The organism is Arthrobacter sp. StoSoilB19 (assembly GCF_019977275.1).
GTDB lineage: Bacteria > Actinomycetota > Actinomycetes > Actinomycetales > Micrococcaceae > Arthrobacter.
On record NZ_AP024650.1, the window covers coordinates 1,655,999 to 1,713,295 of the forward strand.

General features: G+C 66.1%; 51 protein-coding genes and 1 tRNA gene (2 of these 52 only partly in view). 34 read left to right on the plus strand and 18 right to left on the minus strand.

Annotation, left to right across the window (positions count from 1 at the left end; genetic code table 11):
- The 6 genes in view from LDO86_RS07650 to xerD are tightly spaced (at most 28 nt apart) and all read left to right on the plus strand, a layout consistent with a single transcriptional unit that may run on beyond the window.
- Positions 1-374 carry the 3' portion of a TlyA family RNA methyltransferase gene (locus tag LDO86_RS07650; protein WP_018772004.1) on the plus strand. 442 nt of this gene lie to the left of the window's left edge, so only the last 374 of its 816 coding nucleotides appear in the window; its start codon lies beyond the left edge, outside the window; the stop codon is at positions 372-374.
- A 13-nt stretch (positions 375-387) separates the two neighbouring features.
- Complete coding sequence (locus tag LDO86_RS07655) at positions 388-1,413, plus strand: NAD kinase (RefSeq protein WP_018772005.1); 1,026 nt, start codon at positions 388-390, stop codon at positions 1,411-1,413.
- Between the two features lie 4 nt (positions 1,414-1,417).
- Positions 1,418-3,157: a DNA repair protein RecN gene (gene recN, locus LDO86_RS07660; RefSeq protein WP_018772006.1), complete on the plus strand. Its 1,740-nt coding sequence runs from the start codon at positions 1,418-1,420 to the stop codon at positions 3,155-3,157.
- A gap of 28 nt (positions 3,158-3,185) precedes the next feature.
- Positions 3,186-4,991, plus strand: coding sequence for a CTP synthase (locus LDO86_RS07665; RefSeq protein WP_043425657.1), 1,806 nt, complete (start codon positions 3,186-3,188; stop codon positions 4,989-4,991).
- A 27-nt stretch (positions 4,992-5,018) separates the two neighbouring features.
- Positions 5,019-5,678: an NUDIX hydrolase gene (locus tag LDO86_RS07670; protein WP_018772008.1), complete on the plus strand. Its 660-nt coding sequence runs from the start codon at positions 5,019-5,021 to the stop codon at positions 5,676-5,678.
- Complete coding sequence (gene xerD, locus LDO86_RS07675) at positions 5,678-6,691, plus strand: site-specific tyrosine recombinase XerD (protein ID WP_018772009.1); 1,014 nt, start codon at positions 5,678-5,680, stop codon at positions 6,689-6,691. The genes LDO86_RS07670 and xerD overlap by 1 nt, the downstream gene beginning before the upstream one ends.
- A 47-nt stretch (positions 6,692-6,738) precedes the next feature.
- On the opposite strand, the gene LDO86_RS07680 is transcribed toward xerD, so the two are convergent.
- A complete protein-coding gene (locus LDO86_RS07680) occupies positions 6,739-7,428 on the minus strand; it encodes a hypothetical protein (RefSeq protein ID WP_224084414.1) in 690 nt (229 codons plus the stop codon).
- A 75-nt stretch (positions 7,429-7,503) separates the two neighbouring features.
- Here LDO86_RS07680 and LDO86_RS07685 point away from each other — a divergent pair, with 75 nt between their 5' ends.
- Positions 7,504-7,986, plus strand: a complete 483-nt coding sequence (locus LDO86_RS07685; RefSeq protein ID WP_018772011.1) for an 8-oxo-dGTP diphosphatase — start codon at positions 7,504-7,506, stop codon at positions 7,984-7,986.
- Between the two features lie 72 nt (positions 7,987-8,058).
- On the opposite strand, the gene LDO86_RS07690 is transcribed toward LDO86_RS07685, so the two are convergent.
- The 4 genes from LDO86_RS07690 to LDO86_RS07705 form a co-directional block, all read right to left on the minus strand.
- Positions 8,059-9,198, minus strand: a complete 1,140-nt coding sequence (locus LDO86_RS07690) for a bifunctional 2-methylcitrate synthase/citrate synthase (protein ID WP_018772012.1) — start codon at positions 9,196-9,198, stop codon at positions 8,059-8,061.
- 76 nt (positions 9,199-9,274) lie between these two features.
- Positions 9,275-10,177: a methylisocitrate lyase gene (gene prpB, locus LDO86_RS07695; protein ID WP_018772013.1), complete on the minus strand. Its 903-nt coding sequence runs from the start codon at positions 10,175-10,177 to the stop codon at positions 9,275-9,277.
- Positions 10,178-11,698 carry an MmgE/PrpD family protein gene (locus LDO86_RS07700; protein WP_018772014.1) on the minus strand — a complete coding sequence of 507 codons (1,521 nt, stop codon included), beginning with the start codon at positions 11,696-11,698 and terminating at the stop codon, positions 10,178-10,180. It lies immediately after the preceding gene.
- Positions 11,691-12,347, minus strand: coding sequence for a GntR family transcriptional regulator (locus tag LDO86_RS07705; protein ID WP_018772015.1), 657 nt, complete (start codon positions 12,345-12,347; stop codon positions 11,691-11,693). Before LDO86_RS07705 ends, LDO86_RS07700 begins: the two co-directional genes overlap by 8 nt.
- Positions 12,348-12,520: 173 nt before the next feature.
- On the opposite strand from LDO86_RS07705, the gene LDO86_RS07710 reads away from it, so the two are divergent.
- On the plus strand, positions 12,521-14,425 hold the full coding sequence (locus LDO86_RS07710; RefSeq protein ID WP_018772016.1) for a propionyl-CoA synthetase: 1,905 nt from the start codon (positions 12,521-12,523) through the stop codon (positions 14,423-14,425).
- 39 nt (positions 14,426-14,464) lie between these two features.
- On the opposite strand, the gene LDO86_RS07715 is transcribed toward LDO86_RS07710, so the two are convergent.
- Together LDO86_RS07715 and LDO86_RS07720 are read right to left on the minus strand one after the other, a co-directional pair.
- Positions 14,465-15,178: a response regulator gene (locus LDO86_RS07715; RefSeq protein ID WP_018772017.1), complete on the minus strand. Its 714-nt coding sequence runs from the start codon at positions 15,176-15,178 to the stop codon at positions 14,465-14,467.
- Positions 15,175-16,809, minus strand: coding sequence for a sensor histidine kinase (locus LDO86_RS07720; RefSeq protein WP_018772018.1), 1,635 nt, complete (start codon positions 16,807-16,809; stop codon positions 15,175-15,177). Before LDO86_RS07720 ends, LDO86_RS07715 begins: the two co-directional genes overlap by 4 nt.
- 158 nt (positions 16,810-16,967) lie before the next feature.
- Between LDO86_RS07720 and LDO86_RS07725 the strand changes: the two genes are divergently transcribed.
- The 10 genes from LDO86_RS07725 to LDO86_RS07770 all read left to right on the plus strand — a co-directional run bounded on the left by LDO86_RS07725 (position 16,968) and on the right by LDO86_RS07770 (position 26,654).
- Positions 16,968-18,314, plus strand: a complete 1,347-nt coding sequence (locus tag LDO86_RS07725; RefSeq protein WP_018772019.1) for a C4-dicarboxylate transporter DctA — start codon at positions 16,968-16,970, stop codon at positions 18,312-18,314.
- Positions 18,315-18,557: 243 nt separating this feature from the next.
- Positions 18,558-19,457, plus strand: a complete 900-nt coding sequence (locus LDO86_RS07730) for an AAA family ATPase (protein ID WP_026266195.1) — start codon at positions 18,558-18,560, stop codon at positions 19,455-19,457.
- A 7-nt stretch (positions 19,458-19,464) separates the two neighbouring features.
- Positions 19,465-20,280 (plus strand): ScpA family protein, encoded by an 816-nt coding sequence (locus LDO86_RS07735; protein WP_018772021.1) that lies wholly within the window; start codon positions 19,465-19,467, stop codon positions 20,278-20,280.
- The gene (locus LDO86_RS07740; RefSeq protein WP_018772022.1) at positions 20,277-21,002 is read left to right on the plus strand and encodes an SMC-Scp complex subunit ScpB; all 726 of its coding nucleotides are present in this window, start codon (positions 20,277-20,279) and stop codon (positions 21,000-21,002) included. Before LDO86_RS07735 ends, LDO86_RS07740 begins: the two co-directional genes overlap by 4 nt.
- 137 nt (positions 21,003-21,139) lie before the next feature.
- Positions 21,140-22,348, plus strand: coding sequence for a pseudouridine synthase (locus tag LDO86_RS07745; protein WP_018772023.1), 1,209 nt, complete (start codon positions 21,140-21,142; stop codon positions 22,346-22,348).
- Between the two features lie 3 nt (positions 22,349-22,351).
- Positions 22,352-23,461, plus strand: coding sequence for a prephenate dehydrogenase (locus LDO86_RS07750; RefSeq protein ID WP_018772024.1), 1,110 nt, complete (start codon positions 22,352-22,354; stop codon positions 23,459-23,461).
- Positions 23,461-24,174, plus strand: coding sequence for a (d)CMP kinase (gene cmk / locus LDO86_RS07755; RefSeq protein ID WP_018772025.1), 714 nt, complete (start codon positions 23,461-23,463; stop codon positions 24,172-24,174). The genes LDO86_RS07750 and cmk overlap by 1 nt, the downstream gene beginning before the upstream one ends.
- Positions 24,175-24,223: 49 nt before the next feature.
- Positions 24,224-24,877, plus strand: a complete 654-nt coding sequence (locus tag LDO86_RS07760) for a lysophospholipid acyltransferase family protein (RefSeq protein ID WP_018772026.1) — start codon at positions 24,224-24,226, stop codon at positions 24,875-24,877.
- 17 nt (positions 24,878-24,894) lie between these two features.
- Positions 24,895-26,442, plus strand: a complete 1,548-nt coding sequence (gene der, locus LDO86_RS07765) for a ribosome biogenesis GTPase Der (protein ID WP_018772027.1) — start codon at positions 24,895-24,897, stop codon at positions 26,440-26,442.
- A gap of 135 nt (positions 26,443-26,577) precedes the next feature.
- Positions 26,578-26,654, plus strand: a tRNA-Pro gene (locus LDO86_RS07770).
- Positions 26,655-26,728: 74 nt separating this feature from the next.
- Here LDO86_RS07770 and LDO86_RS07775 read toward each other — a convergent pair.
- On the minus strand, positions 26,729-28,672 hold the full coding sequence (locus LDO86_RS07775) for a polysaccharide deacetylase family protein (protein WP_224084415.1): 1,944 nt from the start codon (positions 28,670-28,672) through the stop codon (positions 26,729-26,731).
- Between the two features lie 152 nt (positions 28,673-28,824).
- A complete protein-coding gene (locus LDO86_RS07780) occupies positions 28,825-29,694 on the minus strand; it encodes a DNA-formamidopyrimidine glycosylase family protein (RefSeq protein ID WP_018771492.1) in 870 nt (289 codons plus the stop codon).
- Positions 29,695-29,861: 167 nt separating this feature from the next.
- Here LDO86_RS07780 and gcvH point away from each other — a divergent pair, with 167 nt between their 5' ends.
- From gcvH to LDO86_RS07805, 5 genes are all read left to right on the plus strand, one after another.
- Positions 29,862-30,248 carry a glycine cleavage system protein GcvH gene (gene gcvH, locus LDO86_RS07785; protein WP_018763524.1) on the plus strand — a complete coding sequence of 129 codons (387 nt, stop codon included), beginning with the start codon at positions 29,862-29,864 and terminating at the stop codon, positions 30,246-30,248.
- A gap of 155 nt (positions 30,249-30,403) precedes the next feature.
- Positions 30,404-30,880: an FHA domain-containing protein gene (locus tag LDO86_RS07790; protein WP_018771493.1), complete on the plus strand. Its 477-nt coding sequence runs from the start codon at positions 30,404-30,406 to the stop codon at positions 30,878-30,880.
- A gap of 23 nt (positions 30,881-30,903) precedes the next feature.
- A complete protein-coding gene (locus tag LDO86_RS07795) occupies positions 30,904-31,620 on the plus strand; it encodes a MerR family transcriptional regulator (protein WP_018771494.1) in 717 nt (238 codons plus the stop codon).
- Positions 31,620-32,123 carry a bifunctional nuclease family protein gene (locus LDO86_RS07800; RefSeq protein WP_018771495.1) on the plus strand — a complete coding sequence of 168 codons (504 nt, stop codon included), beginning with the start codon at positions 31,620-31,622 and terminating at the stop codon, positions 32,121-32,123. Before LDO86_RS07795 ends, LDO86_RS07800 begins: the two co-directional genes overlap by 1 nt.
- A gap of 234 nt (positions 32,124-32,357) precedes the next feature.
- Entirely contained in the window at positions 32,358-32,951 is a 594-nt protein-coding gene (locus tag LDO86_RS07805; protein ID WP_018763528.1) for a MerR family transcriptional regulator, read from the plus strand.
- Between the two features lie 74 nt (positions 32,952-33,025).
- Here LDO86_RS07805 and LDO86_RS07810 read toward each other — a convergent pair whose 3' ends face one another.
- Positions 33,026-33,844, minus strand: a complete 819-nt coding sequence (locus LDO86_RS07810) for a ParA family protein (RefSeq protein WP_018771496.1) — start codon at positions 33,842-33,844, stop codon at positions 33,026-33,028.
- A 302-nt stretch (positions 33,845-34,146) separates the two neighbouring features.
- Between LDO86_RS07810 and LDO86_RS07815 the strand changes: the two genes are divergently transcribed.
- Positions 34,147-37,545: a pyruvate carboxylase gene (locus LDO86_RS07815; RefSeq protein WP_018771497.1), complete on the plus strand. Its 3,399-nt coding sequence runs from the start codon at positions 34,147-34,149 to the stop codon at positions 37,543-37,545.
- A gap of 66 nt (positions 37,546-37,611) precedes the next feature.
- On the opposite strand, the gene LDO86_RS07820 is transcribed toward LDO86_RS07815, so the two are convergent.
- Complete coding sequence (locus LDO86_RS07820) at positions 37,612-39,420, minus strand: AMP-dependent synthetase/ligase (protein ID WP_224084416.1); 1,809 nt, start codon at positions 39,418-39,420, stop codon at positions 37,612-37,614.
- Between the two features lie 171 nt (positions 39,421-39,591).
- Here LDO86_RS07820 and LDO86_RS07825 point away from each other — a divergent pair, with 171 nt between their 5' ends.
- Positions 39,592-40,680, plus strand: coding sequence for an ROK family glucokinase (locus LDO86_RS07825; protein ID WP_026266105.1), 1,089 nt, complete (start codon positions 39,592-39,594; stop codon positions 40,678-40,680).
- A gap of 40 nt (positions 40,681-40,720) precedes the next feature.
- Here LDO86_RS07825 and LDO86_RS07830 read toward each other — a convergent pair whose 3' ends face one another.
- Genes LDO86_RS07830 through LDO86_RS07840 form a run of 3 tightly spaced genes read right to left on the minus strand, consistent with a single transcriptional unit; the run spans position 40,721 to position 42,895 of the window.
- Positions 40,721-41,317 carry a hypothetical protein gene (locus tag LDO86_RS07830; protein ID WP_018771500.1) on the minus strand — a complete coding sequence of 199 codons (597 nt, stop codon included), beginning with the start codon at positions 41,315-41,317 and terminating at the stop codon, positions 40,721-40,723.
- On the minus strand, positions 41,304-42,110 hold the full coding sequence (locus LDO86_RS07835) for an alpha/beta fold hydrolase (protein WP_018771501.1): 807 nt from the start codon (positions 42,108-42,110) through the stop codon (positions 41,304-41,306). Before LDO86_RS07835 ends, LDO86_RS07830 begins: the two co-directional genes overlap by 14 nt.
- The gene (locus tag LDO86_RS07840) at positions 42,107-42,895 is read right to left on the minus strand and encodes an alpha/beta fold hydrolase (RefSeq protein WP_018771502.1); all 789 of its coding nucleotides are present in this window, start codon (positions 42,893-42,895) and stop codon (positions 42,107-42,109) included. Before LDO86_RS07840 ends, LDO86_RS07835 begins: the two co-directional genes overlap by 4 nt.
- A 111-nt stretch (positions 42,896-43,006) precedes the next feature.
- Between LDO86_RS07840 and LDO86_RS07845 the strand changes: the two genes are divergently transcribed.
- Together LDO86_RS07845 and LDO86_RS07850 are read left to right on the plus strand one after the other, a co-directional pair.
- Positions 43,007-43,843, plus strand: coding sequence for a lysophospholipid acyltransferase family protein (locus LDO86_RS07845; RefSeq protein WP_026266106.1), 837 nt, complete (start codon positions 43,007-43,009; stop codon positions 43,841-43,843).
- A gap of 98 nt (positions 43,844-43,941) precedes the next feature.
- A complete protein-coding gene (locus LDO86_RS07850; protein ID WP_018771504.1) occupies positions 43,942-45,333 on the plus strand; it encodes a 3-deoxy-7-phosphoheptulonate synthase class II in 1,392 nt (463 codons plus the stop codon).
- 65 nt (positions 45,334-45,398) lie between these two features.
- Here the strand turns inward: LDO86_RS07850 and pknB are convergent, their stop codons facing one another.
- Positions 45,399-47,489, minus strand: coding sequence for a Stk1 family PASTA domain-containing Ser/Thr kinase (gene pknB, locus LDO86_RS07855; RefSeq protein ID WP_018771505.1), 2,091 nt, complete (start codon positions 47,487-47,489; stop codon positions 45,399-45,401).
- A gap of 96 nt (positions 47,490-47,585) precedes the next feature.
- A complete protein-coding gene (locus LDO86_RS07860; RefSeq protein WP_026266107.1) occupies positions 47,586-48,971 on the minus strand; it encodes a lytic transglycosylase domain-containing protein in 1,386 nt (461 codons plus the stop codon).
- Positions 48,972-49,220: 249 nt separating this feature from the next.
- On the opposite strand from LDO86_RS07860, the gene LDO86_RS07865 reads away from it, so the two are divergent.
- Positions 49,221-49,574, plus strand: coding sequence for an Rv2175c family DNA-binding protein (locus LDO86_RS07865; RefSeq protein WP_026266108.1), 354 nt, complete (start codon positions 49,221-49,223; stop codon positions 49,572-49,574).
- 9 nt (positions 49,575-49,583) lie between these two features.
- Here the strand turns inward: LDO86_RS07865 and LDO86_RS07870 are convergent, their stop codons facing one another.
- Both LDO86_RS07870 and LDO86_RS07875 read right to left on the minus strand, forming a co-directional pair.
- Complete coding sequence (locus LDO86_RS07870; protein ID WP_056389738.1) at positions 49,584-50,678, minus strand: polyprenyl synthetase family protein; 1,095 nt, start codon at positions 50,676-50,678, stop codon at positions 49,584-49,586.
- Positions 50,675-51,196, minus strand: a complete 522-nt coding sequence (locus tag LDO86_RS07875; protein WP_018771509.1) for a hypothetical protein — start codon at positions 51,194-51,196, stop codon at positions 50,675-50,677. The genes LDO86_RS07870 and LDO86_RS07875 overlap by 4 nt, the downstream gene beginning before the upstream one ends.
- Before the next feature lie 174 nt (positions 51,197-51,370).
- Between LDO86_RS07875 and dinB the strand changes: the two genes are divergently transcribed.
- The 6 genes from dinB to LDO86_RS07905 form a co-directional block, all read left to right on the plus strand.
- Positions 51,371-52,552 carry a DNA polymerase IV gene (dinB, locus tag LDO86_RS07880; RefSeq protein ID WP_018771510.1) on the plus strand — a complete coding sequence of 394 codons (1,182 nt, stop codon included), beginning with the start codon at positions 51,371-51,373 and terminating at the stop codon, positions 52,550-52,552.
- 266 nt (positions 52,553-52,818) lie between these two features.
- Complete coding sequence (locus LDO86_RS07885) at positions 52,819-53,190, plus strand: DUF3040 domain-containing protein (protein WP_018771511.1); 372 nt, start codon at positions 52,819-52,821, stop codon at positions 53,188-53,190.
- 343 nt (positions 53,191-53,533) lie between these two features.
- The gene (gene mraZ / locus LDO86_RS07890; RefSeq protein ID WP_018763545.1) at positions 53,534-53,962 is read left to right on the plus strand and encodes a division/cell wall cluster transcriptional repressor MraZ; all 429 of its coding nucleotides are present in this window, start codon (positions 53,534-53,536) and stop codon (positions 53,960-53,962) included.
- A 167-nt stretch (positions 53,963-54,129) separates the two neighbouring features.
- Positions 54,130-55,122, plus strand: coding sequence for a 16S rRNA (cytosine(1402)-N(4))-methyltransferase RsmH (rsmH, locus tag LDO86_RS07895; protein WP_018771512.1), 993 nt, complete (start codon positions 54,130-54,132; stop codon positions 55,120-55,122).
- Positions 55,119-55,841 carry a hypothetical protein gene (locus LDO86_RS07900; RefSeq protein WP_018771513.1) on the plus strand — a complete coding sequence of 241 codons (723 nt, stop codon included), beginning with the start codon at positions 55,119-55,121 and terminating at the stop codon, positions 55,839-55,841. The genes rsmH and LDO86_RS07900 overlap by 4 nt, the downstream gene beginning before the upstream one ends.
- Positions 55,842-55,889: 48 nt before the next feature.
- A protein-coding gene (locus LDO86_RS07905; RefSeq protein ID WP_018771514.1) for a penicillin-binding protein 2 crosses the window boundary here: on the plus strand, positions 55,890-57,297 show its 5' portion. Its footprint extends 398 nt past the window's final position; the window shows 1,408 of its 1,806 coding nt (coding positions 1-1,408); it begins with the start codon at positions 55,890-55,892; its stop codon lies beyond the right edge, outside the window.

A 57,297-nucleotide genomic window follows, 5' to 3' on the forward strand; every position in this document is an offset into this window, starting at 1 on the left:
CGCTGACCGTCGCCGACCTGTCCTTTATTTCCCTCACCCTCGTGGTCCAGCCACTGGCCGGCTGCACCGAACCAGGCGGGGACCTGGTGCTGATGGTCAAGCCCCAGTTCGAGATCGGCAAGGACCGCCTGGGCCGCACCGGCGTGGTCAACTCGGAGCGTGAGCGGCGGATGGCCGTGGAGAAGGTGGCCAGGGCAGCGCTCGACGCCGGCCTGGACCTTTGCGGGCTGGCGGCCAGTCCGCTGCCGGGGCAGGACGGAAACGTCGAATACTTCCTGTGGATAAAACGCAGGATCAGCAAAGACTTGCCTAAGATCGAAGAGCGAGAGGCAGCAGCCGCTGCGTTGCTCGGACAAATCTGGCCTAACCACTAGAGAGCGGAACCTGATGAGCAGGCGTGTACTGGTCCTTGCCCACACCGGCCGCGAGGAATCACTGAAAGCCGCCTGGGAAGCCTGCGCCCTGCTGCACGCCTCCGGCATGGTCCCCGTGATGCAGGAGTCCGAACTGGGGGACATGGAAAGGTTTTTTGGGCACCTGGCCCAGCCGGTGGAGGTCCTCCACGACCACGTCCAGCTGCCCGATGTGGAACTCGTCATGGTCCTTGGCGGTGACGGCACCATCCTGCGGGCCGCCGAACTGGTCCGTGAGGTGGATGTGCCGCTGCTGGGCGTCAACCTGGGCCACGTGGGCTTCCTGGCCGAAAGCGAGCGGGCGGACCTTGCCCAGACCGTGGAGTGGGTTGCCAGCCGCGAGTACACGGTTGAAGAGCGCATGACCATCGATGTCCAGGTCTGGGTCCGCGGCCAGAAGATTTGGCACACCTGGGCTTTAAACGAGGCCGCCATCGAGAAGGCCAACCGCGAACGCATGCTCGAAGTCGTGACCGAGGTGGACGAGCGCCCGCTGACGTCCTTCGGCTCAGACGGCATCGTGCTGGCCACCCCCACCGGATCCACGGCCTACGCGTTCTCGGCGGGCGGTCCGGTGGTCTGGCCGGAGGTGGAGGCCCTGGTCATTGTGCCCATCAGCGCCCACGCGCTCTTCGCCAAGCCCCTGGTGGTGTCGCCCAGGTCGAAGCTTGCGGTGGAGGTGCTGGGCCGGACCGACGCCCAGGGCGTGCTGTGGTGCGACGGACGGCGCTCGGTGGACCTGCCGCCGGGAGCCCGCGTGGAAGTGACCAAGTCCGCCACTCCTGTCCGGCTGGCCCGCACCCACCAGACGCCGTTCTCCGCCCGGCTGGTCCGCAAGTTCGAGCTGCCCATCCACGGCTGGCGCGGGCCGGTCCCCAAGTCCGACGCCGTGCACACCGGCCCCATCCCCATTGTGCGGACGCCGCGGCCCATGCCGCCGCTGCCCGTGCCGCATGTGGAGAACTCCGACAGCGATCCCGATCCGTCGACTGCAAAGTGAATCCATGCTTGAAGAACTGAGAATCCGCGATCTGGGCGTCATCACCGACGCAACGCTTCCGCTCGGCCCTGGACTGAGCGTCGTAACCGGCGAAACCGGCGCCGGCAAGACCATGGTGGTCACCGCCGTTGGCCTGCTGCTGGGCGCCCGTTCGGATGCCGGGGCCGTCCGCAGCGGCGCCAAGAGCGCCACCGCTGAAGCAGTCCTGAAGCTCGACGCCGGCCACCCGGCCATTGCGCGTGCCCTGGACGCCGGTGCCGAGGCGGAAGAGTTCGACGGCGGCGCAGAGCTGATCCTGGCCCGGCGCCTTGGTGCGGATGGACGCAGCCGTGCCTTCCTGGGCGGCCGTGCTGCACCCGTGGGCGTACTGGCTGAGATCGGCGAGACCCTGGTGGTGGTGCACGGACAGTCGGACCAGATCCGGCTCAAGAGCGCCACGGCGCAGCGTGAAGCCCTGGACAAGTTCGCCGGCGACACCCTGGCCGGTCCACTGGCCGCCTACCAGGAGCTGTATGGCCGGTGGAAGTCCAGCCAGGCCGAGCTGGACAACCTCCGCAGCGCCGCCCGCGACAGGCTCCGCGAAGCTGAATCCCTGGAGGCTGCCCTTGCCGAGATTGACGAGGTGGATCCGCAGCCGGGGGAGGATGAGCTCCTGAAGGCCGAGGCCGTGAAGCTTGCCAACGTGGAGGAACTGCGGATCGCCGCGAGCACCGCCCACCAGGCACTCATTGCCGAGGACTTTGGTGAAGCCGGTGACGCCACCACATTGGTGGACTCCGCCAAGCGGACCCTGGAGCACGTGTCCGAGCACGATGCGCAGCTGGGCTCCGCAGCCGCCCGGCTGGCCGAGGTGGGCTTCCTGCTTACTGACATCGCCGCCGAGCTGGCCAGCTACCAGGCCAGCCTGGACTCCGAGGGCCCGGAGCGGCTCGCCGAGATCGAGGACCGGCGCGCTGCGCTGGCCAAACTGGTCCGGAAATACGCCCCCACCATCGACGAGGTGCTGGAGTGGGCGGAGCAGGCGCGCGTCCGCTTCGACGAGCTCCAGGACGACTCGTCCCGCATCGAGGCCCTGGACGCTGAGGTGGTCCGCGCCGAGGCGGATCTGAAGAAGCAGGCAGCGGGCATCAGCAGGATCCGCGCCAAGGCCGCAAAGGACCTGTCCGGCCGCGTCAGTGCGGAGCTCAAGGCCCTGGCCATGGCCGATGCCACACTGGTGATCAACCTCGAGCCGACCGGTCAGCTGGGCCCTCACGGCGCGGACGACATCAGCTTCCTGCTGCGGCCGCATTCGGGCGCCCCGGCCCGGCCGCTGGGCAAGGGGGCGTCCGGCGGTGAGCTGTCCCGCGTCATGCTGGCCATCGAAGTGGTGCTTGCCGCCGTCGATCCCGTCCCCACCTTCGTCTTCGACGAGGTGGACGCCGGCGTGGGCGGCCGCGCCGCCGTCGAGATCGGCCGCCGCCTGGCCATGCTGGCACGCCACGTGCAGGTGCTGGTGGTCACGCACCTGCCGCAGGTGGCAGCGTTCGCGGACCAGCACATCACCGTCACCAAGACTTCCGTCAGGGGAGCCGACGGCGGCACCGCCACCGGGTTCACCTCCAGTGACGTCCGCCTCCTCGACGGCCCGGAGCGGGTCCGCGAGCTCGCCCGGATGCTGGCCGGCCAGGAAGACTCCGAAACCGCGCAGGCCCACGCCCAGGAACTGCTGGATGACGCCAAGCTCCTGCCCCAGCGGGCCTGACAGGGACAACCACGGGAGGGACGAATTGATGATAGGCTCGAATTCCGTGGTGCAGCGATCAAATTCCCGTGTAAATTCCCGGTTCCCGGGCTCCTCCAAGACGACGAAGCACATCTTTGTCACCGGCGGTGTGGCGTCCTCGCTTGGTAAGGGACTGACGGCGTCCAGCCTTGGTCACCTGCTCCGGGCACGCGGCCTGTCCGTGACAATGCAGAAGCTCGATCCCTACCTGAACGTGGATCCGGGCACAATGAACCCCTTCCAGCACGGCGAGGTCTTCGTCACAGACGACGGCGCCGAAACGGACCTGGACATCGGGCACTACGAGCGCTTCCTTGATGAAAACCTCGAGGGGTCCGCGAACGTCACCACCGGCCAGGTGTACTCCACGGTGATTGCCAAGGAACGCCGCGGCGAGTACCTGGGGGACACCGTCCAGGTCATCCCGCACATCACGGATGAGATCAAGCGCCGCATGCGTTTGCCCGCCGAGGGCAAGAACGCCCCGGACGTCATCATCACCGAAATCGGCGGCACCGTTGGCGACATCGAATCCCAGCCGTTCCTCGAATCCGCCCGCCAGGTCCGCCAGGACATCGGCCGCGGAAACGTGTTCTTCCTGCACGTCTCCCTGGTGCCGTACATTGGCCCCTCGCAGGAGCTGAAGACCAAGCCCACCCAGCACTCCGTGGCCGCGCTGCGGTCCATCGGCATCCAGCCCGAGGCGATCGTGATCCGTTCGGACCGTGAAGTGCCGGAGGCCATGCGGGAGAAGATCGGCCGCATGTGCGACGTCGACATCGACGCCGTGGTGAACGCCGCGGACGCCCCCAGCATCTACGACATCCCCAAGACCCTGCACGGACAGGGCCTTGACTCCTACATCGTCCGGGCCCTTGACCTGCCCTTCAAGGACGTTGACTGGACCAGCTGGGACAAGCTGCTTGAAGCCGTCCACAACCCCAAGCACCACGTCGAGATTGCCCTGGTGGGCAAGTACATCGACCTGCCTGACGCCTACCTCTCGGTCACCGAAGCGCTGCGTGCCGGCGGCTTCGCCAACGAGGCCAAGGTCAAGATCCGCTGGGTCCCGTCCGACGAATGCGAGACCCGCGAAGGCGCCGTCAAGGCCCTCGACGGCGTGGACGCCATCTGCGTTCCCGGCGGCTTCGGCATCCGTGGACTCGAAGGCAAGCTCGGCGCCCTGAAGTTTGCCCGCGAAACCAAGCTGCCCGTGCTGGGCCTGTGCCTCGGCCTGCAGTGCATGGTGATCGAGTACGCCCGCAACGTGGTGGGCCTGGAGGGTGCCTCCTCCAGCGAATTCGAGCCGGACTCCAAGTACCCGGTGATCGCCACCATGGAGGAGCAGCTGGAGTACGTGGAAGGCCGCGGCGACCTTGGCGGCACCATGCGCCTTGGACTGTACGAAGCCAAACTGGATGAAGGCTCGGTCATCGCCGGAACCTACGGCAAGACCACCGTGAGCGAACGCCACAGGCACCGCTACGAGGTGAACAACAAGTACCGCCAGCAGATCGCGGACAAGGGCCTGGTCTTCTCCGGCACTTCCCCGGACGGCAAGCTGGTGGAATTCGTTGAGCTGCCCGCCGACGTGCACCCGTACTACGTGGCCACGCAGGCCCATCCCGAGCTGAGCTCGCGGCCCACCCGCCCGCACCCGCTGTTCGCCGGCCTGGTCAAGGCTGCACTTGACCACCAGAACGCAGGCCACCAGAACGCGGGCGGCCAGGGTGCAGGCCAGGAGGGCGTTGCCGACACGGCTGTGCCCCCGGCCGGCGAACATGCGGCATCGGGTACCGTTACCGCTAAGTAGTCGATAGAACACACAAAGGACGGCGCGATGCCTGGTACACCTGAAGCCACCCCTGCCAAACAGGTTTCGGATGCACCAAGCCCGCGCCGTCTTTTGTCAACGGAGAAGGTCTACCAGGGCAGGATCTGGGATGTCGTCAGCGACACCTTCCAGCTCTCGGACTCCGGGGACGCCCTCACCCGCGATTACATCGACCATCCCGGCGCCGTAGCCGTCCTGCCCATGAACGCCGAGGGCCAGGTCCTGCTGTTGAAGCAGTACCGGCACCCCGTGGGCATGGACCTCTGGGAGGTTCCGGCGGGCCTGCTGGATGTTGAAGGCGAAGACTTCGTAGTGGGGGCGGCGCGCGAACTGGCCGAGGAAGCGGACCTTGCTGCCGGGACCTGGAACGTCCTGGCGGATGTCTTCAATTCCCCGGGATCCTCCAGCGAGGCCATCCGTATCTACCTGGCCCGTGACCTCACCGAAGTGCCGCACCACGAACGCCACGAACGGACGGACGAGGAGGCGGAGATCGAGTTCCACTGGATCGGCCTGGATGATGCCGTGGCGTCCGTCCTGGCCGGACGCCTGCACAACCCGTCCGCCGTCGTCGGTATCCTGGCTGCCGCTGCCGCCCGCGCCAACGACTATGAAGGCCTCCGCCCCGCCGACGCCCCCTGGCCCGCCCACCCCAGCCAGCGCTGATGGCCCCTCCTTCGGCTGAAGCAGCGCCGGCGTTCGAACCGGGCCCGGCGGAGGCTGCCGCTGCCCCGGCACCTGTACCTTCCGCCATCGACCGTGCAATTACCGACTACCTCCAGCACATGGGTGTGGAACGGGGACTGGCAGCGAATACCTTGGCAGCCTACCGCCGGGACCTGGCCCGCTACGCCCGGTATGTTGCCGCAGCCGGCTGCGGCCGGCCGGAGGACATCACCCGGCACCACGTCACGGGTTACGTCCGCGCCCTGTCGGACGGTTCCGACGGCGGTTCCACCCTGGGCGTCCGGTCCGCGGCCCGGACGGTGGTGGCGGTCCGTGGCCTGCACAAGTTCTGGGCCCTCGAAGGTTATACGCCGGCCGATCCAGCCCGCGACGTCCACCCACCCATGGCAGGTAAACGGCTGCCCAAGGCCATCAGCGTTGACGAAGTGACCCGCATCCTGGAGGCGGCAGGAACGGACACCGCCGCCGGACTGCGGGACCGCGCCCTGCTTGAATTCCTCTACTCCACGGGAGCCAGGATCAGCGAAGCGGTGGGACTGGACGTTGATGACATCTCCCTTGCCGGGCCGGAATCCGGGCCTGCCATTGTCCGGCTGTTCGGCAAGGGGTCGAAGGAGCGGCTGGTGCCGCTGGGCTCCTACGGGGCCCGGGCGCTGGACGCCTACCTGGTCCGCGGCCGGCCGCTGCTTGCTGCCAAGGGCAAGGGCACGCCTGCGCTGTTCCTGAATGCCCGCGGCGGCCGGATCAGCCGGCAGAGCGCCTGGACCATCCTCAAGGCGGCGGCGGAGAAGGCCAACATCACCCGGGACGTCTCACCGCACACGCTGCGGCATTCCTTCGCCACCCACCTGCTCGAAGGCGGCGCGGACGTCAGGGTGGTGCAGGAACTTTTGGGCCACGCATCGGTGACCACAACCCAGGTGTACACGCTGGTCACGGCTGATACGCTACGGGAAATCTACGCGGCCGCTCATCCCCGCGCGCTGGGCTGACGTTCCGCCAGGCAGGGCACGTCCGGCCGCCAGTGTCGCGCGGACAGCTAGAACATGGCCTCGATGGTCAGTTCCACGGGCCCCAGCAGGAAAGCCAGCACAGAAGTGCCCATGCAGGCGACCAACATCAGTCCGGGATGTGCCAGGCCAATCACCACCCGGCGCAGCCGTGGCCGGCCACGGAGGAAGGATTTCGGTACGCGGGAGAGCGCGGGCACCTGCCGCCAGCCGCGAAGCCGCCGAAGGAACCAGGCGCACCGGGCGACAAACGCCAACCATAGGACGGCTACCACCAGCGGCACCAGGGCCGCCATCAGGGTGAATCCCAGAGCCGTCACCTCGCGCTCTGAGTCTCCCGCCACCGCTTGGACAGTGGTTGAGATGGACGCACTCAACACCACCGAGATGGCCCAGACCATGAAGGCCGCAACAAGTGCCAGGAACCGCACGAAGAACAGGCCCAAAACCGACTCCCGGGCGGCTTTCACCTGCTGCCGGGGAGTCACGTGGAGAACGGCCAGGGTGCTGAGCAGCGTGGGCAGGGCCGCTGCTGCCACCAGCAGGTACCACGTCCAACCAGCCAGGTTCACGAACTCATCTGCAAGAATGAGCGCTGTCCAGACACAGGCCCAGGCCCAGCCCCAATACAAAGGGTTGCGCACCAGCCACCCCGGCAGGCGGGTGTCAATGGCCGAAATCCTGGCGGGCCGTATTCCGTGTCCTGTTTCGGGAGTCACACCTAGAGCTTGGCATATCCGGCGTCCCTTGGCGCTTCCCCGATGACAACTCCCGGACCCCATAGGCTTGAAGGCATGACCACAGCCTCTGTGACCCTTTGCTTCCTGCTCCGTGACGGGCCGGGCGGCCCCGAGGTGCTCCTCGGGCTGAAACAGACCGGGTTCGGCAGGGGCAAGATCGTGGGCATCGGCGGCCACGTGGAACCGGGGGAGTCGGACGCGCAGGCCGTCATCCGGGAGGTCCTGGAAGAGACCGGTGTGGTGCTGCGGGTTGAGGACCTGGCGGACGCCGGATCGGTCCACTTCGTCTTTCCGGCCCGCCCGGAATGGAATATGCGGACCACCCTCTTTACCGCCCGGACCTGGCAGGGCGAGCCGGCACCCAGCGACGAGATCCTGCCAGAATGGTTCCGGGTGGATACGCTGCCCGTGGACCGCATGTGGCAGGACGCCGACCACTGGCTCCCGGTGGTTCTGGAAGGCCGAAGGATCAACGTGGTGGTCACCATGCACACAGACAACGAATCAGTCGCCTCATCCGAGAGCCTGCTGGACTGAGCAGGCAATTAACGGCCGACGGCGGCCCGGGCACCTGGGTGCCGGGCCGCCGTCGGACGTTCCTGCCAGGAGTCAGGGGAGGTGCCGCTCCTCCGGACCGATGTACTCGCTCAGCGGTCTGATCAGGGAGTTCGCGTCCAGTTGCTCCATGATGTGGGCGGTCCAGCCTGTGATCCGGCTGGCCACGAACAGGGGAGTGAATGTGGGCGTATCAAAGCCCATCAGGTGGTACGTGGGCCCGGCCGGGTAGTCGAGGTTCGGCTTGATGGCCTTGGCTTCGTCCATGGCCTGCTCGAGCCCGTTGTACAGCCCCAGCAGTTCCGGCCGGCCGTAGTGGGCGATCATCTTGTCCAGTGCGGCTTTCATGGTGGGGACCCGGGAGTCGCCGTGCTTGTAGACACGGTGGCCGAAGCCCATCACCTTCTTCTTCTGCGCCAGGGCGTCTTCCATCCATGCCTTGGCCCGGGCCGCTGCTTCCTCCAGGGACTCCTCCTGCCGGATGCCGATCTCGTCGAAGGTGTGCATGACCGCTTCGTTGGCGCCGCCGTGCAGCGGACCCTTGAGGGCGCCGATGGCACCGGTCACGGCTGAATGCAGGTCCGAGAGCGTCGAGGTGATCACACGGGCGGTGAATGTGGAGGCGTTGAAGGAGTGCTCGGCGTAAAGAATCATCGAGACGTTGAAGGCATCCACCACCTCCGGCACCTGCTCCTCGCCGAAGGCCATCCACAGGAAGTTGGCCGAGTAGCCAAGGTCTTCGCGGGGCTCCACCACATCCTGCCCGTGGCGGCGGCGCTGGTCGTAGGCCACCACCGCGGGCATGGCGGCGAACAGGTCCACGGCCTTGGCCATGTTGGCTTCCCGGGAGGAATCCCCGGTCAGGGGATGCCGTGCCCCCATAACGGAAGCAGCAGTCCTGCAGACGTCCATCGGGTGCGAAGTGACCGGAAGGGTATCGATCACCTGCTTCACCACCGGATCGAGGGCGCGGCCGGCGCGTTCCTTCGCGCTGAACTCGGCAAGCTGGTCCTTGGTGGGCAGTTCACCGTTCCACAGCAGGTACGCCACTTCCTCGAAGCTGCACCGCGCTGCCAGTTCCTGGACAGGGTAGCCGCGGTAGAGCAGGGAGTTGGTGTCCGGATTGACCTTGGAAACGGCGGTGTAGTCCACCACCACGCCGGCAAGGCCTTTTTTGATCTCATTTTCAGCCATGCTGAAACTCCTTTGTTCCTAAAGCCTGTTCGTCCGGCGGAGGCCGGCCTTCCGATTGGGTGTCAGGTGCCGGGTGTCATGTTCCGGGAATCTGGAAATTGAACACGCCGGTGTCGAAGCGGTTGTAGGCCTCGTAGTCAACGAGGTCGTAGAGCCGGGCACGGGTCAGCATGTTTGGAACCTGCGCCTCCTGGGTGCCGTCGGATTTGATCGATTCCAGAGTACGCTCAGCAGCCCCCATGGCACTACGGAGCAGCGTCACCGGATAGATCACCATGTTGACGCCGACGCCGGCCAGTTCATCCACGGTGAAGAGGTCGCTCTTGCCGAACTCGGTCATGTTGGCCAGGATCGGCACGTCCACCGCGTCGCGGATGGCCTGGAATTCGCTGAGGTCCTTCATGGCTTCGGGGAAGATTGCGTCGGCGCCGGCTTCGACGAGGGCTCTGGCGCGCTGCTGTGCGGCTTCCAGCCCCTCGGTGGCGCGGATGTCGGTGCGGGCCATGATCAGGAAGTTCGGGTCCCGCCGGGCGTCGGCCGCGGCCCTGATGCGTTTGGTGGCGGTGTCCTGGTCCACCACGTTCTTGCCGTCGAGGTGGCCGCAGCGCTTGGGGTTGAACTGGTCCTCGATATGGCAGCCGGCCAGGCCTGCGTTCTCGAGTTCCTGGACGGTGCGTGCCACGTTCATGGGCTCCCCGAAGCCGGTGTCCGCGTCAACGATCGAGGGCAGGTCAGTCATCCGCGCGATCTGTCCGGCCCGGGTGGCTACCTCGGTCAGGGTGGTCAGGCCGATGTCCGGCAGGCCGAGGTCGTTGGCGAGGACGGCGCCGGAGATGTACACCCCGGCGAAGCCCTTTTCCTCGATCAGCCGGGCGGAGAGCGGGTTGAACGCGCCGGGGAACTGCTGGATGGTCCCGGAGGCCAGCAGTTCCCGGAAGCGGACCCGCTTCTGTTCCGGGGTGGTCTTTGAGTACAGCATCTAGAACAGTCCCTTCGGTGCCGCCGCGAGGTCGATGACGCCGGGAGCGGCGGTGATGTTCAGCTGGTCCAGCTCACCGGCGGCGAGCTGTGGGAGGCGTTCGACGGCGGTGAGGAACCTTTCGATCTCAGCCTCCTCCACGAGCCCGGCGGCGAGGGTGCGGAACTTGTTGATGTACTGTTCCCGGGCGAAGGGGCGGGCGCCGAGCGGGTGGGCGTCGGCAACGGCGATCTGGTCGGTGATGACGGTGCCGTCCTTGAGCGTGATCTCCACCGAGCCGCCGAAAGCCTTCTCTGCGATGTCCAGGGAGTGGTAGCGGCGGGTCCATTCGGGATCTTCCACCGTGCTGACTTTGTGCCACAGTTCCACGGTGTCCGGACGGGCGGCGCGCTGCGGTGCGTAGGAGTCCACGTGGTGCCAGGCCCCGTCCTGCAGGGCCACGGTGAAGATGTACGGGATGGAGTGGTCCAGGGTTTCCCTGGACGCGGTGGGGCTGTATTTCTGGGGGTCGTTGGCGCCGGAGCCGATCACGTAGTGCGTGTGGTGGCTGGTCTTGATCAGCACTGACTCGACGTTGGCCGGATCGGTGACCTCGGGGTGTTCGCGGTGCAGCTTGCGGGCAAGGTCGATCCACGCCTGTGCCTGGTACTCCGCGGAATGTTCCTTGGTGTAGGTGTCCAGGATGGCACGCTTGACTTCACCCGGGGTGGGAAGCGGGACCATGTAGGAGGCGTCCGGGCCATCGAGCATCCAGGCGATGACGCCGTCTTCGCCTTCGTAGATGGGCACGGGGGAGGTCTGGCCGCGCATGGCCCGGTCCGCTGATTCGATGGCCATCTTGCCGGCAAAGGCCGGGGCGTGGGCCTTCCAGGTGGAGATCTCGCCCTTGCGGGACTGCCGGGTGGCGGTGGTGGTGTGCAGCGCCTGGCCCACTGACTGGAAGATGGTCTCCACATCGAGGCCAAGCAGGGTGCCGATCCCGGCCGCGGCCGAGGGGCCGAGGTGGGCCACGTGGTCGATCTTGTGCTTGTGCAGGCAGATGGCCTTGACCAGGTTGACCTGAATCTCGTACCCGGTGGCGATGCCCCGGATCAGGTCGTGGCCGCTGGCGCCAACGTGCTGGGCGACGGCGAGGATCGGCGGGATGTTGTCCCCGGGGTGGGAGTAGTCGGCCGCGAGGAAGGTGTCGTGGTAGTCCAGTTCCCGGACAGCCACCCCATTGGCCCAGGCTGCCCACTCCGGGGACACGCGGTCCTCGATGCCGAAGACTTTGGACCCCTTGCCGCCGGTGCTGGGGCCGTGGGTGAGCGCCTGGGCACGGGCGGCGACGATCGGCGCGCGGTTCAGGGAAGCGATCGCCACCGAGGCGTTGTCGATGACGCGGTTGATCACCATAGCGGTCACGTCGTCAGACACAGCCACCGGGTCCGCGGCGACCTGGGCGATTTTGTAGGCCAGCTGGTCCTCGCGGGGCAGGTTTTCTTCGCTTTTATAGACGCGGACGTGGTGTTCCTTAACCATGGTGCTCCTTCGGGTGGGATGCGTGGGTTGCTTTGACGTGGGAGAGGCTTCGGTGCAGGTGGACGATGGTGGCCGCCTCGGCGAGCCTGGGGTTGCCGGCCGCGATCGCCTCCGCGATGGCGGCATGCTCGGCGGCTGCGGCAGTGAGCCGGCAGGCATCGTCGGCGGCAAGCCGGCGGATCCGGACCAGGTGAACGCGCAGGCTGCGCATGGCCTGGGCCAGGTAGGAGTTGGAGATGGCGGCGTCGATTGCTGTGTCCAGCCGGCCCACCAGTTCGTAGTAGTCATGCAGGGCCGGCTCGTCACCGCCAATCAATGCGGGAGCCTCGAGCAGTTCGCGCTGCAGGCGCTCGAACGTCGCAGCCTCGCCGCGCCGCGCAGCCAGTGCCGCCGCCCTGCCCTCAAGGGTTTCGCGGAGTTCGAACAGTTCGTCAATGTCCTCAAGCGAGATGTCGGTGACGACGACGCCGCGGCCGCCTGCCGTCGTGAGGCCTTCCGCCGTAAGGCGCCCCAAGGCTTCCCGCAGCGGTGTGCGCGAGACGCCCAGACGCTCGGACTGTTCCACCTCGGCAAGGACCGTACCCGGCGCCAGGCGCCATTCGATGATGTCATCGCGCAGGGCGGCATAGGCCTTGTCGCTGGCGCGCATGCTCGTCTCCTTCCTCGGCTGACTGCATCAGTGTATACACAACTGGGCTCAAAAGAATGGACCTTTGAGAAAATATGCCAGAAATTGACTTCCTTGTATACAACGACCCTTGTGGTGGTTAACTCCGCCAGCTAGCATGAGCTGCATCACAACGTCGTGGACGGGATTACGTTATGGTCACCACCGGCTATCGGGACAGTTACCGGCGCAGCATCGAAGAGCCCGACGACTTTTGGCTGGAGGCCGCGGGAAACATCGCCTGGAGCTCTCCTCCGGCGCAGGCGCTGGACTCCACGTGGGCACCGCTCTACAGCTGGTTTCCCGACGGCACACTGAATACCTGCTACAACGCCCTTGACCGGCATATCGCCGAAGGCCGCGGGGAGCAGGTGGCCCTGATCCATGACTCGGCCATGCTGGGAACCCGGCACCGCTACACGTATGCCCAGCTCACGGACGCCGTGGCGCGCTTTGCCGGTGTGCTGCGCGGCCATGGCGTGGGAAAGGGGCACCGCGTGGTGATTTACATGCCAATGATCCCGGAAGCCGCTATCGCCATGCTGGCGTCGGCCCGGCTGGGCGCGGTCCATTCCGTGGTGTTCGGCGGTTTTGCGCCCAAGGAGCTCGCGGCCCGGATCCGGGACGCCGCACCCACTGCGGTGGTGACCGCTTCGGGCGGGATCGAACCCGCCCGCCGCATCGAGTATCTGCCGGCCGTCGCGGAGGCGCTGGAACTGGCGGGCATGCCGGATCTTCCCGTATTGGTCAAGGAGCGCGACGGATTCGCGTCCAAGGCTGCGGACCATGCGGGCTGGCTGGACTGGGACACGGAAATGGCTTCCGCAGAGCCTGCCGCTCCCGTTGAGGTGAAGGCCACCGATCCGCTCTACATCCTCTACACATCCGGAACCACCGGCACGCCAAAGGGAGTGGTGCGGGACAACGGCGGCCACGCCGTCGCCCTGCGCTGGACCCTGGAGAACATTTACGACGTCGGTCCGGGCGACGTGATGTGGACCGCGTCAGACGTCGGCTGGGTAGTGGGGCACTCCTACATTGTCTATGGCCCGCTGCTGGCCGGCGCCACCACGGTGATGTACGAGGGCAAGCCCGTAGGCACCCCGGATGCCGGCGCATTCTGGCGCGTGGTCCGGGACCACAGGGTCAATGTGCTCTTCACTGCGCCCACGGCACTCCGGGCCATCCGCAAGGCGGATCCGGCGGCGTCGCTGCTGCGGAAGTACGACATCTCCAGCCTGCGGACCCTGTTCACTGCCGGCGAGAGGCTGGACACGGACACCTTCCATTGGGCATCACGGGCCCTCGGCGTGCCGGTGGTGGACCACTGGTGGCAGACCGAGACCGGGTGGGCCATTTGCGCCAACCCGCGTGGCCTGGAGCAGTTGCCCATCAAGGCCGGCTCCCCGAGCGTGCCCATGCCCGGGTTCCGGCTGCAGATCCTCGACGGCGCAGGCGGAGAGGTGGAACCCGGCACCGAGGGCAACATCGTGCTTGGACTGCCGCTGCCGCCGGGCACCCTCACAACGCTGTGGCGGAATGATGAGCGCTACATCTCTTCCTACCTTCAGGCTTTCGAGGGCTGCTACGCCACCGGCGATTCGGGTTACCAGGACCGGGACGGGTACATCTTTGTCATGGGCCGTACGGACGACATCATCAATGTTGCCGGCCACAGGCTCTCAACCGGCGCCATGGAACAGGTGATCGGCCAGCATCCGGCCGTTGCGGAGTGCGCCGTGATCGGCCTCGCCGACCCCGTGAAGGGCCAGCGTCCCAGCGGCTACGTGGTGCTCAAAACCGGGGTGGACATCGCCGAAGACGTCCTGGCCAAGGATCTAGTGGCACTGGTCCGGCGGGACATTGGTGCGGTTGCGGACTTCAAACAGGTGACAGTGGTGGATGCACTGCCCAAGACCCGTTCGGGGAAGATCCTCCGCAAGACCATGCGCCAGATAGCGGACGGCGAGGAGTACACCGTTCCGTCCACCATCGAGGATCCAGGCGTCATCGATCAATTGATCGGAGCACTCCGGGCGGGGGAGGCGGAGGCTGGCTGAGGCGCATGGCCGGGGCGCGCACGTCCAACCCCGAGCGGCTCAGCGGGTGTTCCAGCGGTATTCGTTCTCCGGCCTGCCGGGGGTGCCGTAGCGGGCGGTCCGGGAAACTGTTCCCGCATCGGCCAGGTACTCAAGGTAGCGCCGAGCCGTCACGCGCGACATCCCCAGGGCGTCCATGACCTCCGTGGCGGACACTGCTTCGGGCTGCCCCCGGAGGAACTCCTGGACGGATCCGAGCGTCGAGGTTGAGAGTCCCTTGGGCAGCGGGAGTTCGGATGGCGCCCGGAGGCTGGCAAAGGCCTGGTCCACTTCGCTTTGCGAGGCGCCCCCCTTGCCGGGGCCACCGCCGGAACCGGCCAACTGCTGCCGGAACTGGCGGTAATTTTCCAGCTTGTCGGAGAACGTGGCGAACGTGAAGGGCTTGATCAGGTACTGGACCACGCCGATTGCCACGGCGCTGCGGACGATCGCCAGTTCGCGCACGGCGGTGATCGCAATGATGTCCGCCAGGATCCCCGCCGAACGCATCCGGCGGGCGATGTCCAGGCCATGCAGGTCGGGTAGGTTCATGTCCAGCAGGACCAGTTCAACGGGCTCTCCCGCGGCCACGAATTCGTTCAGCAGCCGCAGGGCCGACTGGCCGTCGGGGGCTGTCCCGGCGAGCTCGAATCCTTCCAGCCTCCCCACGTAGGCCGCGTGCGCTGCCGAAGCGATGGCCTCATCTTCGACGACGAGGACCCGGATGTTGCTCACTGTCTGTGCTCCTTCTCCGCGGACACCGCTGCAGGCAGGAATACTTCGAACTTGGCGCCGCGCCGGCCGTTGATGGCCAGCGTACCGCCCAAACGCTGCACCGCCTGCCGCACCAGGGCCAGGCCGATGCCCCGGCCCCCGGCCCCCGCAGGCTTGGTGCTGAATCCGTGCCTGAAGATCTTTTCCGCATCGGTGGGGTCGATGGGCGTTCCGGAATCGTTGACGGCGATGTCCAGGCCTTCTTCATCGGCCTCCAGCGTCAGCACCACCCTCCGCGGAGGGGGTGCATCGGCGGCGGCATCGATGGCATTGTCCAGCAGGTTGCCCAGGATCGTCACCAGGTCCTGGACGGCCACCCCGGGTGCCGTGCCGGAGCCCAGGGTGGAGAGATCCAGCTGGACGCCGCGTTCGTGGGCCTCGGCCACCTTTCCCATGAGCAGGGCGCCCACCACCGGTTCATCGATCGAACTCACCATGTCATCTGTCAGCTGCTGGCTCAGGGCCAGGTCCTGGGTTGCAAAGTCCAGGGCTTCCCTGGTCCGGCCGAGTTCCAGGAGCGAAACCAAGGTGTGCAGCCGGTTGGCGTGCTCGTGGGTCTGGGCGCGCAGCGCGTCGGAAAGGGTGCGCATGGTCTGCAGTTCGTTGCCCAGCGCTTCGATTTCTGTCCGGTCCCTGAGGGTGGCCACGGTCCCGTAGACGGGGACCTTCCCGCGGGTGCCCCGGGCCTCGGGACCCCGGGCCGGCCCCTGGTTGACCACCAGCACGCGGGAGCCGGTCAGGACCATCTCGTCCTTGGTGGTCCGCCCGGACTCGAACAGGCTGCGCAGTTCGTCGTCCAGGGGAAGGTCTGCCAGCGATGGGGGCCGGGTGGGGTCATTGTTGCCGGTGTCGGCCAGGCCCAGCAGCTCGGCAGCCTGGTCGTTGTACATCACCACGCGCTTCCGGGCATCGATCAGGATCAGCCCTTCCCGGACCGAGTGCAGCACCGACTCGTAGTAGGCGAACAGCTGTGCCAGCTGTTCGGGACCCCAGCCCCGGGTAACCCGCCGCAGGTACCTGCCCAGCAGCCACGACGCCAGTGAACCGCCCACCAGGAGGGCCATGCCGACGGCCAGCAGGACGGGAAGGCGCCCGGCAAAGGCGATATCGACGCTGCGGACGGTAACACCCACCGCTACGAGGGCCTTGACTGTCCCCGCAGAATCCTTGACCGGAACAATGGTCCGCACCGACGGGCCCAGCGTACCTGCCGTCACTTCGGTGTAGGTGTGGCCGCGGAGTGCTTCATCGATGGAGCCGATGTAGGGCCGGCCCAGCTCCTCGTCCCGCGGGTGGGTCCAGCGGGTACGGTCCGGCGCCATGATCGTGATGAAGTCCACGTGGGCCGCGGTGGTGACGTCTTTGGCATACGGCTGCAGGACGGCGGACGGGTCCGGCGTGGCAGCAGCCTGGAGCACCAGGGGATTGGCGGCGATGGAGGCAGCCACGCCTTCCATCCGGCGGCCCGCTTCGTCATACGTCCGGTCCCGCGCGTCCACGTAGGCGGCCGTTCCCACGATGGCGATAAACGACACGACGATCAGCAGGTTCGCCAGGAAGAGCCGGCGGGCGATACTCCAGCGGTGGATCATGCCTGCCTCCCTTGGACCCTGCCGATACCGCGACCAATATGAACGCAACGGTGAGCTGGATCACGGGGTGCCCAATGATGGATATCACATTGGACGGACGTGTTGAGCCCAGAGACTGCGCCGCAACGTCTATCAGAATATCCACAAGGAGACACATCATGGCTTCTCAACGAGGAGAGTCGCTCGAGACCGCGACCCCGCGGCGCAAGGGACTGGACAAGTCCCACTACCTCTACATCGCAGTTATCGCCGCCGTCGTCCTCGGCGCGGTGGTGGGCCTGCTGTTCCCGGAGGTGGGCAAGTCCCTCAAGCCCCTGGGCGACGGCTTCGTCAAGCTCATCAAGATGATGATCGCACCGGTCATTTTCTGCACCATCGTCCTGGGCATCGGCTCCATCGCCAAGGCAGCCACCGTCGGCAAGGTCGGCGGCCTGGCACTGGGCTACTTCATCATCATGTCAACCTTCGCCCTGGCCATCGGCCTGGTGGTAGGCAACATCATCCACCCCGGCGAGGGCCTGAAGCTGACGCCGTACGACCCCAACAAGAAGGCGGCGACCGACAGCACCGTGGACTTCCTGCTGGGCATCATCCCCAGTGACGTCCCCGTGCTGCCCACCCTGCTGGCAGCCATCCTGGTTGGCTTCGCGCTGCAGAAGATGGGCGCCCAGGGTGCCCCGATCCTCAAGGCTGTCGGCTACGGCCAGGCACTGGTGTTCCGCATCCTCATCATGATCATGTGGCTCGCTCCGGTAGGTGCCTTCGGTGCCATCGCCGCCGTCGTGGGCGCAACCGGCGTGCAGGCCATCGTCAGCATGTTCACCCTGATGATCGCCTTCTACATCACCTGCGCACTGTTCATCGTGGTGATCCTGGGCGGCCTGCTCCAGGTGGTTGCCGGCGTCAACATCTTCAAGCTGATGAAGTACCTGGCCCGTGAGTACCTCATCATCTTCTCCACGTCGTCCTCGGAAGCGGCACTGCCGCGGCTGATCGCCAAGATGGAACACCTCGGCGTCTCCAAGCCGGTCGTCGGCGTCACCGTTCCCACCGGCTACTCCTTCAACCTGGACGGAACCGCCATCTACCTGACCATGGCGTCCCTGTTCGTGGCCAACGCCATGGGCACCCCGCTGGACCTCGGCGCCCAGATCTCCCTGCTGGTGTTCATGATCATCGCCTCCAAGGGTGCCGCCGGTGTGACCGGTGCCGGCCTTGCAACCCTCGCGGCCGGCCTGCAGGCACACAAGCCCGAACTGCTCGGCGGCGTGGGCATGATCGTCGGCATCGACCGGTTCATGTCCGAGGCCCGCGCCCTGACCAACTTCACGGGCAACGCGGTGGCCACCGTCCTGATCGGCACCTGGGTCAAGGAGATCGACGGCGGCCAGGTTGGCCGGGTGCTGTCCGGCGAAGAACCTTTCGACGAGGCAACCATGATGGTCCACCATCACGGCGAAATGGCACCCAAGGAAGAGGGCGCCCGCGAGGCTGCCAAGGCCTAGCCACCGCCAGGACACCCCACGGGACCGCCCCCGCAGCCATGCTGCGGGGGCGGTCCTGCGTTCCCCGGCAGCGTTCCCCGGCAGAGCAACCTTCGACCTCAGCTAGAGGGTCAAGGCTCAACATTCGCGGAAAGTCAAGTTCCGTCGAATGCCGTGTCGGGCGCTGTAACCTAGGGAGCAGAACGAACGGCGCTGGTGAGCCAGCGGCAGGAAATCACCGTCATCGAAAGTGTGGACAGATACGTGAGCAGCGAACAGGGTTCAGCAACTCTGGAGGGCACGGAATTCGACCTGGAAAACGCGGTGATGGGGCCCACCGGGCGCCCATACCGGGAGTTCCCGGAACCCGCGCCGCTGTCCTCCCACGGTCCGGCCCGCGTCATCGCCATGGTCAACCAAAAGGGCGGCGTGGGGAAGACCACCTCCACCATCAACCTAGCCGCGGCGCTCGCCGAGTACGGCCGCCGCGTCCTCCTGGTGGACTTCGACCCCCAGGGTGCGCTCTCCGCCGGCCTTGGTGTCAACCCGCATGAGCTGGACCTCACGGTGTACAACGTCCTGATGGACCGCAAGGTGGATATCCGTGACGCCATCCACCACACGGGCGTCGAGAACGTCGACCTGCTGCCCGCCAACATCGACCTCTCCGCCGCGGAAGTCCAGCTGGTCAACGAGGTGGCGCGCGAACAGGTCCTGGACCGTGCGCTCAAGAAAGTCGAAGACGATTACGACGTCGTCCTCATCGACTGCCAGCCCTCCCTGGGCCTCCTGACCGTCAACGCCCTCACGGCAGCCCACGGCGTCATCATCCCGCTCATTTGCGAGTTCTTCGCCCTTCGCGCCGTGGCGCTGCTGGTCGAAACCATCGACAAGGTCCAGGACCGGCTGAACCCTCGCCTTCAGGTGGACGGCGTACTGGCCACCATGTACGACGCAAGGACACTGCACAGCCGCGAAGTGATCACCCGCCTGGTGGAGGCGTTCGGCGACAAGGTCTTCGAAACTGTCATCAAGCGCTCCATCAAGTTCGCAGACGCTACCGTGGCCGCGGAGCCCATCACCAGCTACGCCGGAAACCACGTGGGCGCCGACGCCTACCGCCGGCTGGCAAAGGAGCTGATCTCCCGCGGCGGCGCACCCTGACCACGCCGTGGCCGAATCCAAACCCGGCTTCGAGGTGCGGCTGGCCAACTTCACGGGTCCCTTCGACCTCCTTCTGGGGCTGATCGCCAAACACCAGCTGGACATTACAGAAGTGGCCATTGCCACCGTCACGGATGAGTTCATCAAGTACATCCGTAAACTGCAGCGGCTCGGTGAAGAGTGGGCCCTGGACGAGGCAAGCGAATTCCTGGTGATCGCCGCCACGCTGCTTGACCTCAAGGCGGCACGGCTCCTTCCCGCGGGTGAGGTGGAGGACGACGAGGACATCGCCCTTCTGGAAGCGCGGGACCTCCTCTTTGCCCGGCTGCTGCAGTACAAGGCTTTCAAGCAGGTGGCAGGAATCCTGGGCGAAACCCTGCACCAGGAAGGCCGGCGCTTTCCACGCCAGGTGGCCCTGGAGGAGCACTTCGCGTCGATGCTCCCTGAACTGGTGTGGAAACACACGCCGCAACAGTTCGCCGCGCTGGCCGAGGCCGCGCTCCGGCCCAAAGCGCCCGCCCAGCCGCCGCAAGTGGCACTCGGCCACCTGCATGGGAGCAACGTCAGCGTCAAGGAACAGGCCCGGATGATGGGGCTTCGCCTGCAACAGGAGTCGCCCCAGACCTTCCGTTCCCTGATTGCCGACGCCGATTCCACCCTGGTGGTGGTGGCCCGCTTCCTGGCGCTCCTGGAACTGTTCCGGGACCGGGCCGTGTCGTTCGACCAGCTGTCCCCGCTGTCCGAGCTTGCCATCCACTGGACAGCCGAAGGCCGCGACTGGTCGGCGGAAAACCTGAGCGAAGAGTATGAGGAGCAGGCGTGAATTCCAAGCCGCAGGACCTGGCCGTGGAAGGCGGGGCAATGCTTGAGGACACATGGAAGCCGGAGGACACGGCGCCACGGGAGGACGCGGACCACGGCCCGGACTTCGACGACCTCCCCGGCGGTGCCAAGGCTGCCCTCGAAGCGGTGCTCATGGTCCTGGACCAACCCGCCACGGAGGAAGAGCTGGCAGCCGGGGTAGGCCTGACGGTCACCGCGGTCCGCTCCCTGCTGGCAGAACTGCAGCGTGAGTATAACGGCTATACTGTTAAAGCCCCGGAGATGGAGGATGCCAGCCACGCTGGCATTGGTTCCAGCCCCCGGGGTTTTGAATTGCGGAACATCGCCGGTGGCTGGCGGATCTACTCGCGCACGGAGTTTGCCGACATTGTCGGCAAATATGTGCTTGAGGGGCAGACCGCCAGGCTTACCCAGGCGGCGTTGGAAACACTGGCAGTCATCGCGTACCGCCAGCCCGTTTCCCGGGCCCGGGTGTCTGCAATTCGCGGTGTCAATGTTGATTCCGTCGTACGGACGCTTGCCCAGCGCGGGCTGATCGAGGACGCGGGAACGGATCCCGAGTCCGGCGCAATCCTCTACCGGACCACCTCCTATTTCCTTGAACGGATGGGAATCAGTTCAGTGGAGGACCTGCCCCAGCTGTCGCCGCACCTTCCGGGACTCGACGGGATCGCAGAGTTCTACGACGCCGGGACCATGTAGGCAGGACCCTTCTGCCGGCAGCGGTCTCATGAGCAGTTTGTTTATCAGGTTTTCTATCAGGGCAGACGAAGTCTGCGCGGCTGGCTAGGGTTGTCCTTGGACATCTCTGCCGGCCAAAACACATTGAAGGACGGGTCATGACACAGGCGGGACGCCAGGGTTCACCACGTAACAGTTCGGGACGCGGCGGCAACGAGCGCAACAACTCCCAGCAGCGCAGCGCACAGGGCGGCGGCTTCAGCGGCGGTTCCCGCGGCGGAACAGCCAAGCGGGCAGCAGGATTCGGCGGGGACCGGCCCCACCGCGCCCCCAAGCCGCGCGAGGAACGCTTCATCGACCCCGATCTGGCGGGGGACCAGCAGGCACGGGCATCGGAGGGCGCCCGGGGCGCCAAGCCGTCGTCGCGCAAACCCGCGGCACGCAAGCCCGGCGCCAAGAAGGCTCCCGGAACTCCCGGTGCCCTCAAGCCCAAGCCGCGTACCGGTGCACCCGGGACAGCCGCTTCCCGTGCATTCGGCAGCGAACGCTTCGGCCAGAACCTGGGTCCGGTCCGCAAGCCCGGCCGGAAGAAGGGCCCCCGCGGTAACGTTCCGCAGTCCGAACTCCATGATGCAGACGGCGTGCGCCTCCAGAAAGTAATGGCGTCCGCCGGAGTCGCATCCCGGCGCGTCTGCGAAGAAATGATCGCCGAGGGCCGCGTTGAGGTGGACGGCCAGGTGGTTACGGAACTCGGCATGCGCGTCGATCCCAAGACCGCCGTCATCCATGTTGACGGCTTGCGGATCCAGTTGGACGAGAACCTGGTCTACATGGTGTTCAACAAGCCCAAGGGCGTGGTGTCCACCATGGAGGATCCCGAGGGCCGGCCGTGCATCAGCGACTTCCTGAAGAGCAACAAGAACACCGGCGAACGCCTCTTCCATGTGGGAAGGCTCGACGTCGCCACCGAAGGCCTGCTGCTGCTGACCAACGACGGCGAACTCGCCAACAGGCTGACCCACCCGTCCTACGAGGTTCCCAAGACCTACCTGGTGCAGGTGCGCGGGCCGTTCCCGCAGGGCGTAGGCGCCCAGCTGAAAGCCGGCGTGGAACTGGAGGACGGGTTCGCGTCCGTTGACTCCTTCCGCCTGGTGGACTCCACCCCGGGCCACGTGCTGATCGAGGTTGTGCTCCACTCGGGTAAGAACCGGATTGTCCGCCGACTCTTTGATGCTGTCGGCTTCCCGGTCCAGCGGCTGGTCCGCGTCAAGGTGGGCCCCATCGGACTCGGGGACCAGCGCCAGGGCAGCATCCGCAACCTGGGCAAGCAGGAAGTCGGCCACCTGCTGGCATCCGTAGGACTCTGACGCATGTCCGCGTTCAAAAGCCAGGGCCGCGGCCACCTGGATGGCCCGGTGGTGGTGATTGGTACCGGACTGCTGGGCACCAGCATTGGGCTGGGCCTGCGGGGGCGTGGCGTACCTGTGTTCCTTTCCGACCCGTCACCCACCAACCAGGCGGTGGCGGTGGACATCGGTGCCGGGCGTCCCCTGTCCGAGCTGGGCAACCGCAAACCGCAACTGGTTGTGGTTGCCGCCCCGCCGGACGTGACGGCCGGCGTCGTGTGCCAGGCGCTGGCTGACTACCCCGACGCCGTCGTGGTGGACATAGCCAGCGTCAAGGCTGACATCCTGGCCCGTCTGCGCGGCCTCGGTGCCGACCTCACCCGGTACGTGGGCACCCACCCCATGGCCGGGCGGGAAAAATCGGGACCGGTGGCCGCCCGCGGCGAGCTGTTCACCTCCATGCCTTGGGTGGTGTGCCCCTCCGGGGAGACCTCCGGCGCTGCCCTGCAAGTGGCACGGTCGCTTGCCTCGGATCTTGGAGCGGTTGTCTCGCAGTTCACGGCGGACGAACATGATGAAGCAGTGGCCCTGGTGTCGCACCTGCCCCAGGTCATGTCATCCCTGCTGGCCAGCCGCCTCCAGGGAACGCCACTGCACGCCCTGTCGCTGGCCGGCAACGGCCTCCGCGACGTCACCAGGATTGCCGCGAGCGATCCCACCCTCTGGGTGCAGATCCTCGGCGGGAATGCAGCCAAGGTCGTGGAGATCCTCTACGGCGTCCGCGAGGACCTGAACCGCCTCATCGGAACCCTGGAACAGCCCACGGCACCGGGAGCCCGGCTGGACCTGGCACAGCTGATCAGTGAGGGCAACGCCGGCCAGGCCCGGATTCCCGGCAAGCACGGCGGCCCGCCGCAGGCATACTCCTGGCTCACCGTCCTGGTGGATGACAAGCCCGGCCAGATCGCGCAGCTGCTCACCGAGATCGGTGAAATCGGTGTGAACGTCGAGGATCTTCGGCTGGACCATTCCTCCGGACAGAACGTTGGCATGGTGGAATTGTCTGTGTTGCCGAACAAGCACGACCACCTGATCGAAGCTCTCAACGACCGCGGATGGCGGGTACTTCAGTAATGACACAGGAACTCCTCGAGACCATGCGCGCCCTGCGCATCGGCCGGCCGCTGGTGGTTGCCATCGACGGACCGTCCGGCTCCGGTAAATCCAGCGTGAGCAAGGAGGTTGCCCGCAGGCTGCGGCTGGCCTACCTGGACACCGGAGCGATGTACCGCGCACTGACCTGGTACTGCGTAAACCAGGGGATTGACCTTGATGACACGCCGGCCGTGGAACAGGCCTCCCGGGACTTTGCGCTGGAACTGAGCACCAGCCCCCAGGAGGAATACGTGCGGGTAGGCGGCGTGGACGTCACCGATGCCATCCGCGAACCGGCAATTTCCGCCGCGGTCAGCTCCGTGGCCACCACGCTTGGTGCCCGGACCGAACTGATCCGCAGGCAGCGGGACCTGATTGAAAAGCACCACCGCCGAATGGTGGTGGAAGGCCGGGACATCACCACCGTCGTCGCGCCCGGAGCCGAGGTGCGCATGCTCCTCACCGCAAGCGAGGAAGCCCGCCTCCGCCGGCGCGGCATCCAGCTGGGCGGTACCCAGAACGCCGAACAGCTGGCAGCCCAGGTGACCCACCGGGATGCCAGGGACTCAACCGTGGTGAACTTCACCCAGGCGGCAGACGGCGTGGTCACGCTGGACTCCTCGGACCTGGACTTCGAGCAGACCGTCAATGCCGCCCTCGTGATCGTTACAAAGGTCCTCAACCGTGACTGAGGCCCGGGCGGGTGTGCCAACCCGACTGACCATGGCGTGGAGCAGGCCGGTGGGATGGATCCTGGACCACGTGGTCTACCGGACCACGGTGACGGGCAGGAGCAACGTCCCCACCGGCGGTCCGGTGATCTTCGCAGCCAACCACATCAGCTTCCTCGACGGGCCGGTCATGTTCGGCGCGGCGCCGCGCCCCATGCACATCCTGGTAAAACAGGAGATGTTCCAGGGCTTCCTGGGCCGGGTACTCACCGCCTCCGGGCAGCTTCCGGTGGACCGGCAGGGTGACCGGGCGGCGCTGCAGCGCTGCAAGGACGTGCTCGACGCCGGACGTTGCGTTGGGATTCTTCCGGAAGGGACGCGGGGGAGCGGGGCAGCCGCGGACATCAACGGGGGCGTGGCCTGGCTGGCGCTGAACTCCGGGGCACCGGTTGTTCCGGTGGCCATCCTGGGCACCCGGCAGGGCGACGAGCACCTGGACTTCGTCCCGCGGCCGGGGCGGCGATTCCACGTGAGCTTCGGATCAGCCCTTACCCTGGCCCGCCGGGCCGGTGAAAGCGGGCGTGCTTCAATGGACAGGGCGGCGCAGGACATCCGTGCAGCGCTGGCCGGGCACGTCCAGGACGCTATCCAACTCAGCGGGCAGCCTTTGCCTTCCGCTGACCACAACGACTTGACAGCAGTAGCCGGGGACGCCGGCAGATGACCACTAAGGACAGTGCAATGAGCGACACCACCCAGACTTCCGGGCCTTCCGGCACCGACGACGAATACACTCCCACCGGCACCGACCAGGTTGCCGAACGGCTGGCAGCGATTGGCGACGACGAAGCGGAGCTGCGTGCCGCCTCCCTCCGGGCCGGCCTGGAGGATTACGAGCTTGACGAGGACGATGCCGCCCTGCTGAGCGGGGAGTACGGCGACGAGGACTTTGACGGTCCCGTCAAGCTGGATCCCGTCCTGGCAATCATCGGCCGGCCAAACGTGGGGAAGTCCACGCTGGTGAACCGCATCCTGGGCCGCCGCGAAGCAGTGGTGGAGGACACCCCGGGCGTCACCCGTGACCGGGTCATGTACTCCGCGAACTGGAACGGCCGCAACTTCACGCTGGTGGACACCGGCGGCTGGGAGCACGACGCCCGCGGCATCCACGCCCGCGTCGCCGAGCAGGCCGAGATGGCCGTGGAACTCGCCGACGCCGTGCTTTTCGTGGTGGACTCCGCAGTGGGCGCCACCGCAACGGACGAAGGCGTCATGAAGATGCTGCGCCGCAGCAAGAAGCCGGTCATCATGGTGGCCAACAAGGTGGACGACTTCGCCCAGGAAGCGGACAGCGCCGCATTGTGGGGCCTCGGTTTCGGCGAGCCCTACCCGGTCTCTGCCCTTCACGGCCGAGGTGTCGCGGACCTCCTGGACCACGTCATGGACGTGCTCCCTGAATACTCAACGATCGAGGGAACGGACCGCTCAGGCGGCCCGCGCCGTATCGCCCTGATCGGCCGCCCCAACGTGGGCAAGTCCTCGCTGCTGAACAAGCTTGCAGGATCCGAGCGCGTAGTGGTGGACAACACCGCAGGAACCACGCGTGACCCCGTTGACGAATTCATTGAACTCGGCGGCCGCACCTGGCGCTTTGTGGACACCGCCGGCATCCGCCGCCGCCAGCACATGGCGCAGGGCGCTGACTACTACGCCTCACTTCGGACGCAGGCCGCGCTCGAGAAGGCGGAGGTCGCCGTCGTGCTCCTCGCCGTGGACGAGGTCCTCAGCGAACAGGACGTGCGCATCCTGCAGCTGGCCATCGAGTCCGGCCGCGCGCTGGTCCTGGCATTCAACAAGTGGGACCTGCTCGACGATGAACGCCGCCGTTACCTGGAGCGCGAGATCGAGCAGGACCTGGCCCATGTGGAATGGGCGCCGCGGGTCAACATTTCGGCAAAGACCGGCTGGCACAAGGACCGCCTGGTCCCGGCCCTGGACCTTGCCCTGGAGAACTGGGACAAGCGGATCGCCACCGGGCGCCTCAACGCCTTCCTGGGTGAGCTCGTGGCCGCCCACCCCCACCCGGTCCGCGGCGGCAAGCAGCCCCGCATCCTCTTTGGCACCCAGGCCTCCAGCCGCCCGCCCAAATTCGTGCTGTTCACCACGGGATTCCTGGACCCCGGGTACCGCCGTTTCATCACGCGCCGCCTGCGGGAGACCTTCGGATTCGAGGGAACTCCGATTGAGGTCAGCATGCGCGTGCGCGAGAAGCGTGGCCGGAAGCGTTAATTGCGACACACCTTGGGCTGATCACCGGAAAGTGTCACAGGCACCCCTCCGGATCGTGTAAGCTCTTCTAGGTGGTTCGGCCGGACTGCTGATGAAAACCCTCGGGTTGAGTTCAGCGGAGAACGGCGGAACCAGCGGGCTGTAGCGCAGCTTGGTAGCGCACTTGACTGGGGGTCAAGGGGTCGCAGGTTCAAATCCTGTCAGCCCGACCAGAAAGCCGCGGAAACCTTAGGGTTTCCGCGGCTTTTGCGTTGGTGGGATATGGACCAGCCCGTCGTTGGCCCAGCTAGCCGAGGGCGGCGTCGAGGGTGACGAAGCCGTAGCCTGCCGCCCGGAGCTGGGAGATCACCTGCGGGAGGGCCGCGGCGTCGAGCGTTGAACCGTCGTCGGGGTTCGAGCCGAGGTGCATCAGGACAATCTCCCCGGGCTGCGCGGAAGCCATGATGCGCTGGACGACAAACCCCGGGCCGCGCGTTCCGTTCATGGTGCCTTGCCAACCCAAGGTGTCGACGGTCCACCGGATCGCCGCGTACCCGGCGGCGTTGGCGTCTGCAATCGTGCGGGAATCGCGGGCGCCGAATGGGAAGCGGAAGAACGGGAGCGGGTCGCCTCCAGCGGCCTCGATGGTCCTCTGCGCGCTGCTGATCTCAGCCGTGATCTGGGCGTCCGTCAGGGCGGTAAAGTCCGGGTGGGTCATGGAGTGATTGCCGATCCGATGCCCCGCGTTGTAGATCAGCGCCGGGTCGGAGGGGAACTGGTTGACCCAGTCTCCGGTGAGGAAAAACGTGCCCGGGACGCCGTTGGCTGCGAGGGTGGCGAGGATCGATCGGAGGCCGGCGTCGTTGGCGCCGGCGTCGAACGTGAGCGCGACAACCTTCTGCGCAGTCGGAATGCGCTCAAGATCCACGCCCAGGAGCGCCGGCGGGATGCTGGTATAGATGACCTCGATCCTGCCGCTGGCCGAGTGCCACAGGATCGAACCGTGCTGGAAGTCATTGCGGCGGCCGCCCGTGATGCCGTACTCGCCGCTGGTTGGGTAGCCGAGCCGGCTGCGCTCCCAGCCGAGGGCCGCCCACTGGGCCCGGATTGCGCCGTACACCTCGTGGGCTCCGGTGGCGGGCGACCAGTAGATCGACGAGCCGGCATTCGAGCCGCTGAAGTGGTTGTACCGGCCGACCCCGTCGGGGGTGCCTGTCTCGTCCGTCAGCGGGAATCCGAGCACGCCTGCCGGCCCGCCGAGCTCCAGATAGCGTCCGCGGATTGCCCCGTGCACCTCGTGGGCTCCGGTGGCGGGGCTCCAGTAGATGGATCCTGCGGCGAAGTCGTTGTATCGGCCGGCGGCGCCCGGGGCGGCGGTCTCGTCGGTGAGTGGGAAGCCCAGGAGGCCTGCGGGTCCGCCGAAGGCGAGATAGCGTCCGCGGATTGCCCCGTGCACCTCGTGCGCTCCGGTGGCGGGGCTCCAGTAGATGGATCCTGCGGCGAAGTCGTTGTATCGGCCGGCGGCGCCCGGGGTGGCGGTCTCGTCGGTGAGTGGGAAGCCCAGGAGGCCTGCGGGTCCGCCGAAGGCGAGATAGCGTCCGCGGATTGCCCCGTGCACCTCGTGGGCTCCGGTGGCGGGGCTCCAGTAGATGGATCCTGCGGCGAAGTCGTTGTATCGGCCGGCGGCGCCCGGGGTGGCGGTCTCGTCGGTGAGTGGGAAGCCCAGGAGGCCTGCGGGTCCGCCGAAGGCGAGATAGCGTCCGCGGATTGCCCCGTGCACCTCGTGGGCTCCGGTGGCGGGGCTCCAGTAGATGGATCCTGCGGCGAAGTCGTTGTATCGGCCGGCGGCGCCCGGGGTGGCGGTCTCGTCGGTGAGTGGGAAGCCCAGGAGGCCTGCGGGTCCGCCGAAGGCGAGATAGCGTCCGCGGATTGCCCCATGGACCTCGTGGGCTCCGGTGGCGGGGCTCCAGTAGATGGTGCCGGCCGTGTAATCCTGGGCGCGGCCCCCAGCGATGTCGTACGCGCTCCCGACTGGCGTGCCGAGGAACGATGCGCTGCCGCCGAGCTGCTCGTAATGCTGGACAATCGCGTCGTCACCGGCCTGCTGGACCGCCATCGACGCCGGACCGCTCCGCTGCACCGCCACCGCTGGTACGGCGGCCGCGGCGGGCACCAGGGCCGTGCCCCCGAGACCACCGCCGAGGGCGAGGGCCAAGGCCATTCCGATGACTGTGGGGCGGGACCTGCGCATTGTGACCCCTTCGTGGTGACCGAGACATGCGAGCCTTGGTCAAGACGCTACGCCCCAGGGGTGTGCCGGGGCAGGGCCAGAGGTCCCGAACCGCAATCCGGTCACCCGCGACACCGTCCGCAGCCGCGGGATGCCTTGGGTGCCGGATCTTCCTACTTCAGGAACTTCGAAGTCCTGCGGTCGGCCAGGATCTTGCCTTTGGTCTGGCAGGTGGGGCAGTACTGAAGGGCAGTGTCCGCGAATGAGACTTCCCGTACCGTGTCGCCGCAGACGGGGCAGGGCTGTCCGGTCCGGGCGTGAACCCGCATGTGGCTGCGTTTGACGTCCTTGAGGTCCTTGGGCGGCTTGCCGGCTGCTTCGGCCAGTGCCTCGCCCAGCACGCTGTGGATGGCGTCGTACAGCACCTGCACCGTCTCCCGGTCCAGGGATTTGGCGATGGCGAACGGAGAGACCCGGGCGGCATGGAGGATCTCGTCGCTGTAAGCGTTGCCGATGCCGGCGATCACGCTTTGGCTGCGCAGCAGTCCCTTGATCTGCTGCGAACTGCCGGCCAGGATCGCAGCCAGCATGTCGGCGTCGAACGCCTCGGTAAACGGATCCGGGCCCAACGTGGCGATGCCCGGCACGTCCTGCGGATCCCGCACGACGTAGACGGCCAGGCTTTTCTTGGTGCCCGCTTCCGTCAGGTCCAGCCCGCGCGGCCCGTCGGGACCGGAGAAAGCAGCCCGCACTGCGATGAGGCCCTTGCCCATCCTGAGCTGGCTGTCGGCGGGGGAGTCCGTGAAGCGCACCCAGCCCGCGCGCGCCAAATGGAACACCAGGGAAATGCCGTCCGTGTCAATGCTGATGAACTTTCCGAACCGGCGGACGCCGGACACGGTGCGGCCCTCGATGGCGTTGAACGGCGGATCGGCCGTCTTGAGCACGGCAAACGAGACAATCTGGAGTTTCGCTACAACGCAGCCCCGCAGCTGTTCATCAAGGAACGCGGCCAGACCGGCGACTTCAGGCAGTTCCGGCATGGCCTACCTTTCCTGTCCCCGGCATGCTGAACCGGTGCTTGCACTCATGGGTCCCATCTTGTCAGAAACGCCCGCGCCGGCCCCGGCAGTTATGCCTATACTTTCAGCGGCGGCCCGTTTTACGGGCCCCTTTTGACATTGGCGCGTACCCCGATGAAAGGCCACCCATGAGCAACATTCCCGAAGACCTGTCCTACACCGCCGAACACGAGTGGGTCACGGCCCCGAATGCCGACGGCGTGGTCCGCGTGGGAATCACCGACTTTGCCCAGGACGCCCTTGGAGATGTCGTCTACGCCCAGATGCCCGAAGTCGGCACGAAGATTACGGCGAACGAAGTGGTGGGCGAGGTCGAGTCCACCAAGAGCGTGAGCGACATCTACGCACCCGTTTCCGGCGAAGTGGTGGCCCGGAACGACTCCCTGGACAGCGATTCGGCCCTGATCAACACCGATCCCTACGGTGACGGCTGGCTCATCGAGGTCAAACTCGCCGAACCGGATGCAGTTGAGTCCCTGCTCAGTGCATCCGAGTACGAACAACAGGTAGGCTAAAGCTAACCGGTAATTCCGGTCCGGCCCCGCGCCGCAGGCAAAGCGTCTTCGCACGTCAGCCCCCGGATCGGGAGCCGGCGCCGGACCTGCTGGCAGGGCCGGAGAGCAAACGTTGGCTGCAGGTTTGCGCCTGCAGCGTCACAGAGGAGGAATCCATGGCTGGCCACAGACACAACCCTGCCGATGGGGATTACGGCACGGGTGCGGCTAAGGCGTCGGAGACCACCTCGATCCATCTGACCCCCATCACCGATGAACCCACCATCGCGCCCAGGCTGTCCTCGGAAGAGCGCAACTCGGTGGAAGCCCTGCCCGCCGGTTCCGCGCTCCTCGTGGCCCACAGCGGGCCGAATGCCGGCGCCCGGTTCCTGCTGGATTCGGACGTGACCACCGCGGGGCGCCACCCGGACGCGGACATCTTCCTGGACGATGTCACGGTTTCGCGCCGCCATGTCGAATTCCGGCGCACGGCACGCAGCTTCGAAGTCGTGGACATGAACAGCCTCAACGGCACCTACGTCAACCACGACCGCGTGGACCGCGTTGAGCTGAGGTCCGGCAGCGAAGTCCAGATCGGCAAATTCCGCCTCACCTTCTACCTGAGCCCTGCCACGGCTGCAGGCCGCAGCTGACCCGGGGACCGCTGCCTGTGGCAATGGCACAACCGGAACGCCGGGGCCCCCAGGTCCTGAACATTGGCGAAGTTCTCGCCCAGCTGAGCGCCGACTTCCCTGGCATGACCGCGTCGAAGATCCGGTTCCTTGAGGAAAAGGGACTGATCAACCCACGCCGCACCCCTGCCGGCTACCGCCAGTATTCCGACGGTGACGTGGAGCGGCTGCGCTTCGTACTGGCCCTGCAGCGGGACCAGTACCTGCCCCTGAAAGTCATCAAGGACTACCTTGACGCCATTGACAGGGGGGAACGGCCGGAGAACCTGCCTCCCGGCGTCGTGGTTTCCCCGCGCATAGTCTCCGACGAGCTGGCCGCCGAACTTCAGAACCGCGGCCGGAAACTGAGCGAGGAACAGCTCCGCACCGAATCCGGCGCCAGCGTGCCCCTGCTGCAGTCGCTCCTGAGCTTCGGCCTCATCAGCCACAGCAGCGGCCAGTTCGACGAACATGCCCTCCAGGTGGCCCGCGCGTGCGTCCAGCTGGAAAGCCACGGGCTGGAACCAAGGCACCTGCGGCCTTTCCAGGCCGCGGCCGAACGGGAATTCGGCCTGGTGGAACGCGCTGTGGCGCCGCTTGCCTCGCGCAAGGACTCTGCATCACAGGCGCGCGCGGCAGAGGCGGCCCGCGAGATCAGCGATCTTTGCCTCACCCTGCACCGGGCCCTGGTGCAGGACCACATCTCACGCATGGACATCTGATGATTGAAGTCGAGATTGTAGGCGTTCGCATCGAACTGCCTTCAAACCAGCCGCTGGTCCTGCTCAAGGAGATGCACGGCGAACGCCACGTCCCCATTTGGATCGGCACCCCGGAAGCCAGCGCCATCGCCCTTGCCCAGCAGGGTGTGGTCCCGCCCCGGCCCATGACCCATGATCTCCTGGTGGACGTCGTGGAGTCCCTGGGCCACTCAGTGGTCAGTGTCAACATCGTCGCGGTGGAGGACAACATCTTCTACGGGCAGCTGCAGTTCGAAAATGGGACCACGGTGAGCTCGCGGGCGTCTGATGCCCTTGCGGTGGCGCTCCGCGCCAAGTGCCGGATCTGGTGCGCCGACTCCGTGATGGATGAGGCCGGCGTCCGCATCACTGAGCACGACGAAGGCGAGGATACAGAGCCCGGTCCCACCGTGGATGAGGAGCGCGAACTGCGCCGCTTCCGCGAGTTCCTTGACGATGTGGAACCTGAGGATTTCGACGGCTAAGGTCACGTTAAGGTTAAAGTTAAGCCTGAAAGTTTCGACACGCCTCTTCCAACCCCCGAAGGTCTTTGACCTCGGGACCTGCCGGGCCTAACGTCGAAGTATCAAGTTCCCTTGCTTACGGCAGCCGCGCAAGTCACACTGGAAAGTGCGCCCCGCGGAATAATTACACGCATGGTCTTCATGCCAAGGCTTGCCGTTACAAGTTCCCGGGAGCGTACGACAAGGAGGATCCAGGTGAGTCCCAAAGGCGAAGCAGGCGGGCTAAAACAGCCCACGGCTGGTGTTGCTGTGCCCGTGAGCGGTGCCCAGGGCCTCCTGTTCACCGAGGACCTTCCCGTACTGGACGAGGACGCCGGCTACCGCGGTCCTACTGCCTGCAAGGCAGCCGGCATTACTTACCGCCAGCTCGATTACTGGGCCCGGACGGGCCTGGTTGAGCCGGCCGTCCGCGGCGCGGCAGGATCCGGCTCCCAGCGGTTGTACGGATTCAGGGACATCCTGGTGCTCAAGGTGGTCAAGCGGCTCCTCGACACCGGCGTTTCCCTTCAGCAGATCCGCACCGCCGTTGAACACCTCCGGGAACGCGGCGTCGAGGACCTGGCCCAGATCACGCTCATGAGCGACGGCGCCAGTGTCTACGAGTGCACGTCCGCGGACGAAGTCATTGATTTGGTGCAGGGCGGCCAAGGCGTTTTCGGCATTGCCGTGGGACGCGTCTGGCGCGAGGTGGAAGGCAGCCTCGCGTCCCTGCCCAGCGAGCATGCCGCCGAGCAGTCCTTTCCGGACGATGAACTGAGCAAGCGGCGCGCCGCCCGGAAGATCAGCTGACCGGTTCTTACACGTAAACAATCAGGGCGGCCCTCCAGTTGGAGGGCCGCCCTGATTGTTTAAGACGTGAGGTCCTAGCGGGCGCGGCTGCGCAGACCCTTGCCGGACGCCATCAGGGTGGACAGCAGTTCGTCGAACAAACCGGCCGCGGACTTGGCTGAATCCCCGGGCCAGTGGTGGACGGGGTGCGCCGCGCCCTGGATCTGCTGCCAGTTGGCCTGTTCGGGAATCCGCGGGCTCAGCAGGAGTTCGCCGAACATGGACTCCATCTCCGCCAGGCGGTAGGTGTGCTCGGAAGAGCCGCTGCGGACGCGGTTGGCCACGATGCCCGCCGGTGACAGATTGGGCGCAAACTCCTGCTTGAACAGCTGGATGGCCCGCATGGTGCGTTCCGTACCGGCAACCGAGAACAGGCCAGGTTCGGCAACCAGGGCGACCTTGTCGCTGGCAGCCCACGCCATGCGCGTCAGGCCGTTGAGCGACGGCGGGCAATCGATGAGGACAAGCTGGTACTCTTCCGCGCCGGCGAGCACGGCGGAAAGCCTGCGGAGGTCCCGGCGGCCAAGGTCCGGCCGGTCGTAGATTCCGGTGTAGGCAGAGCCGACGGCGACATCCAGGACAGCGGGCCCGGCGCCGTTGGAGGGGGTGCGGTCAGCCCAGCTGCTGCGCACCACGTTCCCGGCCAGTTTCGCCCTTCGTGGGCTCTTCAGCATCCGGCCGATATCCAACTGGTCGCCCGGCTGTACGCCGAGGGCCGTGGTGGCGTCGGCGTGCGGATCCAGGTCCACCACCAGCGTGCGGACTCCGGCGGCAAGCGCCGCAGACGCCAATCCTGTGGTGACGGAAGTCTTGCCGACTCCACCCTTGAGGCTGCTGATGCTGACTACTTGCACTTGAGAGACCAAAACCTAACGCCGGATGCCGTGTTGGGGGTAATGTTTGCCTCGGCAGAGCCGAAGCCGGACGGTCCTGCCGCCCTACTCATCATATGTTGATGCGTCGGCGAATCCTGCTTTACCGGGCGTCGGCATGGCACCGACTGTGCTGCCGGGGCGGTTTCCGCCAGCCAGGCTGAAAGCGATCGGGACATGACGGGAAAATCTGTGACTGTTGCCACAAAGATTTGTGTTTGTCCTTGTAGGTCCTAGACACTGTGACCACTCATCGATCCACCCCGCAATGATGCAGGAGAAGCATGTTTTCCAAAATTCTGGTGGCCAACCGCGGTGAAATCGCGATCAGGGCCTTCCGCGCCGGCTACGAGCTGGGCGCCAAGACCGTTGCCGTTTTTCCCCAAGAGGACCGAAACTCGATCCACCGCCAGAAAGCGGACGAGGCGTACCTGATTGGCGAGGAAGGCCACCCCGTCCGGGCATACCTCGACGTCGCAGAAGTGGTACGGGTGGCCAAGGAGTCCGGCGCGGACGCCATCTACCCGGGCTACGGCTTCCTGTCGGAAAACCCGGACCTGGCGCGTGCGGCCAAGGAAGCCGGCATCACCTTCGTGGGTCCGCCCGCCGAGGTGCTGGAGCTTGCGGGCAACAAGGTTGCCGCACTGAAGGCGGCCCGCGAGGCGGGCGTGCCGGTCCTGAAGTCCAGCGAGCCGTCCAAGGACCTGGACGAGCTCCTGGCCGCGGCCGATGAGATCGGATTCCCCATCTTCGCCAAGGCTGTGGCAGGCGGCGGCGGCCGCGGCATGCGCCGGGTGGATACCCGCGAGGCCCTGCCCGAGGCCTTGAAATCGGCAATGCGCGAAGCGGACGCGGCGTTCGGTGACCCCACCATGTTCCTGGAGCAGGCTGTCCTGCGCCCGCGGCACATCGAGGTGCAGATCCTCGCGGACGCCGAAGGCAACGTCATGCACCTTTTCGAGCGCGACTGTTCCATCCAGCGGCGGCACCAGAAGGTCATCGAGATCGCTCCGGCCCCCAACCTGGATGAAGGCATCCGCCAGGCCCTCTACCGCGATGCGGTGAAGTTCGCCAAGGCCTTGAACTACGTCAACGCCGGTACCGTCGAGTTCCTGGTGGACACCGAGGGCGAGCGGGCAGGCCAGCACGTCTTCATCGAAATGAACCCGCGCATCCAGGTGGAGCACACGGTCACCGAGGAAGTCACGGACGTGGACCTGGTCCAGGCCCAGATGCGGATCGCCTCCGGCGAGACCCTCGCCGACCTTGGCCTGTCACAGGACTCCGTCAAGCTGCGCGGCGCAGCACTGCAGAGCCGCATCACCACGGAAGATCCCGCAAACGGTTTCCGGCCCGACGTCGGAAAGATCACCGGTTACCGTTCGGCCGGCGGTGCCGGCGTGCGGCTGGACGGCGGCACGGTCTACTCCGGCGCCGAAATCAGCCCCCACTTTGATTCCATGCTGGTCAAGCTCACCTGCCGCGGCCGGGACTACCCGGCAGCAGTGGCCCGGGCCCGCCGTGCCCTGGCCGAATTCCGCATCCGCGGTGTCTCCACGAACATCCCCTTCCTCCAGGCAGTGCTGGACGATCCCGACTTCATCGCCGGGGATGTGGCCACGAACTTCATTGACCAGCGCCCGGAATTGCTCAAGGCCCGCGTTTCGGCAGACCGCGGCACGAAGCTCCTCACCTGGCTGGCCGACGTCACCGTCAACAAGCCCAACGGTGAATTGACCGTGCACTCCAATCCCGCCCGGAAGCTGCCTGACGTAAAAGGCATAACGGCAGCACCGGGTTCGCGCCAGAAACTCCTCGAGCTGGGGCCGGAAGGCTTCGCGAAGGCGCTGCGGGAGCAGAACGCCGTGGCCGTCACGGACACCACCTTCCGCGATGCGCACCAGTCCCTGCTGGCCACCCGCGTCCGCACCCGGGACCTCGTTGCCGCCGGTCCGGCCGTCACGGCGCTCCTTCCACAGCTGCTGTCCGTGGAAGCCTGGGGTGGAGCAACCTATGACGTCGCGCTGCGCTTCCTGGGGGAGGACCCCTGGGACCGGCTCGCTGCCCTGCGCGCCGCCATGCCGAACGTCTGCATCCAAATGCTGCTGCGCGGCCGGAACACCGTTGGCTACACACCGTACCCGGAGGAGGTCACCGAGGCGTTCGTCAACGAGGCGGCCGCCACCGGCATCGACATTTTCCGCATTTTCGACGCCCTGAACGACGTCAGCCAGATGGCACCGGCCATCCGTGCCGTGCGCGCCACCGGCACCGCCGTCGCCGAGGTGGCCCTCTGCTACACGGGCGACATGCTGGACCCGGAGGAGAAGCTCTACACGCTGGACTACTACCTCCAGCTGGCACAGAAGATCGTCGACGCCGGAGCCCACATCCTGGCGATCAAGGATATGGCCGGCCTGCTCCGTCCCGCAGCTGCCGCCAGGCTCGTGGCTGCCCTCCGCGAACGGTTCGACCTGCCGGTCCACCTGCACACGCACGACACCGCCGGTGGCCAGCTGGCCACGCTGCTGGCCGCCGTCGACGCGGGTGTGGATGCCGTGGACGTTGCTTCCGCATCCCTGGCCGGCACCACGAGCCAGCCCTCGGCGTCGGCCCTTGTCGCCGCCCTTGCCCACACTCCACGGGACACCGGCATCAGCCTGGACGCCGTCAGCTCGCTCGAGCCGTACTGGGAGGCCGTCCGCCGCGTGTACGCACCGTTCGAGTCGGGCCTGCCCGGCCCCACCGGCCGCGTGTACAAGCACGAGATCCCGGGCGGCCAGCTGTCCAACCTGCGCCAGCAGGCCATGGCGCTGGGGCTGGGGGAGCGGTTCGAAGCCATCGAGGACATGTACACCGCCGCGGACCGCATCCTGGGGCATCTGGTCAAGGTGACGCCGTCGTCTAAGGTAGTGGGCGACCTTGCCCTGCACCTGGTGGGCCTGAACGCCGATCCCGCTGATTTTGAGGCGAATCCGCAGAATTACGACATTCCGGACTCCGTGATCGGCTTCCTGTCCGGCGAGCTCGGTGATCCTCCCGGAGGCTGGCCGGAGCCCTTCCGCACCAAGGCCCTCCAAGGCCGCAGCGTGAAAGTCCGCGACGTGGAACTCAGCGCCGAGGACAGCGCCGCACTGAAGTCTGATTCCAAGACCCGCCAGCGCACGCTGAACCGGCTGCTCTTCGACGGTCCCACCAAGGATTACCTGAAGAGCGTGGAGACCTACGGCAACATCTCCGTGCTGGATACCCGCGACTACCTTTACGGGCTGCAGCGCGGCACCGAGCACGAGATCCAGCTGGAGCGCGGTGTCCGGCTGATTGCTTCCCTGGAGGCGGTCTCGGAGCCGGACGAGAAGGGCATGCGCACCGTCATGTGCACCCTCAACGGCCAGTCCCGCCCGGTCATGGTGCGCGACCGGTCGGTGGTCAGCAACGTCAAGGCCGCCGAGAAGGCCGATCCCGCCCAGCCCGGGCAGGTGGCCGCACCGTTCGCAGGTGCCGTTACCGTCACGGTCAAGCCCGGCGATTCCGTCAACGCGGGTGACACGGTGGCAACCATCGAGGCCATGAAGATGGAGGCGTCCATCACGACGCCGGTGGGCGGCAAGGTTTCCCGCCTGGCCATCTCAGCGGTGGAGCAGGTCCAGGGCGGGGACCTGCTGCTGGTCATCGAAGAGTAGGGTAAGGCTGCACAACAAAGGAAGGGTCCTTCACAAGGTGAAGGACCCTTCCTTTGTTGTGGGACGTCAGGAACGCGGCGCGGAGTACATCTCCTCGATGACGGTTTCGAAGTCCTTCATCACCTGCGCCCGCTTCACCTTCATGGAGGGGGTCAGGTGCCCTGAGGCTTCGGTGAAGTCTGCCGGGACGATGCGGAAGGACTTGATGGCCTCGGCCTGGGAAACCGAGGTGTTTGCCGCGGTAATCAGGTCCTGCACTGCTGCCTTCACTACCGGGTTGCCCGCCGCCTGCTCAAGGGTGGTGTCCGCCGGAAGGCCGTGGCGCTGGAGCCACCCTGGCAGCGCTTCCTGGTCGAGGGTCACCAGGGCCCCGATGAACGGCCTGTTGTCACCCACCACCAGGACCTGCGACACCAGGGCGTCGGCACGGATCTGGTCTTCGAGCAACGCGGGGATTACGTTCTTGCCGCCCGCGGTGACGATGATCTCCTTCTTGCGGCCGGTGATCCAGACGAAGCCTTCATCGTCCAGCCGGCCGACGTCACCGGTGTGGAACCAGCCATCGGTGAACGCCTCTGCTGTGAGGTCGTCCCGCCGGTAGTAGCCCCGCATCACGCAGACCCCCTTGGCCAGGATCTCGCCGTCGTCGGCAATCTTCACGGCGTTTCCCGGGAGGGGCTTGCCCACCGAACCGATCTTGATCCGGGACGGGGTGTTGACCGTGATGGGGGCGGTGGTCTCGGTGAGGCCATAGCCCTCCAGCACCTGCATCCCGATGCCCTGGAAGAAGTGTCCCAGCCGCTCGCCAAGCGGGCCGCCGCCGGACACCGCGTGGGCAACGTGTCCGCCCATCGCCGCCCGCAGCTTGCCGTACACCAGTTTGTCGAACAGTGCGTGCCGCAGCTTCAGGCCCAGTCCCACGTGTCCGTTCTGGCGGGCTTTGGAAAACGCAATGGCAGTTTCGGCGGCGCGGTGGAAGATGGCGCCCTTGCCGCCGTCCTCCGCCTTGGTCAGCGCGGAGTTGTAGACCTTTTCAAAGACCCTGGGCACCGCAAGGATGAATGTCGGCTCGTAGCTTTGCAGGTCGGCCAGGAGGTTCTTGATGTCCGGAGTGTGGGCCACGGTGGTACCGGCCGCCATGGCCAGCACCGAAATGAAGCGGGCAAACACGTGGGCCAGCGGGAGGAACATGATGGTCTTGGCGTTCTCGTGGACGATTTCACCGATGATGGCCAGTGCGTTGTCGGACAGCTCCACAAAGTTGCCGTGCGTGAGTTCGCAGCCTTTGGGACGCCCTGTGGTGCCCGACGTGTAAATGATCGTGGCAATGTCGTGGAGGCCGGCTGCACTGCGTCGTGACTCCAGCTCTTCATCGCTGACGTCGCGGCCTGCCTCGCGAAGGCTGTCGAGGCCTTGGCCCTCGAGTTGCCACACATGCTGCACTGCCGTGAGTCCTTCGGCGGTGACGGCCTGCCGGATGACGTTTTCGTGATGGGCGGACTCGCCGAATGCCGCCACAGCGCCGGAATCGCCCAGGTTCCAGGCAACCTGGGAAGGGGACGAGGTTTCATAGATGGGCACCGACACAGCCCCGGCGAACCAGATGGAGAAGTCCACGAGTGCCCACTCGTAACGGGTGCGGGACATGATGCCAACGCGGTCGCCCGCCCCCACCCCACTGGCGATGAGCCCCTTGGCCAGCGCCTTCACGTCGGCGAGGAACTCGGTGGCGGACACGTCGCGCCACGAGCCTGCGGAGTCCAGGCGGGAAAACAGTGCCGGGTTGCTGGGCTTGGCTGCCTGCCGCAGCACCAGGTCGGTGATGTTGGTTTCCGGAGGGACAACAACCAGGGGCGGAACACTGAATTCGCGCACTATAGCTCCTTTGATATCTGAAGTCCCGCGCAGGGGTTTGCCTAAAGACTAGTACCCCTGCCGGAACTGTGCAGTACACAAACCTACTGGCGAGTAACTTAGCCGTCAATGGGCGCTGCATGGGGGACTGTATGTCAAGACAATCCTTCCGCCCGCCTAGAATGGTGCACTATGTACGGACCGTCGTCCGGCGATCAGGCCGGCCCCCTCAAAAGACCAGCGCCCTGGCGCCGCCGTCCCGCCACGTACCGCGCCGGACAGTTGCACGGAAGTGTGGGCGGGCACCTTCGCCTTGGCCGCAAGGGGCTGGCCATCGGCATAGACATCGGGGGGACCAAGGTGGCCGCCGGGGTGGTGGACGCGGAAGGCAGGATCCTCAGTGAAGCCCGCCGGTCCACCCCGGGCACCGACCCACGGGCAGTGGAGCAGGTCATCGTGGAACTGGTGGAGGAACTCGGCCGGGGGCACCGCATCTGGTCCGTGGGGATCGGTGCTGCGGGGTGGATGGACCTGGCCGGTGGAACCGTGCTCTTCAGCCCGCACCTGGCCTGGCGCAACGAACCGCTGCGTGAGAACCTCCAGCGGCTCCTCCGCCGTCCGGTGTTGCTGACCAACGACGCCGACGCCGCGGCCTGGGCCGAATGGCGCTTTGGCGCCGGGCAGGGAGAGGACCGGCTGGTCTGCATCACGCTGGGCACCGGCATCGGGGGCGCCATGGTGATGGACGGCAGGGTGGAACGTGGCCGGTTCGGCGTGGCAGGGGAGTTCGGCCACCAGATCATCATGCCCGGAGGCCACCGCTGCGAATGCGGCAACCGCGGATGCTGGGAACAATACGCCTCCGGCAACGCCCTGGGCCGCGAAGCCAGGCTCCTGGCCCGGTCGAACTCGCCGGTGGCCCACGACCTGCTGGCAGCCGTGGGCGGACATCCCGAGGCCATCACCGGAGCCATCGTGACCGAACTGGCCCTGGCCGGCGATCCCGCCTCACGGGAGCTGATCGAGGAAGTTGGCGAATGGCTCGGCCTGGGGCTGGCCAACCTGGCGGCGGCGCTGGACCCGGGCCTCTTCGTTATCGGCGGCGGGCTCTGCTCGGCGGGCGACCTGCTGGTGGAGCCGGCCCGCAAAGCGTTCGCGCGGAACCTGACGGGCCGCGGATTCCGCCCGGCCGCAGGGATCGAGTTGGCGGCCCTGGGCCCCAACGCGGGCCTCATCGGCGCGGCCGACCTTTCGCGCGTCAGCAGCCGCGTCCGCAATTGACGACGGCGGCTGGTCCGGCGGTGGCCCAGGAGGAGCTGCGCTAGACCCTCGCGCCGTCGTCGTCGCCGTTCTTTTCTTCGGGCAGCTTCATGATCAGGTACACCGTCCCCAGCACGAACACGGCAACAATGCCGACGATGGCCAGCAGGGGCGCCGTGCGCCAGAACATTGCCGACAGCAGCAGCGCCACCGGTCCACCTACGGCGCCGAGCCAGGCCAGCATGGTCAGGGGATCGGTGCCGGCCAGGCTGGGCGGTTCCTCCGGCACGAACTCCTCGCCGTCGTCGTCCACCTCATAGTCCCGCGGTCCCTCCGGGGACCCGCTTGCCGTAGGACCGTCCGGCCCACCTGACGCCTGGCGCTGCGCCGCAGACGGTTCGGCCGGCGGCCTCCCGGCCAGGCCCAAGGGATCGAAGTCGCGGAAGGAGGACGGGCCAGGCGTTTCGGGCGCGGTAGGTCCACTTCCGGTGGGCGCAGTTTCATTGGGCACAATCCCGGTGGGCGGTTGCTCCCCGGATACAGGAGTGTCGGGCCGAATGGCCACGGTGTCCGATTCGAGCCGCGCCACCAAGTCAAGCCATACGGCGTCGTCCTGGTTGGCACCCTGGTCCGGCTGCTCCGAATCAGGCCTGTTCACTGCGGACCTCCTGTCCCGGTCCGGCCGGGCTGGCGGGCCCGGATGCCAGCACCCGGCGGATAAAGTCCACCGACCCCTCGAAGATGCGGTCGGCGTCGTTGTCCAGCGTGGCGACGTGGTAGCTGTTCTCCAGCCGGACCACTTCCAGGGGCGCGTGTGCCAGGCCCCGCCGGAGGACATCCATGCTGGCATCGGACACCACGTGGTCCACAGCGGAACGGTACACCTGGACAGGTGCCGTGACCCGTGGGAGGAGCCGGACAGTGTCCTTGAACATTTTGTTGAGCTCATGGGCCGCGGCCACAGGGGTGCGGGCATACGCGCCCTCGTCCACACCTGCCTTGAGGATGTCATTGCCGATGGACGGGGTGCTTTTCAGCACCAGTTTGAGGAGCCCGGCCAGCGACGCCCGGGGATCGTCAATCACCAGGCCGGGGTTCACCAGGAGGACTCCGGCGACCGGCCGGGTGGCCGCGATGCGCAGGGCCAGGGCCCCGCCCATGCTAAGGCCCGCCGCGAAGACCTGGTCACACTCGGCGTCCAGTTCCAGGAAGGCGTCATCCAGGGCGCCGTGCCATTGCTGCCAGCGGGTTCGGGCAAGGTCCTGCCAACTGGTCCCGTGGCCCGGCAGCAGCGGCATCCGGACGGCGAAACCGGCCGCGGCGAAGGCCATGGCCCAGGCGCGCAGGCCATGGGGGCTCCCCGTGAAGCCGTGGGACAGGACGACTCCCGTGCGGGGCCCTTCGCCGCTGAAGGCACTGCTGAAGGGGCTGTGGTCCGGACCGGACGTCATGTCGTCTCCAAGGTGCTGGTGCGGCGGGCGTGGGCGGCGACGAATTCTGCCGACCGGGCGAAAATTACGGGCGCGTCAACGTCAAGAGTAGCCACATGTCCGCTGCTGGCAAGGTCCGTCACTTCCGCGAGGTGTCCGGCCAGCCCTTTGCGCAGCAGCGCCAGCGATGTTGGCGGAACAACGGCGTCAGTGCGCGACTTGAAGACCTGGACCGGGGCGTCCACCCGGGGCAGGCCGCGCACTGCCGCCCCGAACAGTTTCTTCAGCTCATGCACGGCAGCCAGCGGAGTCAGCGAATAGTCGCCGTCGTCCGTCGCGGGTGCCGTGGGTTGGTCCTCCTGAATGGGAACCGTGGTCCGCTGGAAGTATTTGAGGAGTCCTATGATCCGCACCCGCCGGTCGTAGAAGCTCAGCCCGGGGTTGACCACACTGACACCGGCCACGTGGTGGCGGGACGCCGCAAGCAGTGCAATGGCACCGCCCATGGACAGACCCGCGGCGAAGCAGGCATCGGTGCGCCCCGAGAGATCCAGGAGGGCCGTTTCGTAGCTGCGGTACCAGTCTTTCCAGCTTGTCCGCGCAAGCTGGCGCCAGTCCGTGCCGTGCCCCGGCAGCAGGGGGACGGATACGGCGTACCCCAGCTCCGCCAGGTGCTGCGCCCACGGCATGATGCTCAGCGGACTGCCCGTGAAGCCGTGGCATATGGCTACCCCGATGCGGGCATTGGCCCCGTGGCCTGGATAACTGAAAGCGGCCGGCCGGGTCGGGATGCTGCTTTCAGTCATGACTCCATCGTGTCACTGTTCCCGCCAAATCTCACTAGAGTAGGGTTGCATTGACTCGCTGGCCAGGCCCGACGCAGGGCCCGGGGGCTGCCTTCCGGAGAGGTTCACCACGTGTTCTATTGGGTTATGAAAAGGATCTTCCTCGGTCCGGTGATCAAGCTGCTGTTCCGGCCTTGGGTCAAGGGCCTGGACAATATTCCCGCGCAGGGGGCCGCCATCATCGCCTCCAACCACCTTTCATTCTCCGATTCCATCTTCATGCCACTCATGGTGCGGCGGCCCGTGGTCTTCCTGGCCAAGTCCGAGTACTTCACGGGCACCGGAATCAAGGGCAGGCTGACTGCCGCGTTCTTCCGCCTCACCAACCAGTTGCCCATGGACCGGTCCGGAGGCGCTGCCTCTGCCGCATCCCTGAATGCCGGGATGGAAGTACTTAACGCAGGCGGCCTGCTGGGCATTTACCCCGAGGGCACGCGCAGCCCCGACGGGCGGTTGTACCGCGGCAAGGTGGGCGTGGCCAGGCTGGCCCTGCAGGCCGGCGTCCCAGTGATTCCGGTTGCCATGATCGGCACTGACAAGGTCCAGCCCATCGGCAAACGGCTGCCCAACATCCGCCGGATCGGGATGATCTTCGGCGAACCGCTGGACTTCAGCCAGTACCGTGAGCAGGCAGAGGACAGGACGGTCCAGCGCAAGGTCACGGATGAGATCATGTCCCAGCTGATGAGGCTTTCCGGGCAGGAGTACGTGGACGAGTACGCCGCCGTGGTGAAGCTTCGGCTCGCCGGCAAGCCCGGAGAACCCGTGGCTGCAGCCGAACCGCTTGCCGCTCCGGTGGCCGCCGACAATGGTTTTGTCCCGGAGCCAGGCGCCGGAGGACCGTCCGTACCGCAGCCCGGTGCCCGCGACGACGCCGGGGACGACGCCGGAACATCGGCGACGGGGTAGCCGGACCTTCCACGGGGCGCGCCGCAGTTGTGACGGCGGCGGCGGTCAGCGTGACGGCCAGGTGCCCGGTGGTGCCGCCCTGCCGTTAGTCTTAGAGGGTGACTGAGCTATCTGCAAAACCCGCCTTTTCGCTGTCCAGCACCGCCCAGAGCGGAGCGGCAAACTATCCCGGACTGGACCACTGGCGGGACCTTCCCATTTCCCAGCAGCCCAGTTGGCAGGACCGGGATGTATTTGAGGCTTCGGTGAAGGAACTCTCCGTCCTGCCGCCGCTGGTGTTCGCCGGCGAAGTGGACGTGCTGCGCGAGCGCCTGGCTGCTGCCGCCCAAGGCAAGGCGTTCCTGCTGCAGGGCGGTGATTGCGCCGAAACATTCGAGGCCGCCACGGCTGACAAGATCAGCGCCCGGGTCAAAACCATCCTCCAGATGGCCGTGGTGCTTACCTACGGCGCAGCAATGCCGGTTATCAAGATGGGCCGGATGGCCGGCCAGTTCGCCAAGCCCCGCTCCTCCAATGACGAAACCCGTAACGGAGTGACCCTGCCCGCCTACCGCGGCGACATCGTCAACGGCTATGACTTCACCCCCGAGTCACGCGGCCACGATGCGTCGAGGATGCTGCGTGCCTACCACACTTCCGCATCCACGCTGAACCTCATCCGGGCCTTCACCCAGGGCGGCTTCGCGGACCTGCGCTCCGTGCACCAGTGGAACAAGGGCTTCACCGAGAACCCGGCCCACGCCCGCTATGAGTCGCTGGCCCGCGACATCGACCGGGCCATCAAGTTCATGGCGTCCTGCGGCGCCGATTTCGAAGCACTTAAGCGGGTTGAGTTCTTCGCAAGCCACGAGGCCCTGCTGCTCGACTACGAACGCGCCCTCACCCGCATCGACTCCCGCACCGGCTTCCCGTACGACACTTCGGCCCACTTCCTCTGGATCGGGGAGCGCACCCGCGAGCTGGACCACGCCCACGTCGACTTCCTTTCACGGGTGCGCAACCCGATCGGCGTCAAGCTCGGGCCGTCCACTACCGGTGATGACGCCCTCCGCCTGATCGACAAGCTGGATCCGGACCGCGAACCCGGCCGGCTCACCTTCATTACCCGTATGGGCGCCGGCAACATTCGCGAAAAACTGCCGGCCGTCGTCGAAAAGGTCACCGCCTCCGGCGCGCAGGTCCTGTGGGTGACGGACCCCATGCATGGCAACACCGTCACGTCGCCCAACGGTTACAAGACGCGCAATTTCGACGACGTCATTGACGAGGTGCGCGGTTTCTTCGAGGTGCACCACGGGCTGGGGACGGTACCGGGCGGCCTGCACGTCGAGATGACCGGCGATGACGTCGCGGAGTGCCTGGGTGGCGCGGACCCGATCGACCAGGAGGCCTTCCTGGACCGCTACGAGTCCGTCTGCGATCCCCGCCTGAACCACATGCAGTCCCTTGAGATGGCGTTCCTGGTGGCCGGCGCCCTCGCCAAGCACTAGGACCAGGGCAGTAAAAGGGTGGGCCGGCACTGCCGGCCCACCCTTTTTCATTGAAAGACAGGGGGCTACACCACGGTGATGGTGATGACTGAGCCCTCCGGAACTTCCCGGTTCACCGGCGACTGGTCCCTCACCGTGCCGAAGAAGCCGCCCAAAATGTTGTTCACCCGGACCTGGAAGCCGAGTGCTTCCAGCGCCTTGCGCGCTTCAGTTGCCTGCTTGCCGATGTAGCTCGGCACCGCCACCATCCTGGGGCCCTTGGAAAAGGTCAGGGTAACAGTGCCACCCCGGGTCAGTGTCCCGTTGGCGGGGGACTGGCTGACGACGGCGCCCTCCGGGATGTTCCGGTCAAACACCGCCTCCGGGGCTACTTTGGCAGTGAGGCCTGCTGCCTTCAGTGCCGCCACGGCGTCGTCCCCGGATTTCCCGACCACCGAAGGGACGGCGATGGGCTGCGGGCCCTTGGAAACCACGATCGCAACGGGGGTGCCGTGGCGGGCAGGCGTGCCCGCGGCAGGGTCCTGCGACATGACGGTTCCAGCAGCCGCCTGTTCATCGAACTGTTCAGTGACAGTGCCCAGGGCCATGCCATCGGAGTTGAGGGAGGTCTTCGCCTCAGACAAGGTTCCGCCCGTGAGTTTCGGCAAGGGGAAAAGCTGGGGACCTTTTGAAACCAGCAGGGAAACCGGCTGGAACTTCCGGATCTCCGTCCCCGCGGCGGGGTCCGTGCCCACTATCAGCCCGGTGGGCACCTCGTCGTCGAAGACATCGCTCGTAGTGGAGCGGAAGCCCGCTCCGCCCAGCAACTGCTGGGCCTGCGCCACAGTCTTGTTGGCGACCGCCGGTACGGCGGCCGCGGCGCCCGGACCCATTCCGAAAAACCAGCCGGCGCCCGTCGCCAGGAGTGCGGCGATGATGAGGACCAGGACCCAAAGGATGCCGCGGCGGCGGGGATTTCCCTCCCGAAGCGTGCGCACCGGCGTGGCAGCGGCAAGGGCGCGGAGTTTCCCGCTTTCCTTGTCCGCCCGGCGCTGGGCCCGCTTGCCCAGCCGCGGCGGGGGAGACCACCCGTTGTCCGCATCGTCGTCGTCGGGCAATGCTAATCCGGGCCGTTGGTGGTATGGCACCTGGGCGGCAGGGCCCGCCGATGCCGACGGGGCCGGTGCCTCCTGCCGGCCGGGCGGGTAGGCAGGGGCGGCGGGCCGGGCGGGAGGCATCAGCGTTGTGGGGTTGCTGCGCCGTGCCAGGACCTCGGTCTGGTGCTGGGACGCGGCGGCAGCGGCTGCAGGAGGCAGCAGGTCCAGTTCGGCATCAGTGAGGTTGGTCCGGATGTGGCGCAGTTCCTGCAGCAGGGCATTGCCGTCCACCGGCCGGTTTTCCGGATCATTGGCAGTACACCACTGCACCAGTTCGTCCACTTCCCCGGCCAGCCCCGGCACCAGGTCCGATGGCGGGCCCACGGTTCCGTTGACGTGCTGGTAGGCCACCTGGATGGGGACTTCGCCCTCGAACGGCTGCCTGCCGGTCAACATCTCATACAGCATGATGCCCACGGAGTAGACGTCGCTGCGGGCGTCTGCCGGCTTGCCCAGGACCAGTTCCGGGGAGATATAGGCCACCGTTCCGAGCAGGGCCCCGGTGCTGGTTGAACTGGTAACGGCACGGGCAAGTCCAAAGTCGCCTATTTTGATCCTGCCGTCATCGGCGATCAGGACGTTCTCGGGCTTGACGTCACGGTGGATAAAGCCGGCAGCGTGTGCCGCGCCCAGGCCCTCCACCACCGGATCGATCAGTGCCAGCGCCAGCCGGGGAGGCAGGGCACCCCTTTCCCTGAGAACGTCCCTCAGCGTGTGGCCCTTGATGTACTCCATTACGAGGTAGGCCGTGTTGCCGTCATTGCCCTGGTCAAGGACACCCACCACGTGCGGATGCGACAGCCGGGCGGCCGCCTTTGCCTCCCGGCCCAGCCGGTCCAGGAAGTTCCCGTCAGCAGCGAGGTGGGGGTGCAGCACCTTCAGCGCCACCTCACGGTCCAGCCTTTGGTCTATGGCCAGGTAGACGGTGGACATTCCGCCACGGGCAAGCCTGGAGGTGACTGCATAACGGTTGTCCACCAGGGTCCCTGCAACTGGGTCTGACACGTGTTCCTGCACCATACGATCCTAATCCCGCAGCAAAACGCGTCCGACACGAAAACGGGTCCGAACCGGTAACGGTTCGGACCCGCACTCAGGAACTGGCCGGCGGCCGGCTCAGCCGAAGTTCTTCTGGTGCGCCTTGATGGCAGCGAGGTAGGCCTTGGTGTCGTCGTACATGCCGTACTTGCTCACCGAGTACTGGCCCTGGTAGTACCCGGCAATGGCGGTGTCCTGGTCCTTGCTGGTGGCCAGCAACTGCCGGATGATGGCGATGCCGGCTGTGGCATTGTCGTAGGGGTCCAACAGGTTCAGCTTCCGGCCCACCAGGTCTGAGGCCCACTGCCCGGAACTGGGAATGACCTGCATGGTGCCGATGGCGTTGGCCGGTGACACGGCGCGCTGGTTGAAACCGGATTCCTGGAAGGCGAAGGCGAGGGCCAGGGAAGGATCCACTCCCATCCGGCGTGCCGTATCGGCAACGATGTTCTTCATTTCATCCCGCGAGGGAACGGGGGAGGCGTTCAGCAGGGCCTTGTTTTCATTGGCCGAGCTGACCACGGCAGCCGGGTAGCTGAAGCCCAGGAAGGAGCTGGGCACCAGGGGCGCGGCAGCAGGCTGCGGGGCCGCAGCAGCCGGCTGCGGATCCGACTGGCCGGAGCCGCCGGGAATGGCCAGCTTGCTGCCAGGGTAGATGATGCTGGTCATGCCCAGCTTGTTCGCCGAGAGCAGGTCAGACAGCTTTACCCCGTGCCGGGATGCAATCGCCGACAGCGTGTCTCCGGCTTTGATCGTGTAGGAGCCGGTTGCCGGTGCTGAGGTGGCGGCCAGCGCAGGTGCGGCCGGGGCGGGGGCCGGGGCCGCCGCGGGAGCAGGCGTGGAATCGCCGCCACCCACCTTGATCTTCTGCCCCGGGTAGATGATGGAGCGCATGGAGAGATTGTTCCAGGTGAAGACGTCGGAAAGGGCCACGTTGTGCTTTGCTGCGATCGCACCGAGGGTGTCGCCCGGCTTCACCGTGTACGTTGCTCCACCAGCAGGTGCCGGAGCAGCCGGGGCAGCCGCAGGTGCGGGGGCCGCAGGTGCAGCCGAACCGGACAGCTTTAGTTTCTGCCCCGGGTAAATGATGGTGTTGGCCTGCAGGTTGTTCAGCTTGAGGATTTCGCCGGTGTCCAAACCGAAGCGGCCGGCAATCGCGCTGACGGTGTCGCCGCGGGCAATCGTGTACTCCGCAGGTGCCGCCGGCTGTGCGGGCTGGAAGGCGGCCGGGATGGTGGTGGATACCACGGCGGCGGGAATCACCGTTCCGGCTGCCTTCGCTGCAGCCTGGGCCTTCATGGCTGCTGCGAGGCTGCTGGGGATGTTCCGTGCGGGCTGCTGTGCTGCGGCAGGTTGGGCGAGGGCCAAGGATGACAATACGACCGCTGGCAGCGCCGCTGTGGTGGCGGCAATCATCGGCAGACTCGGCTTGGGGGGCTGCTTTGGCGAGCGGGACGTCGTCATCGAAAGGAATCCTCTTCTCAACTGCGGGTGCGGACGCGGACGGGGATGCCGCTGTCAATCTTGATACTACTGTGACTCAAGTTATTAGTGTTACAAATGTTATGAGTGTGAATCTCTCATGAATTAGCGGATAGCACAAGAATTTTGGGATTCCCCGTAATGCCCTCTTTTCGGGAGTGTCCGCAGGCCAGGAGCGGAATGGAATGCTCCGACTAGGCGCGGGGGTGCGCAGCGTGGCAACCTTGATCCGTGAATAACGTAGAAAACCTGGTGGGCGAGTGGCTGCCACTGCCCGACGTCGCCCGTTTATTGGATGTCTCCATCACCAAGGTCCACAGCCTGATTGACGAACATGCCCTCGCTGCATTGCGCGTTGGGGAACGGAAGATCCGGTCGGTTCCAGCGGAATTCATCCAGGACGGCCAGGTAGTGGACAGCCTTAAGGGGACCATCGTGGTGCTGGCAGATGCCGGCTATTCGGACGAGGACCTTATTGGCTGGCTGTTCACCGCCGACGAATCCCTGCGCGGCCGCCCCATCGATGCCCTTCGGGAAGGGCGCAAGACCGAAATCAGGCGCAGGGCCCAGACTCTGGCCTGGTAGCTGCCGCTTTCAGGAGGCTCGGCTGACGGTAGCTTCAGCCAGCTTCCGAAGGGCGGTCTTGGGCAGCTCGTCCAACGGAAGCCCGTCAAGGGCATCGAATGCTGCCGCGCCGAATTCATTGATAAGGACTTCCGTGGCCTGCAGCGCGCCGGAATCCTCGATAATCCGTCGAATTTCGACGATGTCGGATTCGGACAGATCGGGCCTGCCCAGGCTGGCATCGATGAACGCGGACTCTTCCGGCGAAGCCTGGTCCAGGGCGAGGGCCACCAGAACGGTCCGCTTCCCTTCACGCAAATCATCGCCGGCCGGCTTGCCTGTGGTCAGCGGATCCCCGAACACGCCCAGGACGTCGTCGCGGAGCTGGAAGGCCTCGCCCAGCGGGAGGGCGAACGCTGAATAGCCGCGGAGCAGGTCATTGGACGCTCCGGCCAAAGCTCCGCCCAACGCCAAGGGGTGCTCGGTGGAGTACTTGGCACTCTTGAACCGGATGATCGATTGCGCCCTGCCAACGGCACCGGCGCGGTCCCGGACCGGTCCGGCCACTTCCTCCAGGATGTCCAGGTACTGTCCGGCCATGACCTCTGCGCGCATGAGGTTGAAGATAAGCCTGGCCCTGCTGCCCGACGCAGCCGGCTCGCCGATGTCGGTGAACGCCTCCTCGCTGAAGGACAGGCAAAGGTCGCCGGCAAGGATCGCTGCGGCCTGCCCAAACCGTTCGCTGTCCAGCGCCCAGCCCTGCGATGTGTGCAGCTGGCTGAAGCGGCGGTGCACGCTGGGACCGCCCCGCCGGGTGTCCGAACGGTCGATGATGTCGTCGTGGATCAGGGCGGCAGCCTGGAACAGCTCGAGGGCTGCCCCGGCCGTGACCACCTGGCCTGATCCGGCCTCGCCGCCTGCACCCCGCCATCCCCAGTAGCACATCAGGGCGCGGAGGCGTTTTCCGCCGGTCACCAAATTCGAGATGGAACCCATGATGGGCTCGATGTCCGGGGAAATGCCGGACATCACCGACTGGCGTGCGGTCAGGAAGCTGGTCAGCTCGCCGGCAACTCCTGCCACAAAATCAGCCTGTTCATTCCTCAACTGCTCCGCGGCCGTCACTTGGCTGACTCAGCTGCCACGTTGGCCCCGATGGTGAAAGTGGAAACACCGGCGGCTTCCACCACGGAGAGGTTCACGGTCTCGTTGTCACCGCGGACGAAATCCTTGGAAGCCACCGCGCCCACCTTGTCCCCGGGAACGGCCTTGAAGCCCTGGCCTTCCAAAGCCTTGGAATAAAAGTCCATCACGGAGGCAGTGGGCGCCGTGACAGTACCCACGAGGGCTGCAGTGGCGGGCGCTGAGGCCTTGTCAAAGCTGCTGGACACCACTGTTGCCCCCGGCATCAGGGGCAGGAGTTGCTGGGGGAAGCCCGCCACGACGGCGCCCACGGTTGCGGACGTGTTGGGCGACGCCGAGGGGCTGGGGGAGGCGGTCACAGTGGATTGGGTCGCGGCGACGGATGCGGACCGGGACGGCTCTGCCTGGCCGGACGGGGTCTGGCATGCCGCCAGGGTAAGTGCCCCGATGGCGGCAAGCGCGGCCAGGCCAGCTGGCTTGAAGTTTCCAATAGCCGTCACAGAGACTTTCCTCCTGGTGTTGTTGGCGGAACCAGCCTCCAGTTTAGCCAGCCTCCCCTGCCGCCCTGACAAACCTGCAGTCTCCGGTGAACCGATAGGATGGGATCCGTGGGGCCCGCAGGTACGAACCAGCCAACCGCCGCGCGCCCTCCGGGCCGCCGGCCCTCGTGCATCATGCACGTGGACATGGACGCTTTCTTTGTTTCAGTGGAACTCCGGACGCGCCCCGAGCTCCGGGGCAAGCCCGTCATTGTTGGCTTCCCCGGGGAACGCTCGGTGGTCCTCTCAGGGTCATACGAGGCCCGCGCCTTCGGTGTGAAGTCGGCGATGCCCATGGCCGTGGCCATGCGCATGTGTCCGCAGGCGGTGGTCATTGAACCCCGGCACAAGCTGTACTACGAGGTGTCCGGGCAACTGATGGCCATCTTCGAATCCATCACGGGGCTTGTGGAGCCGCTCAGCGTTGACGAGGCCTTCCTGGACGTCACGGGGGCGCTGCGGCGGCTGGGCCCGCCCAGGGGAATCGGCGAGCTCATCCGGCGGCGCGTGGCAGCGGAACTGGGCATTACTGCATCCGTGGGAATTGCGGAAACCAAGTTCGTGGCGAAGATCGCTTCAACGCGCTGCAAGCCCGACGGCCTGCTGCTCATCGGGCCGGACGAAACCGTGCCCTATCTTCACAGCCTTCCGGTAGGCGCCCTTTGGGGCGTCGGCGCCAAGACCGGAGAGGTGCTTGCCAAGATGGGAATCAGGACGGTGGCGGACGTGGCGGCGACGCCGGTGTCGTCCTTGAAGAAGGTACTGGGGGCAACGGGGGAGCACGTGCACCAGCTTGCCTGGGGCATCGATCGCCGTCCCGTTACCCCGGTACGGCTGGAAAAGAGTATCGGCGCCGAAGAGACCTTCGCCGTGGACACCGCCGATGACGCCCTCCTTCGCCGGGAACTGCTGCGGCTCTCCCACCGCACCGCCGCGCGCCTGCGGAGCTCCGGAATGGTTGCCCGGACCGTGGCGCTGAAGCTGCGCTTCGCCGACTTTTCCACCATCACGCGCAGCAGGACAGTCCAGACTCCGGTGGACAGTGCCCAGCTGATCTACGCAGTGGTCATCCAGCTCCTGGAGTCGCTCGGGACCCGGGCCATGGCTGTGCGGCTGGTGGGAGTAAGGGCTGAGCAGCTGGAGGAAGCTGCAAGGACCTCGCTCCAGCTGAGCATCGACCGCAGGGATGACAACTGGCGGGCAGCCGAGCAGGCACTGGACGAGGTGACGCGCAAGTTCGGCAGCAAATCCGTCCTGCCCGCCCGCCTGATGGAGCACGAAAGCCGGCCGGGAGACAGTTCCCAGCGGCCCGCCTGAGTGCCCGCCGGAGGGGTCCGGCAAAGTCATTGCCGTCTTTCAGATCAGCCCTCAACAATCTATCCTTATAGATACATAGTTTTCGAGTGAATGGACTTACTGCCGGACCCTCTTGGACATGCTCCCGCTCCCGCGTACGCGTGCTGCGTTCCTGTTCTGGCCACTGTCGGCCAGGCGGGAACTTTCCAGCAACAGCAGGCGTTTCAAGGGAAGTAGAAGTAGTGGCTGGGATCAGCCCGGACGTTGGCCTACAAAAGGAGGTCGTGATGCCGCTGTCGGAGCACGAACAGAAGCTGCTTGAGCAGCTTGAGAAGCAGCTTCACGAGGACGACCCGAAGTTCGCGAACTCAATGGGTTCGGACCCGGGACGTTCCTGGTCCACGAGGCATGTGGTTATTGGGGTCCTTTGCGCACTTGCCGGCGTCTTCCTGCTACTGGTGGGGGTCACCCTCCAGAACATCTTTGTCGGCGTCCTGGGCTTCGTGGTGATGGGCGGTGGGGTGTACTTCGCCACCATGCGCAGTTCCCGCGGGACGGCCGCGTCAAAGGCCGGCGGCGGAAAACCGGGCAAGCAGCGCAGTTCTTTCATGAGCAACCTCGAAGAGCGCTGGGACGAGCGCCGCAGGGGTGAACCCTAAACAGCCGGGACCTCCGGGTACCAGGCTCCTCCATTTCTCTCCCCCTCGAGGAGGGGGACTGCACGAAAAGACCCGCTGCGGCGGGTCTTTTCGTGTTTAACGGCAATTCCGCCGTCCGGGCGGCCCTGGGACTCCGGTTCGCCCCGCCCGGAGCAAAAAGTCCTCCACTTTCCACCACGGCCTGGATTCCGCGCCATTTCAAGGACCATTTCCCATAAATTACCTGCTCACATGGCAGTTTCGCGTTGACTGTGGTGGAAAGTGGAGTAATGTGGAGGACATAAGAGGGTGGTTGCAACATTAGGGGATGTGCAGTTCCTGACTACGGACAGGCGGTGGGCCAGTGTTTCTGGGCACACACTCGCCGCGTCTGGATGAAAAGGGACGGATCATTCTCCCCGCCAAGTTCCGCGAGGAGCTTGCCAGCGGCCTGGTGCTCACGAGGGGCCAGGAACGTTGCATCTACGTCTTCAGCGAGAAGGAATTTGCACGGGTCCACGAGCAAATGCGGGAGGCGCCAATCTCCTCCAAGCAGGCACGTGACTATATCCGCGTATTTCTCTCTGGAGCCTCTGACGAGGTACCTGACAAGCAGGGGCGCGTGACCATTCCACCGGCGCTCCGGGAGTATGCAGGACTCGGAAGGGAACTTGCCGTCATCGGCGCCGGTACCCGCGCCGAGATCTGGGACGCCCAGGCTTGGAATGAATACCTTGCGGAGAAGGAAACAGCCTTTTCCGAAACTGACGATCCCATTCCGGGCATTCTCTGAATTCCGGAGCGGGGCGGCAGGTGGCTTCTTGGATGAGATCTCCAGCCGGCCCACCGGCTGCCAACCTGGCTCACCTTCCCCGGAGCCAGGCGGGCGGAACGGTAGGCACGGATGGGGATCTGGTCCCAGAAGCAGCAGGTGACAACGACGGCGGGAAAGGACCAGGCATGACCGATCAACCCAAGCCCACGTCCGAACGCCATGTGCCGGTCCTTCGCGACCGGTGCATCAATTTGTTGGCACCGGGATTCGAAGCAGCAAGGCTCCGCGGCGAGACCCCCATCGCGGTGGACGCCACCCTTGGCATGGGCGGTCATTCCGAGGCGATGCTCCAGCGGTTTCCCGACCTCCACCTCATCGGCATTGACCGTGACGAGGAAGCACTCTCCCTGGCGGGGGAGCGGCTGGCTCCGTTCGCCGCCCGGATCGACCTGGTCCACGCGGTGTACGACGAGATCCAGGACGTCCTGGAGGACCTCGGTGTGGCTGAAGTGCACGGGATCCTGATGGACCTGGGTGTTTCCTCCCTGCAGCTGGATGAGCGTGAACGCGGTTTCGCCTACTCATTTGACGCGCCCCTGGACATGCGCATGGACACCAGCCGGGGCCAGACCGCGGCGGACGTGGTCAATACCTACAGCGAAGAGGACCTGGTCCGGATTATCCGCAAATGGGGCGAGGAAAAGTTCGCCGGACGGATTGCCAACAGGATCGTCGCGGCACGGGCCATCAAACCGTTCACCACCACCGGCGAACTGGTGGAGCAGATCCGTTCCGTGGTTCCCGCTTCTGCAGCGAAGTCCGGTGGACATCCTGCCAAGCGGACCTTTCAGGCCCTCAGGATCGAGGTCAACGAGGAACTCGACGTCCTGGAGCGTGCCGTCCCCGCCGCCGTGGCCTCCCTGGCTATCGGGGGCCGCATCGTGGTCATGTCCTACCACTCCCTGGAGGACAAAATCGTCAAAGGCGTTCTCCAGGCCCGCTCCAAGTCTTCCGCTCCCCTTGGCTTCCCCGTTGAGCTGGAAGAACACAAGCCCGAACTCAAGACCCTGACCAAAGGCACCGAGGTGCCCACCGCCGTCGAAATCGCCGAAAATCCGCGCGCTGCCTCCGCCAGGCTCCGCGCGGCAGAACGAATCAGAGCCAGGAGAGCTGCATGAGCACCGCCGCCGTCAAGAACTTTCCCGTTGTCTCAGGCAGTTCGGCGGCCGACACCCGGCGCGCGGCCGACCCCGCCGGTGGACGGAAGGGCCGCACCCCGCTTTCCGTGGTCCGCACTGCGCCGCGGAAACGCCGGGCGCCGTTCGTCGTCCTTTGCTTTGCCATGCTCGCAGTGGCGTTGATGGCGGTGCTGGTCCTGAATATCTCGGTGTCCACCGCCCAGTACCAGCTGGTGGAACTGCGTGCCAAGCAGAGCACGCTGACCAAGACGAACCAGGACCTCACCCAGCAGGTGCAGAACTTCGAGGCCCCGCAGAACCTGGCGGCCAAGGCCACCGAACTGGGAATGGTGGCCTCCACCGTCAAAGGCCAGATCGACCTGTCCACGCTGTCAGTGACAGGAAAGGCCACGCCTGCGGTCAAGGGCGCAGCAGCGGGAGCCGTTATCCCATCGCCGGCGGTGGCCGGACAGCTTATTGTGCCGCCTGCGTCCAAGGGTGACACGGCGGACAAGGCCAGGACGGCAGAAACCGGCAAGGCTCCTGCCGCCGCTCCCTCCGCCGGCGCTGCCCAGGCCCCTGCTGCCCAGGCCGCTGCCGCGCAGGCTGCCGCTGCCGCGCAGGCTGCCGCTGCGGCTGCGGCTGCCGCGGCAACTCCGGCGCCCGAGCTTCACGGCGGCTCTGTTCCGGCGCCCCAGCAGAAGGTCCCCGGACAGTAGGCCAGCAGGCAGGTCAGGCAGCAGCGTCGAGCAGCAAGGAATATCACGGTGGCGGAGACGACCGGCAAAGCAGGAAAAAGCAAGGAACCCAACGCCACCAAGCGCTTGCGACTGGGACTGGGCGTCATGCTCACGCTCCTGCTGGTGGTGGGCGGGAAGCTCTTCCTGGTCCAGGGGCTTGACGTCGGCGGCATGGCCGAAGCGGCACTGAACAGCCGGATGACCTCGGCGATCCTTCCGGCCGAGCGCGGCAGCATCCTGGACTCACGCGGCACTGTTCTTGCCAACAGCGTGATCCGGTACAACATCGTGGTGGACCAGCGCGTCAACACCAAAACGGACGCCTACAAACGCCTCGAGCCCCAGGCCGACGGCCACGACAAACTGGTGGACGTCAGCCGCGACCAGGCGATCTCAGAACTTGCCGCGGCATTGGGCATGGACTCAAACGCGGTCCGTGACGCAGTGACAGGGGAACAGCCCTATTACATTGTGGCCAAGGACGTAAAGCCCGACGTCGAGGACCGCATCTCCAAGCTCCAGGTGCCCGGCATCGTGGCCGAGGGCGTCAGCAAACGCGTCTACCCCAACGGCGCCGTGGCCGGGGGAGTTGTGGGCTTCCTCCAGGACGGCACCACGGGCCAGGCAGGCATCGAGCAGACGCAGGACGACCAGCTCAAGGGCAAAGACGGCAAGCGCCTGTTCGAGATCGGTGCCGACGGGCTCCGCATCCCGGTGGGTCTTGACGAGCTGACCCCACCGCAAAACGGCAAGGACGTCAAACTCACGCTCAATTCCGATCTTCAGTACTTTGCCCAGCAGGCCATCCAGAGCCAGGCGGACAAACTCAGTGCCGAATGGGGCGTCATCATTGTGATGGACGCCAAGACCGGGAACCTCCTGGCCCTGGCTGATACCAACTCCCCGGACCCCAACAACCCGGGGCTGGTGGCGGCCAAGGACCGCGGCGTCCGTTCCGTGACGGCCGCCTATGAGCCCGGCTCGGTGGAGAAGATGATGACGGCTGCAGCCGTCATCGACGAGGGACTCGCCAGCCCCCTGGACCATTTCACTATTCCACCCACCTACACCGTGGACGGCCAGACCTTCAGCGACGCGTTTGCCCATGGCACCGAGGAACGGACACTGGCCGGCATCATCGGTTACTCCATGAACACCGGAACGGTTATGGCCGGACAGCGGCTCAGCAAGGAACAACGCTACGACTGGCTGAAGAAGTTCGGCATCGGCGAGGCACCGGACATCGGACTTCCCGCCACGGCATCGGGCATCCTCACGCCGGCGGACCAATGGGACGGACGCCAGCAGTACACCGTCCTGTTCGGGCAGGGCGTTTCGCAGTCCACCCTCCAGACAGTCCGTGCCTACCAGAGCATCGCGAACAACGGCGTCATGCTGCAGCCGCGGCTGATCGATTCCTACATTTCCCCCGACG

What these genes read in the sequence shown, in the direction of transcription:
- dinB (WP_018771510.1), top strand. Translation starts at nt 51,371, where the DNA reads ATGCACGTGGACATGGACGCTTTCTTTGTTTCAGTGGAACTCCGGACG.
- LDO86_RS07750 (WP_018772024.1), top strand. Translation starts at nt 22,352, where the DNA reads ATGTCCGCGTTCAAAAGCCAGGGCCGCGGCCACCTGGATGGCCCGGTG.
- rsmH (WP_018771512.1), top strand. Translation starts at nt 54,130, where the DNA reads ATGACCGATCAACCCAAGCCCACGTCCGAACGCCATGTGCCGGTCCTT.
- LDO86_RS07690 (WP_018772012.1), bottom strand. Translation starts at nt 9,198, where the DNA reads ATGGCTGAAAATGAGATCAAAAAAGGCCTTGCCGGCGTGGTGGTGGAC.
- LDO86_RS07745 (WP_018772023.1), top strand. Translation starts at nt 21,140, where the DNA reads ATGACACAGGCGGGACGCCAGGGTTCACCACGTAACAGTTCGGGACGC.
- LDO86_RS07790 (WP_018771493.1), top strand. Translation starts at nt 30,404, where the DNA reads ATGGCTGGCCACAGACACAACCCTGCCGATGGGGATTACGGCACGGGT.
- LDO86_RS07825 (WP_026266105.1), top strand. Translation starts at nt 39,592, where the DNA reads ATGTACGGACCGTCGTCCGGCGATCAGGCCGGCCCCCTCAAAAGACCA.
- LDO86_RS07800 (WP_018771495.1), top strand. Translation starts at nt 31,620, where the DNA reads ATGATTGAAGTCGAGATTGTAGGCGTTCGCATCGAACTGCCTTCAAAC.
- gcvH (WP_018763524.1), top strand. Translation starts at nt 29,862, where the DNA reads ATGAGCAACATTCCCGAAGACCTGTCCTACACCGCCGAACACGAGTGG.
- LDO86_RS07815 (WP_018771497.1), top strand. Translation starts at nt 34,147, where the DNA reads ATGTTTTCCAAAATTCTGGTGGCCAACCGCGGTGAAATCGCGATCAGG.
- LDO86_RS07900 (WP_018771513.1), top strand. Translation starts at nt 55,119, where the DNA reads ATGAGCACCGCCGCCGTCAAGAACTTTCCCGTTGTCTCAGGCAGTTCG.
- LDO86_RS07670 (WP_018772008.1), top strand. Translation starts at nt 5,019, where the DNA reads ATGCCTGGTACACCTGAAGCCACCCCTGCCAAACAGGTTTCGGATGCA.
- LDO86_RS07710 (WP_018772016.1), top strand. Translation starts at nt 12,521, where the DNA reads ATGGTCACCACCGGCTATCGGGACAGTTACCGGCGCAGCATCGAAGAG.
- LDO86_RS07860 (WP_026266107.1), bottom strand. Translation starts at nt 48,971, where the DNA reads ATGACGACGTCCCGCTCGCCAAAGCAGCCCCCCAAGCCGAGTCTGCCG.
- LDO86_RS07700 (WP_018772014.1), bottom strand. Translation starts at nt 11,698, where the DNA reads ATGGTTAAGGAACACCACGTCCGCGTCTATAAAAGCGAAGAAAACCTG.
- LDO86_RS07685 (WP_018772011.1), top strand. Translation starts at nt 7,504, where the DNA reads ATGACCACAGCCTCTGTGACCCTTTGCTTCCTGCTCCGTGACGGGCCG.
- der (WP_018772027.1), top strand. Translation starts at nt 24,895, where the DNA reads ATGAGCGACACCACCCAGACTTCCGGGCCTTCCGGCACCGACGACGAA.
- LDO86_RS07835 (WP_018771501.1), bottom strand. Translation starts at nt 42,110, where the DNA reads ATGACGTCCGGTCCGGACCACAGCCCCTTCAGCAGTGCCTTCAGCGGC.
- pknB (WP_018771505.1), bottom strand. Translation starts at nt 47,489, where the DNA reads ATGGTGCAGGAACACGTGTCAGACCCAGTTGCAGGGACCCTGGTGGAC.
- recN (WP_018772006.1), top strand. Translation starts at nt 1,418, where the DNA reads ATGCTTGAAGAACTGAGAATCCGCGATCTGGGCGTCATCACCGACGCA.
- LDO86_RS07705 (WP_018772015.1), bottom strand. Translation starts at nt 12,347, where the DNA reads ATGCGCGCCAGCGACAAGGCCTATGCCGCCCTGCGCGATGACATCATC.
- LDO86_RS07720 (WP_018772018.1), bottom strand. Translation starts at nt 16,809, where the DNA reads ATGATCCACCGCTGGAGTATCGCCCGCCGGCTCTTCCTGGCGAACCTG.
- LDO86_RS07885 (WP_018771511.1), top strand. Translation starts at nt 52,819, where the DNA reads ATGCCGCTGTCGGAGCACGAACAGAAGCTGCTTGAGCAGCTTGAGAAG.
- cmk (WP_018772025.1), top strand. Translation starts at nt 23,461, where the DNA reads ATGACACAGGAACTCCTCGAGACCATGCGCGCCCTGCGCATCGGCCGG.
- LDO86_RS07665 (WP_043425657.1), top strand. Translation starts at nt 3,186, where the DNA reads ATGATAGGCTCGAATTCCGTGGTGCAGCGATCAAATTCCCGTGTAAAT.
- xerD (WP_018772009.1), top strand. Translation starts at nt 5,678, where the DNA reads ATGGCCCCTCCTTCGGCTGAAGCAGCGCCGGCGTTCGAACCGGGCCCG.
- LDO86_RS07780 (WP_018771492.1), bottom strand. Translation starts at nt 29,694, where the DNA reads ATGCCGGAACTGCCTGAAGTCGCCGGTCTGGCCGCGTTCCTTGATGAA.
- LDO86_RS07725 (WP_018772019.1), top strand. Translation starts at nt 16,968, where the DNA reads ATGGCTTCTCAACGAGGAGAGTCGCTCGAGACCGCGACCCCGCGGCGC.
- LDO86_RS07775 (WP_224084415.1), bottom strand. Translation starts at nt 28,672, where the DNA reads ATGCGCAGGTCCCGCCCCACAGTCATCGGAATGGCCTTGGCCCTCGCC.
- prpB (WP_018772013.1), bottom strand. Translation starts at nt 10,177, where the DNA reads ATGCTGTACTCAAAGACCACCCCGGAACAGAAGCGGGTCCGCTTCCGG.
- LDO86_RS07795 (WP_018771494.1), top strand. Translation starts at nt 30,904, where the DNA reads ATGGCACAACCGGAACGCCGGGGCCCCCAGGTCCTGAACATTGGCGAA.
- LDO86_RS07840 (WP_018771502.1), bottom strand. Translation starts at nt 42,895, where the DNA reads ATGACTGAAAGCAGCATCCCGACCCGGCCGGCCGCTTTCAGTTATCCA.
- LDO86_RS07655 (WP_018772005.1), top strand. Translation starts at nt 388, where the DNA reads ATGAGCAGGCGTGTACTGGTCCTTGCCCACACCGGCCGCGAGGAATCA.